Below are 57350 nucleotides of genomic sequence, written 5' to 3' on the forward strand. Positions count from 1 at the left end.
GGCCGCGGGACGGCCCGCCGATGGTGCGGCGGCCTGCGGCCTTGATTCCGCACCTTGGGGCAATACCCAATGACCGCTTCAAGCCACTTTCCCCCTCCAAGCGGCCTCAACATGATCCGGCCACATCCGTCCTTTCCGGACGCGACAGCCTTTGTATAACCGCCTCGAAAATGAAAAACAGCGTCAGACTAAGCCCGGCCAGCACGAACAAGGACGCAAACATCAGGTCAGTCTGCCCGCGCCCGTTTGCCATAAGCATCAGGTAGCCCAAACCGCGCGACGACCCCACCCATTCCCCGATCACGACCGCAAAAGGCGCATAGACCACCGCAAGCCGCAACCCCGACGCCAGTGACGGCAGCGCATGCGGCACCTGCACCCAGATCAGCCGGCGCAAGGGGGTCGCCCGCATAAGCTGCGCCATATCCGCGATTGGCGCAGGCAGGCGCATCAACCCGTCAAAGAATGCCGATGTAACAGGGAAATAGATCACCAGCATAACCATCACGATCTTGGAGGGCGCACCATAGCCCAACCACAACGTGATAACCGGTGCCAAGGCAAAGACCGGAACCGCCTGCGCGAAGATCAGCATGGGACGCAGCAGCATGCGCGCACCGGGCGACAACGCAAGGTTCAGTGCTGTCGCCACCCCAAGCGCCACACCTGCGGCAAGGCCCGTCAGCAAATTCACCGCCGTAAAGCGCGCATTCTGCGCAAGCATGCCCGCATTGTTCCACAGGCTTTCGGCCACGCGCACTGGACCGGGCAATATAAACGCTGGAACCCCGCTGGCCCAGACCACACCTTGCCATAATGCCAGCCCGAAACCCAAGGCCAGCACACCGCGCAGCACGGCGCCCCAAACCCCGCTCATGCAGCGTTCATCCCGTGCAGCCGTGCCAGCAAACGCCCCTGCAGGGCCAGCGTCGCATCATCGTTGTAACTGCGCGGGGGGGGCGTGTCGGGCAGGTCCAGCGCGCAGGCCCCTTCAGGCGACAGAAGCCACGCCCGCTGCGCCAGACGCACGGCTTCCATCGGGTCATGCGTGATCAGGATAACCGTGCGCCCTGCCAGCATCCGCGCGGCCAGATCCTGCATGGCCAGCCGTGTCGCGGCATCCAGCGCGGAAAACGGTTCATCCAGCACCACGACGGGGCAATCCTCGATCAGGGTGCGGGCAAGGGCCACGCGCTGGCGCTGGCCACCTGACAATGTGGCAGGGCGACGATGCACCAGCCTGCCCAGACCCAGTTCTTGCAACAGCGCCAGCGCGCGCGCCGTGTCGGGCACCTGCCCGCGCAGCCGCGCACCGATGGTCACATTGTGCAGCACACTGGCCCATGGCAGAAGCTGCCCGTCCTGCGCCATCATGGCCACGCGCCCGTTCAAGGGGGCCGCATCACTCGCGCGGAACTGTCCGTGCAGCGCAAACGGCCCCGCCAGCCCGGCAACCAGCCGCCCCAATGTGGATTTGCCCACACCAGACGGTCCCAGCAGGCAGGACCAGTGTCCGGCGGGGAAATCCAGGCTCAGGTTGCGGATCAGCGCAAGCCCCCCGTTCCACAGATCGCCACTGATATGCAGGGCGGGGGCGTTCATGGTCCCGCAAGCCCCATATCCCAGAACCCCACTTCCAGCGCCGTCGCAGTCGCGAACCGTTGCGCAAGGCGCGCAGCAGCTGGCAGGCTGTGCCACTGTGCCCCCAGCCGACAGTCCAGCGCATCATCGATCAGCGCACCGACATCGCAGCACAGGCCCTGATAATCCGCCCCGCCATAGGTTTCGATCCAGTCGGCATAAGGCCCCCCACTGCCAGCAAGGCGCGCGCCAATTTCGCCATAGCCCAGCACACAGGGCGCAAGCGCGGCCATCAGGTCCAGAAAACTGCCCGAGTAGCCCGCCTCCAGCACATAGCGGGTATAGGCCAGATTGGCGGGCGCTTCGATTGTCGCCTCCAATGCGGCAGCGTCGATCCCTGCGCGCGCGCAGATGTCCAGATGCAGCGGCATTTCATGATGCACCAGCGCGTGCACAGTGCTTGATGCCGCGCGCATTTCCGACAGGTTGCCCGCCTTGACTGCCGCCAAGGCCCACGCCCGCGAAAAATGGATCAGGAACACATAATCCTGTCGCAGGTAATGCAGGAAATGTTCTTGCGGCAAGGTGCCATGGCGCAGCCCCTTTACAAAGTCATGATGGATGTAGGCCCGCCATTGCGGCGCATGATCACGCCACAAGGCGAAGGCACGGCCATAATCCGGCGCCGCCCTCATTCCCCGCCCCCTGCGGTGACATCAACGGCCAGATCAGCGACCGACAAGCCGCCCGCTGTTGCCCCGCGCTGTGCAAGAAATTCCTCGAACCGGGCATAGCGGCCGGCGTCAAGGGCGGCGGGGCGGGTGGCAAAACGCGGCCATGTGTCCCCCCATGCGCGGGTGTTCAATTCGGTCTGCAATTCAGCAGCGGTGGCGGCGAATATTTCCCATGCCTGATCGGGGTGGTTCAGAATGAACCCTGTCGCGCGTTCGGTGGCGTCCAGAAAACGCGCGATAACCTGCGCATCCATACGGTCGGGATTGGCGACATAGATCAGTTCGTCATAGGCGGGTATGCCTTCGGCTTCGGGGTAGAAACAGCGCCCTTCCGACCCTTCGATCTGAAGCTGGTTCAACTCGAAATTGCGAAACGCGCCGATCACGCCATCCACCTGCCCCGACATCAGCGCGGGCGAAATGGACCAGCCTATGTTGATCTGCTCCACATCATCCGGTTCCATGCCATTATGGGCCAGCATCGCGTCCAGCATCACTTCCTGCACGCCTGCAACGGCAAAGCCCACCTTGCCGCCCTTCAGGTCCGTCATATCCTGCACCGGTCCGTCGGCCAGAACCACAAGGCAGGTCAGCGGCGTGGAAATCAGTGTGCCCACGCGGCGCAGGGGCAAATCGTTGTGACGGCTAAGATGCAGTTGCGGCTGGTAGGACACGGCCAGATCGACACGCCCTGCCGCCACCATGCGCGGCGGGTCGTTCGGGTCGGAGGGCGTGACGGTTTCCACATCCAGCCCCGCATCAGCGAAATAGCCCAGTTCCTGCGCCAGAATGATGGGCGCGTGGTCGGGGTTTACGAACCAGTCCAGCATCACGCTCAGGCGGTCCTGCGCTGCGGCAGGCAGGGCGGTGGTGGCAACAAGGGCCAGCGCGGCCAAGGGGTATTTCATGGAAAATCCTTTCATTCGTCTGTCAGGGCCAGCAGGGCAATCTGCCCCGGCCAGCAGGTTTGCAGCACCTGCCCCGCATTATGCGCGCGCAAGCCCGTGGCACAGGCCAGCACGACGCGGCAGCCCGCAGGCGGGGCAAGGGTGGTGATATTCTGGGGCGGAACATGGCGCGCATCTGCGCTAAAGGGCGCGGCTTCCGTGCGCAGGTCGATCAACAGATCATCCGCACGGGTCTGGCTGCGCGCGATGAAGGGCAGCGGCGCATCGGGTTCGGGCGCACGGTCAAACCGGAAGCCCCCCATGCGCCAGCGCACCGCATCAAGGCTTATAAGCTGGCCCAAGGGGTCGGGTGTCAGGCCCAGCAGCACGGACAGCGCCATTTGCGCCTGCATCGCGCCAATCGCGCCCACAACCGGCCCCATGACCCCCGCGGTGGCGCAGGTTGCCCCACGCTGCGGCAGATCGGGGAAAATGGCGCGCAGGCTGGGTGCGCCACCGCAACACCCCGCCACATAGCCCGACCGCGCCAGCGCGCTTGCCGTGATTAGCGGTTTGCCCGTGTCGCGGCATATGTCCGACAATGTCAGGCTGGCGGCGAATGTGTCGGCGCAATCCAGCACCAGATCAGCGCCTGCCACCCAGTCGGGCGCGCTTGCAGGGTCCAGCCATGCGACATGCGGGGTGATCGCCACATCGGGGTTCAGCGCCGATAGGGTAGCGGCGGCGGCGCGCGCTTTGGGCTGGCCCAACTGGTCCATGCGATACAGCGGCTGGCGGTGCAGGTTCCCGATCTCGACATGGTCGCCATCCACCAGCGTGATGTGCCCCACGCCGCCCCCCGCAAGGTATTGCAGCACCGGCACACCCAGCCCCCCTGCCCCCACGACCAGCACATGCGACCGCGCCAGCCGCGCCTGTCCGTCAGCGCCAATTTCCGGCAGCACCATCTGGCGGGCATAGCGGGTCATGCGCAGACAGCCAGCCAGTCACGCATGCGCGCTTCGGGGTCGCGGTTCAGCGTTATGTCAGTCACGGCAGCAACAATATCGGCCCCCGCCGCGAATGCCCCCGCCGCGCGCTCGACGGACATGCCGCCAATGGCGCAAAGCGGGATATCGCCCACCAGCCGCTTCCATTCGGTGACACGCTCCAACCCTTGCTGGTGCCATTTCATCTGCTTCAGTATGGTCGGATAAACCGGCCCAAGGGCAATATAGTCCGGCGCAAGCGCCAGCGCGCGGTCAAGTTCGGCATGGTCATGGGTGGAAATGCCCACACGCAGCCCCGCGCGCCTGATTGCGGCAATGTCGGCGCTGTCCAGATCCTCCTGCCCCAGATGCAGCCAGTCCGCGCCTTCCTCAATCGCCAGTTGCCAGTAATCATTCACGACCAACGCGGCACCATGCTGGCGCGCAAGCGCCAGCCCTGCGCGAATGTCCAGACGCAGCGCATCGGGGTCGCGGTCCTTGATGCGCAGTTGCACCAGCTTTACGCCCAGCGGCAGGGCGCGGGCCATCCAGTCCACAGTGTCGAACACCGGATAAAAACGCGGTAGGGTCATAGCCATGCCTTTCCAATCAGCGGGGTTGACGGGGCTGCCATGTCGCGCGGCTCCATCGGGTCGGCGGTGCAGGCAAGGGCGCCCGCGCTGGCCGCCATGCCAAACGCACGCGCCATAGCCACCGGATCACCAGCCTGCGCAACAGCAGTGTTCAGCAAAACCGCGTCGAACCCCAACTCCATCGCGGCGGCCGCATGGCTGGGCAGGCCAAGACCCGCGTCAATGACCATGGGAATGTCGGGAAACGCCGCGCGCAGGGTTTTCAGCCCGTAGCGGTTGTTCAATCCCAGACCGGACCCGATGGGCGCGCCCCATGGCATCAGCACCTTGCAGCCCGCATCAACCAGCCGCTGCGCCAGAACCTGATCTTCGGTCATGTAGGGGAACACCTCGAACCCGTCAGCGGCAAGGGTTTCGGCGGCATCCAGCAACCCAAACGGGTCGGGTTGCAAGGTGTCGGCATTGCCGATCACTTCCAGCTTGATCCAGTTGGTTTCAAACACCTCCCGCGCCATGTGCGCTGTGGTGACAGCTTCGCGCGCGCTGTGGCACCCTGCGGTATTGGGCAGCACATGCACGCCAAGCCCGCGAATTATGTCCCAGAATGCCTGCCCCTGCCCGCTTTCGCGGCGCAAGGACACAGTGGCCACTGATGCGCCGGACGCGCGGAACGCCGCTTCCAGAATGGCAGGGGACGGGTATTGCGCCGTGCCCAGCATCAAGGGGCTGTCCAGTGTTACGCCATAGAAATCAAGCATCATCATATACCTTCATGCAGTGCATCTGTGTTCGCGCCATAGGCCTAGCCGCCCTGCATGGGGGCCAGCACTTCCAGCCGGTCCCCGTCACTCAGGGCGGTTCCGGCGCGGGCTGTTTTGGGCAGGAAATCACCGTTCAGCGCCGTCGCCACGCGCGCGTCCCCCCAGCCCAGTTCTGCCAGCGCGTCGGCGACATTCGTGGCCTTGATGTCACGCCTCTCGCCATTCACTTCAATTTTCATGGAACAAATCCCCCTTGATCCCTTTGGTCAGGAAATCCGCCGCCTGCTTCGCTAAGGCGGGCGCCATCAGATAGCCGTGCCGGAACAACCCGTTCAGGTGCAAAACGCGCCCCTGTCGGACCACGCGCGGCACATTGTCGGCAAAGGCAGGGCGCAAATCCACGCCGGTTTCCAGCATCTCGGCCTCGGCAAAGCGCGGGTCCAGCGCATAGGCCGCAGACAGCAATTCCAACGTGGAGCGCGCCGAAATGCCGCGCCGGTCCGCACTTTCGATCTGGGTTGCGCCCAGCATATAGACGCCATTCGCGCGCGGCACGATATATAGCGGATGACGCGGATGCAGCAGGCGCACAGGGCGGGTCAGCGCGATATCGGGCGCGCGCAAAACGATCATTTCGCCGCGCACCCCGCGCAGCCCCCGCACAGGGCTTGCCATGCCGCGCGCATCGATGACAGGGCCGGTTACGTCATCGGGCGTGGCCGCTGCCTGTTGAATATCCACCCCGCGCGCGCGCAACGCAGCCAGCAAATCGGCAAGTGCCGTGCGCGGGTCCAGATGGGCCTCGGCGCTGAAAAACAGCGCCTGCGAAGGGCCGGGCAGGTCCGGCTCCAACTCGGCCAGACCGTCCCTGACCCATTCATGCCCGTTTGTGCGGCGCGCAAAGCGTGCCAACTCGCCCCTGTCGCGGTCCAGCGCGACCACCAGCGACCCGCGATAGGTGACATTTGTCACCTCGGCCCAAGCGGCGGCAGCGTGCTGGCCATGTGCGACAACGGCGGCTTCTGCCACCGCCCCTTCGCAAAACGGGGCCAGCATGCCCCCTGCCCACCACGAACACCCGTGCGGCCCCGGCGCGCCGCTGCGGTCCATCAGGCGCACGCTTGCGCCCGCCTTGCACAGCGCCCATGCGGCCCAAAGCCCTGCGACACCAGCCCCGATGATGGTCACATCAGCCATTGGGCCATATCCCGTGAAAATGATGCACCGGCCCGTGACCGGACCCCACGCCCAGCCCGTCCGCATGCGCGATGGCACCTTGCAGATAGGCATGCGCCCGCGTCACGGCTGCTGCCAGCCCCATGCCCTGCGCCAGCCCTGCCGCAATCGCGGCTGACAATGTGCAGCCGGTGCCATGGGTGTTTTTCGTGGCGCGGCGCGGCGCGGACAGGCGGGTTACACCTTGCGCGTCAATCAACAGGTCCACACAATCCGACCCGTCGCCGTGCCCGTCTTTCATCAGCACGGCCTGCGCGCCCAAGGCGCGCAATGCCTGCCCCTGTTCCAGCATTTCAGCCTCGTTGCGCGCAGGGGCCGTGCCCAGCAGATCCGCAGCTTCCGGCAGGTTCGGCGTCAGCACCGTAGCGCGCGGCAGCACTTCACTGCGCAACGCCGCCAGCGCATCGGCGGGCAGCAGCCTGTCGCCCGATTTTGCAACCATCACCGGGTCCAGAACCACCGGCATTTCCTGCCCGCGCAGCCCTGCCGCCACAGTCGCGATTGCCGCGGCATCGCCCAGCATGCCCAGTTTGACCGCACGAATTGCCAGATCATCAAACACCGCCTGCATTTGCGCGGCGATCATCGCAGGGCTTGCGGGTTCCACCATGTTGACCGCGCGCGTGTTCTGCGCGGTCAGTGCCGTAATGACCGATGCGCCATACACGCCCAGCGCGGAAAATGCCTTCAGATCCGCCTGAATACCGGCACCGCCACCGGAATCCGATCCGGCTATGGTCAAGGCTATGGGGGTCAAGCGCGCCTCCTTTCGTTGTGGGTACCAACGTCAGAGGACGGAATGCGGGCCTGTCATGGCCCTTTTTGCGCACCGTTCCCTACGCCGGTATGATCCGGATCAGGTTCGATGGGTTGGCGTGACGCCTCTCAGCCTTGCAAGCAAGGCACCCCAACGGTTGTTGACAGGGAAGCTAATTCAAAACATCCCCAGCGGCAAGTGCAGATAGATGCGCAATGTCATCCTGCACCGGTCAGGCAACATCGCGCCCCTACGGACAGGCCGGATACGGCGTCACGCGGCGTTACCCGACAACGGCAGCGAGATGACAATCCCGCACCCTTTGGTGCCATGCGCCAGATAGGCAGACCCGCCATGCGCCACAACGATCGAGCGCACGATCGCGAGCCCCAGCCCGCAGCCCGAACGATCCCGTTCATTTCCGCCGTGCTGCGGCAACCTGACGAAGCGCTCGAAAACATGCTCGGACGCGGTCACGGGAATACCCGGCCCGTCATCCTCTATGGTCAGGGTAAGCTGGCGGTCGTCGGGTTCCAGACGCAGCCGGATTTCCTCGCCGTGGCTGGCCCCGTAGCGCAGCGCGTTGTCCAGCAGGTTGTCAATCACCTCGCGCAGAAGGACAGGGTTTCCGGTGACGACCATGGGTTGTGCCGGCGCTTGCAAATGGACCTCGACCCCTTCGGCCAGCGCCACAGGTGCAAATTTGCGTGCCTGCTCGGCCACAAGCTGGCGAAAATCAAGCGGGGTCCGGCCTGTTGCCGCAGTATGTTCTGCAATTTCCAGACTAAGCAACTGCTGGCTCAGGCGCGACAACTCGCTTGCTGCTGCATGCAGATCTGTAACTCGGGCATCACGCTGTTGCGCGTCCTTGCTGGACAGCGCGGCTTCAGCCTGCGCGCGGATGGCGGCAACGGGATTGCGGCGCTGCAATTCCGCCTGAAGCCGCGCGAACAGGGAATTCATTGTCCCTACCAGGGGGCGCACCTCGTTGGGAACAACGCGCCGGATGGGGTTCAACTCCGATGGGCTGCGCAAAGACACCGCTTCGCGCAGGTCGGTCAGCGGGCGCAAACCTTGGGCGATTCCGATCCAGACTGCTGCCGCCGCAGTCACAAGCACCAGCGCCAGAATACCAAGCGCCTGTTGCAAGATAATCAGGCTAAGTGCGCGGCGCTGGGTCGTCGACTGCCAGACCAGAACCGTTGTCCAGCCATCAAAGAACGGGTCGGCGATAAACTCGCGCAGGACCACTGCACGCGCTGGCTGCCCGTTATAGGTGAAATCGAAGAAATGTGGTTCCCCGCCACGCAGTTCAGCAGGGATAATGCCTTCGGGTGTGTCGGTATAGCCTGCAAGAATTCGCCCATCCGCCGCCGAGACATTGTAAAAGATCGGATCGCCCAAGGCCCCAACCAATGAATCCAGCAATGCATCGGACACGACATCACCCTGGGTTATGATGACCTCTCGGGCGACGACATGGGCGACAATCTTCAGCGCGTCGTCATACAGGGCCTGCGACATTGTTTGTGCCTGCCAGTAGCGGATTGTTCCCGCCATGACCGCCACGGCAACAAGCGGCAGTAAAATCAGCACAAACAGGCGCAGCCGCAAGGACCCTGCAAATGGTTTGCGGTTCAGTGAAAGGCCGCGCCTCATGCTTTGTCGACCTGCATCAGGTATCCAAGGCCGCGCAGCGTGCGGATGCCGACCCCGTGCCCGTCCAGCTTGCGCCGCAACCGAGAGACCAGAAGCTCCACGGCGTTGCCCTCTATATCTGCGCCGGTCCCGTAAATCCGTTCACCCAGCTGGTCTTTTGACAGCACCCTGCCGGCATTGTCGGCAAATGCCTCGAATAATGCCAGTTCACGGCGCGACACATGCAGCACACCATGCGATGTAGACAGGCTGCGCGCGGCGCGGTCATAGGTGACCCCCCCGATGATTTCCTGTTCCGTGCGGGCTTCTTGTGGCCGTCGCGACAAGGCGCGAAGGCGGGCGTGCAATTCGGTCATTTCAAATGGTTTGACCAGATAGTCATCGGCACCTGCATCCAGCCCTGCCACGCGGTCGGACACCTGCCCCTGTGCGGTCAGCAGCAGCACCGGAAAGCCCTGACCGCGCGCGCGCAACTGGCGCAGCACATCCAGCCCGCCAAGGCCCGGCAGGTTCACATCCAGAATCGCCAGATCAGCGCCGTTCTGTGCAAGGAAACTGTCCGCCGCCGCGCCGTCATCAAGCCAGTCCACAGCATGACCCGCATCTTGTAACGACTGGATCAGCGCGCGGGCAAGGATGGCATGATCTTCGATTAGCACGATCCGCATCACCGCTCCTTGCAGATTTTTCCACTAGTTCGTGTCCTGACAGCATTCTGACAGGTTTGCCAGCTAAGCGTTCCTTTGCACAGCAGGGCATGGAGGCGCCCCTGTGAATGTGCGCAAAACGACTTGGGAGGTCAACATGACAGTGACAACACAAACCCGGCGCGGGGCGCTGGGTATTTTCGCAGCCGCAACAGCCGCATTTACGTTTGGCGCGCCCGCGCAAGCACAAGTAGATTTTTCCGGCCAGACCATTGAATGGATCATTCCCTTCGGCACCGGGGGCGGGTCAGACACATGGGCGCGATTTAACGCCCCCTTCTTGTCCAAGCACCTGCCCGGCAACCCGACCGTGGTTGTGGTCAATGAACCAGGTGGCGGATCGACCCGCGGGACCAACCTGTTTACGCAGCGCGCCCGCCCTGACGGGTTGACCATTCTGGGAACATCCGGCTCCACGCAATTCCCCTATCTGCTGGGTGATCCGCGGGTGCGTTACGAATATCAGGACTGGTCGGTCGTGATGGTCGGCCCGACAGGCGGCGTGGCCTATGTTTCGCCCTCGACAGGGGTAGAAAGCATCGAGGATGTCGCAAATCTGCAAGGCCAGCGCCTTGTCTATGCCAGTCAGGGCGCAACATCACTTGATCTGGTGCCGATGCTGGCGTTCAAGCTGCTGGGGCTGGATGTAAACTATGTCTTCGGCTTTGGCGGGCGTGGCGATGGGCGTCTGGCCTTCGAGCGCGGCGAGGTTAACATCGACTACCAGACATCCTCGGCGTTCATCAGCAATGTGACACCCCTTGTCGAAGAAGGCAAAGCCGTTCCGCTGATGTCATGGGGCGTGCTTGATGAAGATGGCAACCCGCAGCGTGACCCCACCTTCCCGGACCTGCCGATTCTGGAAGAGGTTTATGAAATGGTCCACGGTGAAGCGCCCTCCGGCCCGATGTATGACGCCTATAAGGCGTTCAACACAGCCGGCTTTGCCGCGCAGAAAATGGTTGTCCTGCCCGAAGGCGCGTCCGATGACCTGATCGAGACGTATCGTGCGGCATGGCGTGATGTCTTTGCCGACCCCGACTATCAGGCCACATTTGAAGATGCGCTTGGCAGCTACGGACAAGTGACCGACCGTGGCGCTGACGCCCTGTTCACCGCAGGCACAAACATCGATCCGGAGGTCCGCTCGATGGTCGTCGACATGCTGGCGGCCGAATACAACGTGCGACTGGGCGACTAAGCCCGCAGCCGCCCCTTCGGCCGCGCAAATGGCCGTGGGGGCCTTTTCATATCCCTGTCCGATAATTCCCAAGCCGCGCATATGCCCGCGGCCTGATGCCGCGCAAGCCGGAGGATCTTATGTTTGATGTCTTTGTCTCTGCCCTGACAAATATTCTGACCTTTCAGCATATCGGCTACATGATGATCGGCGTGCTTGTCGGGCTGATGATCGGCATTTTTCCGGGCTTGGGCGGGATTGCAGGGTTGTCGCTGATGATCCCGTTCCTGTACGGCATGGACACAACGTCAGCGCTGGCCATGTTGATCGGACTGGTGGCCGTGATCCCCACATCGGACACATTTGCCAGCGTCCTGATGGGCATACCCGGATCTTCGGCGTCGCAGGCAACAGTGCTGGACGGGTTTCCAATGGCCAAGAAGGGGCAGGCCGCGCGGGCGCTGTCGGCGGCCTTCTTCGCCTCGTTGGTGGGCGGGCTGGTCGGCGCAGTGGTGCTGACAGGGTTTGTGCTGGTCGCGCGCCCCGTGATTTTGGCGTTTTCATCGGCCGAGTTGTTCATGCTGTCGGTCTTTGGCCTGTCTATGGTGGGCGTTCTGGCGGGCAAGTCGCTGGTCAAAGGCGTGGCGGCCTGCGCGCTGGGGCTGATCATCGGATCGGTCGGCGGTGCGCCTGCCACGGGCGAATTCCGCATGGTCTACGGGGTCGACTATCTTTATGACGGCATCCCGCTGATCGTGATCGGTCTGGGACTGTTTGCGGTGCCTGAAATCGTGGATCTGTTGCGCCGTGATCGTGCAATTTCCGAACGAAATACGCTGGGTGCAGGCTGGTTCACGGGCATCCGCGATGTGGCGCGCAACTGGTGGCTGACGCTGCGCTGTTCAGGCATCGGGGCGCTGATCGGGGCAATCCCCGGTCTTGGGGGCACAGTCGTGGACTGGATCGCCTATGGCCATGCGGTTCAGACCGTGAAGAAAGACCCGAAATTCGGCCAGGGCGATGTGCGCGGTGTGATCGCGCCTGAATCTGCCAATAACGCCAAGGAAGGCGGCGGGCTTCTGCCGACACTTCTGTTCGGCATTCCCGGCGGCGGGGCGATGGCGGTGTTTCTGGGCGGTATGGTGCTGCTGGGCATCCAGCCGGGGCCGTCGATGGTGGGCAGCAATCTGGACCTGACCTATACAATCGTGTGGTCACTGGCGCTGGCCAATGTGCTGGGTGCCGGATTGTGCATCCTGCTGGCGGTGCCGATTTCCAAGCTGACGCTGATTCCGTTCAAACTGCTTGCGCCCTTCATGATCGTGGTGATCTGCTTTGCCGCCTTTCAGGCGACGCGCACGCTTGATGACCTGATCACCTTGCTGGCTGTCGGGGTTCTGGGCGTCTATATGCGTCGCTTCGGCTGGCCACGCCCTGCCCTGCTGATCGGGTTTGTGCTGGCCACACAGGCCGAAACCTATCTCTATCAGGCGGTGCAATTCTATGGCTGGGAATTCCTGACCCGCACCGGCGTCATGATCATCATGGGGATCACGGCAGGGTCGATCTGGCTAGGCCTGCGTGCCCGCATCTCGGAGGCAAGCCCGGCTGAAATTCTGGCCGTTGAGGCCCGCGACACAGCCACTGGCCCGGCCGCTAATATCCGCGCGCGCGCCCCGCAGATCGCCTTCGCCGGTCTGGCGCTGGCCTTCTTCGCGGTCGGCATTCACGACGCCCTGAAGCAAAGTTTTCTGGGGCAGGTATTTCCGCTGATCATGGCAATCGCAGGCGCAGGGTTCACGGCGCTGGTGCTGGCATTTCTGGTGCTTGGCAGGCCCAACCATCCCGTTTCGGCAGATACAGAACATGAAGCGCAATCTGAAGATACGCCGCTACGCCCGACGCTGGGTGCAATCGCATGGGTGGGCGCGCTGGTCGCACTGACGGCCATCGCGGGTTTCGTCATCGCCCTGATCACTTTCTTCATAGCGTTCCTGAAACTCCGCGCGAAGGCAGGCTGGCTGATGACCGTGCTGCTGACAGCTGGCTGCACAGGTTTCGTGCTGACCCTCGCCTCGGCGCTGAACATGCGGTTTCCGGGCGGATTGCTGCAAGACCTTTACCGGCTTCCGTGGCCCTTTAGCTGAGGCATGATATGCAAACCGAAATCCCGTTCCTGTTCATGCGCGGGGGCACATCCCGCGGCGCGTATTTCAATGCCGCCGACCTGCCCGCTGACCGTGACCGGCTGGCCGCCGTGTTGCGCGCGGCGCTTGGCTCCGGCCATATACTCAATATCGACGGAATAGGCGGCGGGGCGACGGTAACGACCAAAGTTGCGATGCTGTCGCGATCCGATGCCGACGGTGTCGATGTCGATTACTTTTTCGCACAGGTTGACCCGATGCGCGAAGCGGTCGATTTCCGGCCAACCTGCGGCAATATCCTGTCGGGCGTTGGGCCAGCGGCGATCGAGATGGGTCTGGTTCCGGTTCAAGGCCCCGAGACGCGACTGCGCATTCGCGCGGTCAATACCGGCGCGCTGGTGGATGCGCTGGTGCAGACGCCCGATGGCTGCGTCACCTATGACGGCAGCTATACGCTTGACGGGTTGCGGGGCGGCGCCGCACCGGTCGCGCTGGGCTTCATGGGGACAGTCGGCACCATGTGCGGTGCGTTGCTGCCCACGGGCCATGCGCGCGATGTGATCGACGGGGTAGAGGTGACGCTGATCGATGTGGCCATGCCCATGATGATCGTCCGCGCCGCGGATCTGGGCCTGCGTGGCGACGAAACGCCCGCTGAAATCGATAAGGACACGGCCCTTCTCGCGCGGATCGAGGCGCTGCGCCGCAAGGCAGGGCCAATGATGGGACTGGGCACGGATGTGTCAGCTTCGGTCACCCCCAAGGTCGGGCTGATTTCGGCGCCATGCGCAGGCGGCAGCCTGCGCGCGCGCTACCTGACACCTTGGGCGTGCCATCCCGCCATGGCGGTCACAGGGGGTCAATGCCTTGCGGCTTGCGCTGTGCTGAAAGGGTCTGTCGCTGACGGGCTGTCACAGGTGCCCGCCACGGGGCCTGCGGCCATGCGCATCGAGCACCCGTCAGGCGCGCTGGAGGTAATGCTGGATTTTGTCGAGACACAAAATGGCGTGGACATCCGTGCCGCCGGCCTGACCCGAACCGCAAGGCTTCTGGCACGCGGAACCGTCATGGTGCCGCGTGGGGTTTGGGACGGCGCGCGATAAGCCGCCGCTTTGCAAGACATTGGAAAACGCCCAAGGGCCGGAGCAAGGGTGCAGCCCGCTGCGCAACAGGTCGGGCCGTCCTGCGGCCTGCCGATTACCCCGATGGCGATTAAACCCTTGGCGGTCGGGAACTTGCCGCCTGCATAAAGTGCATCCCTGTCGCGTTGGGCCCGCAGCCCCCGGCGCACCCGTTATTCAGGCCCGAATAGCCGCAAAGGGCGATTTCCCGTCCTATGCCCCCGCTCTCTGCCTACCGCCGCGCCAGAAGCGCGGCTGTCCGGTAGAAGCCATGCACCATTTTGGTATAGGGCGTGAGCACGAAAAACGCGAACACCGCACCCAGATGTATCGCCAGAAGCGCGGGCACGGCGCTGGTGCCTGTCGCCGCATAAAGTGCAAGGCCCGTTGCCGATACCGTGAACAGCAGCAGCACAAAGGCCATCTCGCCCCCCCAGACCCGCGCGGCCCCCAGTTCCGGATCGGCCCGCAGTTTCAGCCATGCCAGCGCGCCTGTGCCCATACACAGCAAAATGCCGCCGGGAACCCCCAGCAATTTAGGTGGTGACCAGAACGGATAGGGGGCTTCCCAGCCGAAGCCGTAATGCATCAATGTGGCAACAGACGTTGCGGCAAAGCACATCACAAACCCCCAAAGCGTGGCCTGATGGGCGTGGCGGCGGGCATTGGAATAGCGCGCGCCCTGTTCGAAATTGCACCCCTGCCCCGCGCCACCGGACAGGTTTTTCATGCGCGCAACCGACCCGCCCATCTGGCGCAGGCTGGCCCATGTGATCCACCCGCCCCCGATTTCACGCCAGTAGCTGCGCAATGAAACCGCAAGCCCTGCAAGCGGCAAAACAAACGCGGGTGCGAAGATAGCGACCATCGCATTATGAGAAAGGTAGGCGTAGAAGCCCTCGCCGCCCTCTGACCGCAAGCGCGCCATGACGAAGAACAACAACGCAAAGCCCGCAATCAGCATGGCAGCCACAGCGACACCATGGGCATGGAACACCCGCGCAAGCGCCTGCGGGCGCGCGTGGCGTTCCCATGTTTCCTGTCGCAATTCTGCCAGAACGGCGGGCAGGTTCAGATCAAACTCGTGCGGGGGGGCATATTGGCAGGCATAGTAGCAGCCCCGGCAATTATGGCACAGATTGGCCAGATGGGTGGCTGACGCGGCCGTCATTTCAGGCAGGGCGAAAAGCTGCGGGAACACGTCACAATAGCCTTCGCAATAGCGGCAGGAATTGCAGATCTGGAACTGGCGCGCGGCCTCGTCGTGTAGGTTTGGCGTATTATCCAGCATGCGATGCCGCCTCCTGTCCTGCGATGCGTCCGAAAACTGTGCCAATGGTCATGCCAAACCCCGCCAGATAGCCCTGCCCAAGGATTGATCCTGCCATCACCTCGCCCGCGGCCCAGACATTGGGCAAGGCGCCATGCGCGCCTTGCACCTGCGCGCGTTCAGACACTTTCAAACCCAGATAGGTAAAGGTCACACCGGGGCGCAGCATGTAGCCGTAATAGGGCGGGGTATCCAGCGGGCGGGCCCAATTGGTTTTTGGCGGCTTCAGCCCCTTGGTGGCCAGCCCGTCCAGCACACCAGGGGTGAAACTGCCACCCTCGCAGGCAGAATTATAATCCGCCACAGTCTTTTCCAGCGCATCCCCCGATAGCCCCAGCGCCTGTGCCAACCCGCCCAGCGTGTCGGCCTTGACTGGCGAAAATACCGGCGGCATGAACAGGCCCTGCGCCTTCTGGTCGGTAATCGCATAAGCAATCTGGTCGGGCTGCGCGGCGACCAATCTGCCCCAGATGGCGTAGCGCTTGGGCCAGACATCCTCACCCTCGTCATAGAACCGCGCGGCGTCGCGGTTCACGACAAGCGCATAGGGCACGCAGTCCAGCCGTGTGACAATGCCGCCATCGAATTTTGGCGCGCGCCCGTCAATGGCCACGCAATGGCATTGCGTCGGGTCCCCCACCGATTGCGCGCCTTGGTCAAGCACATTGCGCAGCACGGTGCCACGGTTATAGGGCGTGCCGCGGATCAGGAAGTTTTCCGCCCCCGGCCCCCATGCGCGCGCAAGCCAGTCCAGGTCGGCCTGAAACCCGCCAGAGGCCAGCACCACAGCGCGCCCTTCGATCTGTTCGCCGTCAACCAGCGTAACCCCTTGAAAGCGCCCGTCGCCAAGCTCCACATGCGCCACCTCGGCGTTGTAGCGGATTGTCACGCCCAGATCCTCGGCGCAGGCGTAATAGGCATTGACCAGCGCCTTGCCGCCGCCAAGGAAAAACGCATTCGTGCGGTCCAGCGACAAGGTGCCTGACAGCGATCCCTGAAAAATGACGCCATGCCGCTCCATCCAGGGCAGGCAGGCTTCGCTGTTGCGTATTGCAAGACGGGCCAGTGTCGGGTCGGTTTGCCCCTTGGTAACACGCAGCAGGTCGTCATAATATTCATCTTCGCCATATGTGTCGGTCAGAACCGACAGCGGGCCGTGATGCATACAGCGAAAATTGCGCGTATGTCGTGAATTGCCGCCGCGCATATGTTCGGGCGCGGATTCCAGAATGATGACGCGCGCGCCAGCCTCTGCGGCCTCGATCGCGGCACAAAGCGCGGCATTCCCGCCGCCGACCACCACCACGTCATATTGCAACATCATTGCCCCCGCTTGGTTCGATTCCATCCATCAAACCTGCCTCGCGCAGCTGGCGCAGACGGATGCGATGCGCGGCCTCGATATGGGCGCGCATCACTTCTTCGGCCTTATGGCCGTCGCGTGCATGCAAGGCGCGCAGCAAGGTGTCGTGTTCCTGTGCTGCGCTTTTGCTGCGGGCAGGGTCGAATAATGTGGACTGGCCAAGGATCAGCAATGTGCGTGCCATTGCCCCGATTGCCCCTTGAAGATAGCGGTTCTTGGCTGCGTTTATCAGGGATGTGTGAAATTGCCGGTTCAGGCGCGCAACCTCGGCAGGTAAATCGCTTGCAGTCATCGCTGTGTTGATTTCCGACAGCTCCAACAACTCAAGATCGGAAGCGGCGCGGGCCGCAAGCCGCGCTGCGGTCCCTTCCAGAACCGCGCGCATCTCATAAAGCTCCATAACCTCGGCATACCCAAGCCGCCGCAAACTCGCGCCCTGCCTTGGCAGATGCTCTACCAGACCATCCGCCTCCAGTCGCCTTAGGGCTTCGCGCACGGGTGTGCGCGAAATCCCAAGGCGCGCGGCCAACTCGACCTCGCGCAGGCGGGCACCGGGCAGCAGCACCCCAAGGCGGATATCTTCCAGAAGCCGGTCATAGGCGCCCTGCCCCTGCGGCAGATCAACATTGGGCTGGGATTGTTTGCGCATGTCGTCCTCGGGGTTGCGGGTGGCTGTTTCACCTTGCATACACTTGGATACAATAGTATGCAAGATGTCTATTCCATGAGAGCAAGCATGTTTACAAGCAACCGCCTTCTGACATTTGCCATCGCCCTTGCCGGTGTCGGGGTGTTCCGGTTTCTTGCGCTTCCGCTGCCGTTTCTGTTCGGGCCCATGTTCGCCTGTCTGTTCGCGGCCCTGCTGGGGGTGCGGCTGCAAGGGGCAGGGCAATTATCTGTTGCGGCGCGCACAATTCTGGGTGTGGCCGTGGGCGCATCAATCACGCCAGCGATTCTGGGCCAGATTCCATTGATGGCCATAACGCTTGCAATGATACCTGCCTATGTCGTGCTGATTGGTCTGGTGGGGGTGCCTTTCTTCCAGCGCATCTGCGGCTTTGACCGCGTGACAAGCTATTATGCCGCAATGCCCGGCGGGTTTCAGGACATGGTGCTTTTCGGTCAGGAGGCGGGCGCAAACCCCCGCGCATTGTCCCTGATCCACGCCACACGGGTTCTGGTCATTGTTACGCTGGTGCCGATTCTGCTGACCGGCCCCTTCGGTGTAGGGCTTGACCAGCCGATTGGCGCGCCCGCGCGCGACGTGCCGCTGCATGAAATGGCACTGATGGCGGTTATCGCCCTGATCGGCTGGAAAGGGGGCGTGCGTATCGGGCTGTTTGGCGCGGCGATCCTTGGCCCGATGATTCTGGCCACCGCCCTGTCACTGGGCGATATTCTGCATCACCGCCCCCCTGCCGAGGCGATCATGCTGGCGCAATTCTTCATCGGCATGGGAATCGGGATGCAGTTCAGGGGTGTCACTTTCGCCGAACTGCGTCATGACGTGGCCGCAGGCGCCGCTTTCGCGGTCATACTGGCTGCCCTTGCGGGGGTATTCACGCTTCTGGCGTATAAATTGGGTGGCGCCCCCATGCTGGAAGCCTTCTTGTCTTTCGCACCGGGGGGACAGGCCGAAATGACGGTGCTGGCCATTGTCGCGGGGGCAGATCTGGGATTCATCGTTATACACCACCTGATGCGCCTGATTGTGGTCATTACGGGCGCGCCCGTCATGGCGCGGCTGATCTGGGGGAAAACAAGATGAAAATTGCGATACTGGATGATTACGCAGGCGTTGCACTGGCGTATGGCAACTGGGGCGGCCTTGGTGACATAACTGTATTTCGCGACACGTTGCCGATGGGCGCGTCACTGGTTGCGCGGCTGAAACCCTTTGATGTGGTTTGCGTCATGCGCGAGCGCACGCCCTTACCCGCCGCCCTGATTGAGGCGCTGCCCAAACTGCGGCTGGTCGTCACCTCTGGCCCGCGCAATGGCAGTATCGATCTGGCCGCAGCGCGGGCAGCAGGTGTGACGGTATGCGCGACACAATCGCGCAAAACCACAACTGCCGAATTGACGCTTTTGCTGATGCTGGCGCTGAACCGGCAATTTCTGCCCAATGTGCAAAGCCTGCGGTCCGGCGGTTGGCAGGGCGCGTTGGGCCGCGATCTGGCGGGGTTGCGGCTGGGTCTGGTGGGTCTTGGCACCATCGGCGCACAGGTTGCGACACTTGCCCAAGCGCTGGGCATGACTGTCTGCGCGTGGTCCCAAAACCTGAGTGCGGAACGCGCGGCAGAATGCGGCGCGGAACAGATGCCCTCGCTTCCCGCGCTGATGGCGGCAAGCGACGTTGTTTCAGTGCATCTGGTTCTCGCGGACCGGACACGCGGCCTGATCGGGCCAGCAGCGTTTTCTGCCATGCGTGATGGTGCGGTGTTCATAAACACATCCCGTGCAGGACTGGTGGACAACACAGCCCTGCTTGCAGGTCTGCGTCAGGGGCGTCCGGCCGCAGCGGGTCTGGATGTGTTTGACACCGAACCCCTGCCCGCGTCACATCCGATGATGGACGCTGATCTGATCGCCGAAGGCAAGCTGCTGCTGACCCCCCATCTGGGCTACACGACCGAGGCAACATTGCGCCTGTTCTACAGCCAGATGGCAGACGCCGTGCGCGCTTGGACCGAAGGCGCGCCAATCCGGCAGCTATAGCCATATGCGCCGATTTGCGCGCGCGCGGCGAAACGGTTTGCCACGCATGCAGGGAAAAGCCGCGCGAAAAAAAGGCGCTGGCCGGAATTTCGCTTATTTTGTGACCACCAGCCCTGCACAAGGCCGAAATCTGGCCGCGCTGGCCTTGTCCCAAGCGGGGGTTCATGGGTTGCAGGGGGCAAGTCAACCAGTGCCGGACATGAAACTTCATATCGTTATTGTAGAACCCGATCAAACCCGCGCGCGGCTGGTCATCGACAGCCTGCAACCGCTGGGCCATCACGTCACCGTCATCAGCGAGGCCGCAGGGCTGGCGCGGCGCGTGTGCGACATTGCGCCTGATATTGTGTTGATCGACATGTCAAACCCGTCCCGCGACACGCTGGAGGAAATGGCCCTGGCGTCCGGCCCGATGGAACGGCCTGTTGCATTTTTTGTTGACCGCACGGACCGCGACCTGACGCAGCAGGCAATCGAGGCCGGTGTGTCTGCCTATGTGGTGGACGGCCTGCAACCGGACCGCGTGGCATCCGTGATGGATGCGGCGATTGCCCGCTTTCAGATGTTTCGTCGCATGCGCATGGAACTGGAAACAACCCGCCGCGCACTGGAAGAACGCAAGCTGATTGACCGCGCCAAGGGCATCTTGATGAAAGCGCGCGGCCTGACCGAAGAAGAAGCCTACGCATTGTTGCGCAAAACCGCCATGGATCAGGGCCGCAAACTGGCCGAGGTTGCAAGCGCCCTTGTCACCGCAGCGGGGCTTTTGTCATGAACCTGACATCCGTGCGCGTGGGCTTTGTTCCGCTGCTGGATCTGGCACCGATTGTCATTGCCCATGAGATGGGCTTTGCAGCGGCCGAGGGGTTGGCGCTGGATTTGCAGCGCGCGCCGTCATGGTCCAGCCTGCGCGACATGCTGCTTTGGGGCCAGGTGAATGTCGCGCAGATGCTGGCGCCTGTTCCCGTTGCCATGGCATTGGGCCTTGGTGGTGCAGTGGCGCGGCTGGATGTGTTGCAGGTGCTGTCCATCAATGGTGACGTGGTCGGGGTGTCGCAGGGGCTGGCCGACAGGCTGCGCGCCATCGGGCATGACTTCGCCTTCACGCATGCAGGTAGCGCGAAAGCGGCCCTTGTCGCAGCGTCCCGTGGCCGGTTGCGTATTGGCGTGCCGTTCCCGTTTTCAACGCATGTGGAGTTGGTGAATTACTGGCTGCGGGATGCGGGGCTGGACTATGAACTTTGCACCATCCCGCCGCCGCGTATGGCAGATGCGCTGGCCGCAGGCGAAGTGGATGCGTTTTGCGTGGGCGAACCGTGGGGATCGGTCGCGGTGGAACTGGGCGCGGGCACATTGTTGTTGCCCAGCCGTGCAATATGGGCCGTAGCCCCCGAAAAGGTTCTGGCCGCGCGCCATGACTGGGTGTACGCAAATCCCGCCCTGACAGGATGCCTGATGCGCGCCATATGGCGCGCGGCACGGTGGCTAAGCGTGCCGGAAAACCGGTTGATTGCATCTGAAATTCTGGCGCGTCCGGAATATGTCAACACGCCGGTCGATGTGCTGGACAGGGCCTTGCGCGGGGAAATGGTGATTTCCCCACAAGGTGAAATCCGGCAGGTGCCCGACATGATCCGTTTCTTTGACGGGGCGGCAAGTTTCCCGTGGCGGTCACAGGCCGCATGGTTTGCAGCCCGACTGGCCGCGCGTCACGGGCTGGACCCCGCGACCAGCCTTGCCGCCGCAAAAGCGATATGCCGGACGGATCTGTATCGCCAGAACCTGCGCACAGCGGGGGCCGACCTGCCCGGCGCATCCGAGAAGCTGGAGGGCAGCCTGCACCACCCCACCGCCGTCGCATCCGAGCGCGGACAGATGATCCTTGCGCCGGATGCTTTCTTTGATGGTCAGATTTTCGACTCCAGCCGGTATTGACGCTGAAATTTTCAGCATGGGGTTGCTGCACCTGCATAATGATCCGGTTCTGGCGCGTTTTCCGGTGATTTTGCGCCCGACACCTGCAATCAAGGGCTAACCGAAGCGACAAGGATGTCGATTCGTAACATCAGGGTTCAATGATGAACCCCCATGGGCACAGCCGCCTGACCAGATTGCGCTTCACCTGCGCAGCTCCGGTCGGCGGCTTTTTTCGTTTCGGCCCGACGCATTCGGGCCACAGCCAGAGGATATCATCATGATCCGCAAGCTTCTTGTTTCCACCAGCGTCATCGCCGCACTTGGCGGCACCATCGTGCATGCTGACAGTTTCCCCGAAATCGAGGATCTGACACTCGGTTTCATCAAACTGACCGATATGGCCCCCTTGGCCATCGCATATGAGCGCGGCTATTTCGAGGATGAGGGCCTGTTTGTCACATTGGAAGCGCAGGCCAACTGGAAGGTGCTGCTGGACGGTGTGATCGACGGCAACCTGCACGGCGCGCATATGCTGGCAGGCCAGCCGCTGGCCGCGACCATCGGTTTCGGGACATCGGCACATATTGTCACGCCGTTTGTCATGGACCTGAACGGCAATGCCACAACCGTCTCGAACGAGGTGTGGGAGTTGATGCGCCCTGCCATCCCGTCGGATGCGGATGGCAAACCCGTCCACCCCATTTCCGCCGAAGCCCTGCGCCCCGCGCTGGAAGCGTTTGCCGATCAGGGCCGCCCGTTCAATATGGGCATGGTCTTTCCCGTCTCGACGCATAATTTCGAACTGCGCTACTGGCTGGCAGCAGGCGGCATTCACCCCGGTTTCTACAGTGCGGACAACATTACCGGCCAGATCGGCGCAGAAGCACTGCTGTCGGTGACCCCGCCCCCACAAATGCCCGCCACACTGGAGGCCGGCACGATTTCGGGCTATACCGTGGGCGAGCCATGGAACCAGCAAGCTGTCGCCATGGGCATCGGTGTGCCAGTGGCGACCGATCTGGACATCTTTCCCATGCGCGCCGAAAAAGTCCTTGGACTGCGCGCCGATTTTGTCCGTGACAACCCCAACACCGTGCATGCGCTGACGCGCGCCCTGATCCGCGCGGCCATGTGGCTTGATGCGGATGACAACGCCAACCGCGACGAAGCCGTGCAGATCATCAGCCGCCCGAATTACGTCGGCGCAGATCCGCAGGTGCTGGCGAATTCCATGACCGGCACATTTGAATTCGAACGCGGCGACGTGCGCCCTGTGCCCGATTTCAACGTGTTTTTCCGCGATTACGCCAACTTCCCCTTCGCGTCTGATGCAGTCTGGTATCTGACCCAGATGCGCCGCTGGGGGCAGATTACCGAAGCCCAAAGCGACGATTGGTATATCGAAACCGCGCGCAGCGTCTTTTTGTCCGACCTGTTTGAACAGGCGGCACAATCGCTGGTGGATGACGGGCTTGTTCCGGCAGATGCGTTTCCTTTTGGCAGTGACGGGTTCCGTGATGTGGTCGATCACGCGATCGATGGGGTGCCCTTCGATGGGCGCAGGCCCAATGCGTATATCGACAGCCTGCCGATTGGGCTGAAGGGCGAACAGACTGTCATAGGCACACAGGTGCAGGGCTAGGCCCCGGCATGAAAGGAGTTTCTGACATGACTGCAATTGACCCGACCCAAATTCAGGCACAGCGCCGCGCGCGTCTGTTCACCCGCATCAACAAACTGGACGGCTGGTTCAAGGTTCTGGGCCTGTCCTTCATGACACCCCTGCTGCGCGCACTGGCAGGCGACAACCCCAAGGCACAGGGAAAACAGTTATGGCAGTTGCTGGGGGTTCCGCTGCTGGCGATCCTTGGCTTCCTGCTGCTGTGGGGCAATCTGGCGCCACGGGTTGAAACATCGCTTGGGGCAATTCCCGGCCCTGTGCAGGTTTGGGAACAGGTGGGCGTTCTGCATGCCGACCATGTGGCGGAACGCGAACGCGAACGCGCCTTCATGGAACGTCAGGCCGCACGCAATGCCGAATTTATTGCCGCCGGTCAGGACGACCGTGTGCGCGAACGCCCCTATACCGGATCGCCGACATATTACGACCAGATCTGGACATCAGTGAAAACCGTCTTCTTCGGGTTCATGATTGCCACGGTTGTCGCCGTGCCGCTGGGCATTGCGGCGGGTCTGTCACCCACCACCAACGCAGCGCTGAACCCGTTGATTCAGGTGTTCAAGCCGGTCAGCCCGCTGGCATGGCTGCCGATTGTAACCATGGTCGTCTCGGCGGTGTATGTCACGCAGGACGGCATGTTCTCGCGTGCGTTCCTGACCTCGGCCATCACGGTGACGCTGTGTTCGCTATGGCCTACACTGATCAACACTGCCCTTGGCGTGGCCAGCATAGACCGCGACCTGATTTCGGTCAGCCGTGTGTTGAAGCTGAACACATGGACCAAAATCACCCGTCTGGTGCTGCCGTCGGCGCTGCCACTGATTTTCACCGGCTTGCGCCTGTCGCTGGGTGTAGGCTGGATGGTGCTGATTGCAGCGGAAATGCTGGCGCAGAACCCCGGCCTTGGCAAATTCGTCTGGGACCAGTTCCAGAACGGTTCATCCACCAGTCTGGCGCAAATCATGGTGGCGGTGTTCACCATCGGGATCATCGGCTTCCTGCTGGACCGGCTGATGTATGCGCTGCAATCGCTTTTCACCTTCTCGAACAACCGGTGAGCATCATGGCAATTCTGGAATTCAAGAACGTATGCAAGGGGTTCGGCACCGGACTGAACCGCGAGGAAGTCCTGAAAGACATCTCTCTTTCCGTAAACGAGGGCGAATTTCTGGCGATCCTGGGCTTTTCAGGCACAGGCAAGACAACGCTGATCAACCAGATCGCGGGCCTTGCCCAACCCGATAGCGGGCAGGTTCTGTTCAGGGGCAAGCCCATCACCGGGCCGGGGCCGGAACGGGGGCTGGTGTTCCAGTCCTATTCGTTAATGCCGTGGCTGACAGTGGCGGGCAATGTGGCGCTGGCGGTGGATGCGGTGCATAAATCCGCCAGCCGCGCGGAACGTGCTGCAATGGTGGACAAGTTCATCGCCATGGTGGGCCTTGGCCACGCCAGAGGGCGGCGGCCCGCGGAATTGTCGGGGGGAATGCGCCAGCGGGTTTCAGTGGCCCGCGCATTGGCCATGAACCCCGAAGTTCTGCTGCTGGATGAACCGCTGTCGGCACTGGACGCGCTGACGCGCGCGAACCTGCAGGACGAGATCACCCAAATCTGGCAGGCGGATCAGAAAACCGTGGTGCTGATTACCAATGATGTGGATGAAGCACTGCTGCTGGCAGACCGGATTATTCCGCTGAACCCTGACGGAACGCTGGGCACGGCATTCAAGGTGTCGATCCCGCGGCCACGCGCCCGCACCGCCATGAACAATGATCCCGCTTTCAAGAAACTGCGCGCGGATGTGACGAAATACCTGATGGATGTGGGCATCGCGGCCAAGGTTGCCGAAACCCGCACCCTGCCACAGGTCACACCAATACACGGCGCACCGAAAGCCTATGCCGACGCTGCAAAAAGCCCTGTGAGCGACAAATACCTTGAATTCTCGCAGCTTTCCAAGGTCTACCCTACGCCAGAGGGGCCGCTGACAGTTGTGGACCGGTTCGACCTGAAAATGAAGAAAGGCGAATTCATCAGCCTGATCGGGCATTCGGGCTGCGGCAAATCCACAGTGCTGACCATGGCGGCGGGGCTGAACGACATTTCCGGCGGGGCGATCAAGCTGGACGGGATGGAAGTGCGCGGCGCGGACCCCGAACGCGCCGTGGTGTTTCAGGCGCCCAGCCTGTTCCCGTGGCTGACCGCCAAGGAAAACGTGGCCATGGGGGTGGACCGCGTCTATCCGCGCGCCTCGCGCACTGAACGTCAGGACGTGGTCGAATACTACCTTGAACGCGTGGGCTTGGGCGATGCGATGGACCGGCAGGCGGCCGACATGTCAAACGGCATGAAGCAACGCGTGGGCATAGCGCGGGCCTTTGCCCTTAGCCCCAAACTGCTGTTGCTGGATGAACCTTTTGGCATGCTGGACAGCCTGACGCGTTGGGAATTGCAAGAAGTGCTGATGGAAGTGTGGTCGCGCACCAAGGTGACCGCGATCTGCGTGACCCATGACGTGGATGAAGCCATCCTTCTGGCAGACCGCGTGGTGATGATGACCAACGGCCCGCGCGCGCGCATCGGCAAGGTTGTTGATGTAAACCTGCCCCGCCCGCGCACCCGCAAGGCGCTTCTGGAACACCCCGACTACTACACCTATCGCGCCGAGGTTCTGCAATTCCTGGAGGATTATGAACACGGCGCGCACAAGAAGAAGGAGGCGGCGTGATGAAAAAGAAACTCGTCATCATCGGCGCGGGCATGGCTTCGGGCCGCGTGCTGGAGCATCTTCTGGCCGCCGAACCGGAAGGCTGGGACATAACCCTGTTCAACGCGGAACCGCGCGGGAACTATAACCGCATCATGCTGTCGCCCGTCCTGTCGGGGGAAAAGACATATCAGGACATCGTCACCCATGACGATGATTTCTATGCGCAGCATAAGATCACCTGCCGCTTTGGCGAGTCGGTGGTGCGCATCGACCGCGCGAACAAGGTCGTATATTCCAATGCGGGCGGCGCACCCTATGACAAGCTGCTGATCGCCACAGGATCGGCGCCTTTCATCATTCCCGTACCCGGCCACGACCTGCCCGGTGTGATCACTTACCGCGATATGGACGACACGCAGGCCATGATCGACGCCAGCGCCCGCCCCGACGCGAAGGCGGTGGTCATCGGGGGCGGTCTGCTGGGGCTGGAAGCGGCGGCGGGGCTTAAAGCGCGCGGCATGGAGGTGACGGTCATTCACCTGATGGGCCACCTGATGGAGCGCCAGCTGGACCCCGCCGCAGGCTACCTGCTGCAAAAGGATCTGGAGGCGCGCGGGATCACGGTTCATTGCAAGGGGGCCACCAAGGCCATCCTTGGCAAGGATCGCGTTGAGGCGGTTTTGTTGGAGGATGGCACGATCCATGAGGCGCAACAGGTCTGTATGGCCGTTGGCATCCGGCCCGAAACCCGCATCGCCACCGATGCCGCGCTGGAGGTCGCACGCGGGATTGTCGTCAATGACCAGATGGTCACATCGGACCCCGATATTCTGGCGGTCGGCGAATGCGTGGAACATAACGAGCAACTGTTCGGGCTGGTAGCCCCCCTTTATGATCAGGCCAAGGTCGTTGCCGCAACCCTGCTGGAGAAGGACGCCGCGTTTCAGCCCGTCCAGACGGCCACCAAGCTGAAGGTCACAGGCGTGGAGCTGTTCAGCGCCGGTGATTTCGCCGATGCCGACGGGCGCGAGGATATCGTGTTCCGTGACCCTGCGCGCGGGGTCTACAAGCGGCTGGTGATCGAGGATAACCGCCTGATCGGCGCGGTCATGTATGGCGACACCGCTGATGGGTCATGGTTCTTTGGGCTGATCAAGGATGGCACGGACATTTCCGACATGCGCGACACCCTGATTTTCGGACCTGCCTATCAGGGGGGTGCCCAAACGGACCCTTTGGCAGCCGTTGCAGCCTTGCCGCCTGAGGCGGAGATTTGTGGCTGCAACGGCATATGCAAAGGCACCATCGTTTCGGCGATCGAAGGCGGCGCCAGCACCCTTGCCGATATCAAGGCACAAACCAAGGCCAGCGCGTCCTGCGGCACCTGCACAGGGCTGGTCGAGCAGGTTCTGGCCAGCACGCTGGGCGATGCATTCAAGATGCCCGCCGCGCAACCCATCTGCGGCTGCACCGACTTGACGCATGAAGACGTGCGCCGCCTGATCAAGGCACAGGGCCTGAAATCCATGCCTGCGGTCATGCAGGAACTGGGGTGGAAGACATCTTGCGGCTGTCATGTCTGCCGCCCTGCGCTGAATTTCTATCTGCTGGCCGACTGGCCGGAAGATTACACCGACGATGCGCAAAGCCGTTTCGTGAATGAACGCAACCACGCCAATATCCAGAAGGACGGCACCTATTCTGTGGTCCCGCGCATGTGGGGCGGCATGACCAACCCGCGCGAATTGCGCGCCATTGCGGACGCTGCCGACAAATACGACATTCCGGCGGTCAAGGTCACAGGCGGGCAGCGCATTGACCTGTTGGGCGTGCAGAAGGAACACCTGCCCCATATCTGGGCCGACCTGAATGCCGCTGGTCTGGTCAGTGGCCATGCCTATTCCAAGGGGTTGCGCACGGTCAAAACCTGCGTCGGCACGGATTTCTGCCGCTTTGGCACGCAGGATTCCACTGGGCTGGGCATCAAGCTGGAACAACGCCTGTGGGGGTCGTGGACACCGCATAAGGTCAAGCTGGCGGTATCAGGCTGTCCGCGCAATTGTGCGGAAGCGACCTGCAAGGATGTGGGTATCGTCTGTGTCGATTCAGGCTACGAGATTGGCGTGGGCGGGGCGGCAGGCATGGACCTGAAAGAGGTCGAGCGTCTGGCCAAGGTTTCAACCGAGGCAGAGGCCATCGACCTGACCGTGGCCTTTGTCCAGCTATACCGCGAACATGCGAAATATCTGGACCGTCCCTATAAATGGCTGGCCAAGGTGGGGCTGGACTGGGTGCAGGCGCAGATCGTTGATGATCCGGACAATCGCGCGGCCCTGATTGCGCGGTTCGATCTGTCGCAGACCATTTATCAACGCGACCCTTGGGCAGACCGTGCAACCCCGCAATCCCAAGCGGAATTTGCCCCTTTGGCCGATCTGACACAGGAGGCAGCGCAATGAGCTGGCTGGATATTGGCGCCCTTGGTGACATCCCGCAACGCGGCGCGCGCGTGGTGAAAACCGTGCATGGCTGTGTTGCGGTGTTTCGCACGGGCGATGACCGCGTTTTTGCCATGGATGACCGCTGCCCGCATAAGGGCGGGCCATTGTCCGAAGGCATCGTGCATGGCCATGCGGTCACCTGCCCCTTGCATAACTGGGTGTTCTCACTGGAAACAGGCATCGCGCAGGGTGCAGATAGCGGAACCGTTGCAACCTATCCCGCCCGTGTTGACGCAGGACGCGTCCTGATCGACGCCGCGCGTCTGCGGGCGGGGCGTGCAGCATGAAGCCCGTCCGCACCACCTGCCCCTATTGCGGTGTTGGCTGCGGCGTTCTGGTCACACCGGACGGCGCAGGCGGCGCAAGCGTCAAGGGCGATCCGGACCATCCGGCGAATTTCGGGCGGCTGTGTTCCAAGGGCACGGCCTTGGGCGAAACACTGGGGTTGGACGGGCGTATCCTGACGCCACGGGTCGGCAACAAGCCCGCAACATGGGATGCGGCGCTTGATCTGGTGGCAGACAGGTTTCAGACAGCAATCCGCGATTTCGGCCCCGACAGCGTGGCGTTTTACCTGTCCGGCCAGATGCTGACCGAGGATTACTACGCCGCCAACAAACTGATAAAGGGCTATATCGGCACGGCCAATGTCGACACCAATTCGCGGCTGTGCATGGCGTCATCGGTCGCAGGACATAAACGCGCCTTTGGCAGCGACACAGTGCCGGGTACTTATGAAGATCTGGATCAGGCCGATCTGGTGGTGCTGGTGGGTAGCAATCTGGCATGGTGCCATCCGGTCCTGTACCAGCGGCTTGTCGCGGCGAAAAAGGCGCGCGGTACAAAGATAGTGGTGGTGGACCCGCGCCGCACAGCAACCTGCGACAGTGCCGACCTGCATCTGGCGCTGGCACCGGGCAGTGATGCGGCACTGTTCAACGCGGTGCTTGTGGCGCTGGCGGATCGTGGTGCTGTGGACCGCGCCTATGTCGCGCGCCATGTCGCCGGATTTGACGCGGCACTTGCCACCGCGCGCGCCACGGACCCCGCAATGACCGGACTGGCGGCAGATGATCTGGCGACCTTCCTTGACTGGTTCACCACGACCGAACGCGTCGTGACGGTGTATTCCCAAGGGATCAACCAATCGACAAGCGGCACCGACAAGGTCAATGCAATCCTGAACTGCCATCTGGCCAGCGGGCGTATTGGCCGGACAGGCTGCGGGCCGTTTTCGGTCACCGGCCAGCCCAACGCCATGGGCGGGCGCGAGGTTGGGGGGCTGGCCAATATGCTGGCCTGTCATCTGGACATTGAAAACCCCGCCCACCGTACCGCCGTGCAGGGTTTCTGGCAAAGCCCCGTCATGCCCGACCGCCCCGGCCTGAAAGCGGTCGAGATGTTTGACGCCGTGGCACGCGGGCAGATCAAGGCATTGTGGATCATCCACACCAATCCCGCTATCTCGATGCCCGATGCGGATGCGGTGGCGCGCGCGATCAAGGGTTGTGACTTCGTGGTGGTCAGCGATGTGACCCAGACCGACACCACACGGCTGGCCGATGTCATCCTGCCCGCAACGGCTTGGGGCGAAAAATCGGGCACTGTCACCAATTCCGACCGCACCATCAGCCGCCAGCGCGCATATCTGCCCGCACCGGCGCAAGCGCGCGACGATTGGCGCATGATCGCGGATGTGGCGGCGCGCATGGGCTGGGGCGATGCGTTTGGCTGGACAACTGCGGGCGAGGTGTTTGCCGAATACGCAGCACTGTCCGGCGTTGCGGGCGCTCTGGGGCGCGATTTCGACATATCGGGGCTGGCGCAGGCCGATTATGACGCCCTGCCCCCAACCCGCTGGCCCGTTACAGCACGCCAACAGGGCGGGCGGTTCTTCGCGCAAGGCGGGTTCTTCACGCCCGACCAGCGCGCGCGCATGTTGCCCGTCACCCCGCGCCTGCCCATGGCCAAGACCGCGCCGCAATACCCGTTCCGCCTGAACACGGGCCGTGTACGCGATCAATGGCACACAATGACGCGCACTGCCCTTTCGCCGCGCCTGAACCAGCATATCGCCGAGCCGTTTGTCGAAATCCACCCCGATGATGCGCGCAATCTGGGGCTGGCCCCCGCAACACTGGCGCGCGTCACCAGCCCGCAAGGCGCGGCAATCCTGCGCGTGTCGATCACCGCGCGTGTGCAGCGCGGGCAGGTTTTCGCGCCGATGCACTGGACCGGCGACACAGCCCCTACTGGCCGCATCGATGCGCTGGTAGCGGCACTGACCGACCCGATCTCTGGCCAGCCAGAAAGCAAGGCCGCAGTTGTGGCGGTCGATGCCTTGACCCCTGCCTGGTATGGCTTTGCCGTTTCTGTCGGGCCACAGACGCCAGATGCAACCTATTGGGCGCGCGCGCGTCATGCGGGCGGCTGGCGGTGCGAACTGGCAGGGATGGAAGTCCCCGACGACTGGGAAACCTATGCCCGCGCCCTGTTCAACCTGCCCGATGCCACCTGCCTGAGTGTCGAGGACCGCATTCGCGGCACGCATCGCATCGCCCTGATGCAGGGCGGGCGCACGCTGGCGGCCCTGTTCGCGGCACCCGAACCCGTGCATCTGGCACGCGGCCATCTGGCAGCACAGGTCGGACAGACGGGCGCGGCGCTGCTGGCCGGTCGCCCCGGCGCAGGTGTGGCCGATCCCGGCCCGACCGTGTGCGCGTGCCTGAATGTGGGCCTTAACACGATCACGGCGGCGATTGCCGCACGAAACCTGACCACAGTTGAACAGATTGGCGCGGCCTTGCACGCTGGCACAAGCTGCGGGTCCTGCCGCCCCGAACTGGCCGCCCTTCTGGCCGGACGGCTGGAGGCCGCGGAATGACCCTTGCGCCCTATATCCACGCGATGGGGCGCGGGCCGGGGCGCGCGCGCAATCTGGACATGCCCGAGGCCCGCGACGCCATGCGCCTGATCCTGTCGGGCAAGGCCGACCCGCATGCGATTGGCGCGCTGTTGATGCTGATGCGGTATCGCGGCGAAACACCCGATGAAATCGCGGGTTTCGTTCGAGCCGTGCGCGCTACAATCCCAGCCCTGCCACAGGTCGATCTGGACTGGCCAAGCTATGCAGCCGGTCGCACGCGCGGCCTGCCATGGTTTTTGCTGGCGGCAAGGCTGGTTGCACAAAGCGGCGCGCGGGTTTTGCTGCATGGCTGGAATTCACACCAGTCCGACAGGGCCGATGTGCGATCAAGCCTGTCATATGCAGGGATCGAACAAGCGCACAGTCCCGATGACGCCGCGCGCCTGCTGGACCGCCATGGCATTGCCTATCTGCCGTTGGAGCATTTTGCCCCGCGTGCACTGGACCTGCTGCGCCTGCGAGAGGTTCTGGGGCTGCGGTCTTGTGTGAACACAGTCTGCCGCGTGCTTAATCCGGCGCGCGCGCGCGCTGCCGTGCAGGGCGTGTTCCACCCCCCCTATCGCGAGTTGCAACAAGCGGCAGGCGCTGCGCTGGGCCAGCCCGACCTGTGCATCCTGAAAGGCGGCGGGGGCGAATTCGAACGCAACCCGACCAAGGATGTCGCGTTATTTCGCCTGCAAGGGGGCGTGCCCGTGCAAACCATGCTGCCGCCGCTGCTGGATCAGGCGCGCAAACTGGCCGATGGGACAATCGCGCCCGACGCCCTGCAGGACTTGTGGCAAGGCGGGCTTCAGGATGCGTTCGCGGAATCCATTGTCACCGGCACGGCGGCGGCGGCGCTGATTGCCCTTGGCCACCCGCCTGATACGGCACAGGCGCAGGCACAAACCCTGTGGGATGGCCGCCGCCCCCGCACCCGAACAGCCCGATTGCACCAAGGAGCGATTGCCCCATGAAAACCTTTCCGATGTTTCTGCAAATGGCAGGCCGCAATGTTGTTATCGTCGGCGGTGGCGAACAGGCCGCGCAAAAGGCACGGCTTATCCTGAAAACCGAAGCGGGCCTTGTTCTGGTCGCGCAGGCATTGGACCCCGAACTGGCAGCGCTGGTCCGTGACGGGCGCGCCGCGCAAGTCACAACCCTGTCGGTCGATGTGTTTCGCGGCGCGGCGCTGGTTTTCGTGGCGACAGGCTGCGTGGGTCTGGATTACGCCGCCCATGCACTGGCCAAGGACGCGGGTGCGGTGGTCAATGTCGTGGACCGGCCTGCGTTATGTGACGCGATCACCCCGTCGATCGTCGACCGTGATCCGGTTGTGGTGGCCATATCGACGGAAGGGACCGCCCCGGTTCTGGCCCGCCAGATCCGGTCCCGACTGGAAACGCTTCTGGAACCGGGTCTGGGCGGGCTTGCGGCGCTGGCAGGACGCCTACGGCCCGAAGTCTCCCGCCGGATACCACAGCGAGAGCGGCGCTTTTTCTGGGATTGGGTGTTTAACGGACCACCGCGTCAGGCCATGGCGCGCGGGGCCGCACGCGAAGCGGCCGCTTTGGTCAAGGACACGCTGGCCGCAGGTGGCACGGGCACGGAGCAAGGGTCCATTGCATTGGTCGGCGCAGGTCCGGGGGCTGCGGATTTGCTGACGCTGCGCGCCCTGCGCCTGCTGCAAGACGCAGATGTGATCTATTATGACCGGCTGGTTGACCCTGCGGTGTTGGAGCTTGCCCGCCGCGACGCCCAGCGTGTGTTTGTCGGCAAAGAAGTGGGTGCCAGTTCATGGCCACAAGACCGGATAAATGCGGTCATCATTGCCGCCGCAAAACAGGGGCGCAAGGTGGTGCGCCTGAAATCCGGTGATCCGGGCGTTTTCGGCCGCCTGAGCGAAGAACTGGACGCGGCACGCAGCGCGGGCATAGCTGTCGAAATCGTGCCCGGTGTGACTGCCGCAAGCGCCGCCGCCGCAACCCTTGGTCGCGGGTTGACGGAACGCGGGCAAACCGACCGGCTGATGCTGGCAACGGCTGCATGCAAGCCCGGCGATCCGGACCCTGACTGGGCTGGTATGCTGCAACCGGGGACGACGCTTGCGGTATATATGGGTATCGGCAAGGCCCCCGCGATCGTAACGGATATGAAAAATGCGGGCGTTCCCATGTCCCTGCAAGCTGAAATCGTAAGCCATGCGTCAACACCGCGCGAAAGGTCGATATCATGCCCGCTGGGCCAGCTGCCCGCCGCCCTTGCGCAAGGCGGCATCGAAAACCCCGCAATCATCTTTATCCGCTGGCCAAAATCCGCACGCGCGACCGCGCAGTCGGGCTGCGCCGCATAGGGACTTTGCGGCGGTGCAAACAGGCTGATCCGGCGCGTGGTTATCTGCCTCGCGCATCATCTGGTCATAATCAGTTTCAGACACTTCCGCAGAAACAGGACCGTCAACCAATGCCGCGATCTCTTTAATAACAGCAAGAAACGGGTGGCCACTTCGCGCGATCAGCGTGGGATTTGTTGTCACGCCATCAATCAAACCAGACTGCGCGAGGCGTTCTATTGCGGCAATATCAGCTGTATCGGCAAAGATCTTCATAATGTCTCCGTTACATGGCAAGTGCCAGTTCAGACAGGTTGGCGGTGAACAGGTGTCAAAGTCAGGTCCGCAGGCATGCTGTTCTCAAGCACGTGCCGCGCATTCCTGAGGTCGTTCCCATGGGCCTTTTGAAACGCCTCCTCGGCCGAGAGGCCGTGAGAGACCCAGCGATCAATCAAACGCTCTTCGAGGATTTCGAAGGATGGCTTCAACAAAACGGTCGCATCCAGGAGATTGCGTAGTTCCGCCCAGGGAGGCTGCTGAAGTAAAAGATAGTTTCCCTCGACAACGATGATGGTTGCTTCAGAGCCCACAGTCCCGGCGTCTCGCAATGTGCGGTCGGCATTTCGGTCAAAAAGGGGGAAATTTTTTGTGATCCCGCGAGCTCGAAGCTCGGCCACTTTCGCAACAAAACCGTGCGCATCAAATGTTTGAGGCGCGCCTTTGATCGGGCGCAACCCAGCGCGGTCCAATGCCTCATTGTCGAGATGAAAGCCATCCATCGGCACCAGTGCTGCCTGCCCGGGCTTTCGCGCATTCAGCCGTGCAACAATCTGTTCCGCAAGCGTCGACTTGCCTGAACCTGGTGGTCCTGCAATTCCGATCATCTTGCGCTGATCCTTGCGGGAGTCTGTGCGCTCCACAAGCTCCAGCACCGCAGCAATATCTGAATCAATTTCACACATCGTTAAGCCGAGTGCCCTATCTCGTCAGCGCTCATGGCTCCGGTCATCAAGGCAACTGCATCAGACATCTTGCAATCGCCCGGTTTCACAACACATAGCCGTCGACCCAGCCGATGAATGTGAATGCGATCAGCGACTTCAAAGACATGGGGCATGTTGTGGCTGATCAGGATAATCGGCATCCCCTGCGCCTTCACGGTCAGGATCAGGTCCAGCACCTTTCGGCTTTCCTTGACGCCCAGGGCTGCTGTTGGTTCATCCATGATGATGACGCGCGACCCGAAGGCGGCAGCCCGTGCCACTGCGATACCTTGACGCTGCCCACCTGATAGTGTCTCGACTGATTGATCGATGCTCTGGATGGTCATCAGACCTAGCTCTGAAAGCTTTTCCCGCGAAAGCTGACGCATCCTTGCCTTGTCGAGCTGCTTGAACACACGACCCATCACGCCGGATTTCCGGATTTCGCGTCCCATGAACATATTATCCGCGATGGAAAGTGCCGGAGACAGAGCAAGTGTCTGGTAGACCGTTTCGATCCCGTATTCCCGTGCGGCAATAGGCGAAGGAAACCGGACCGGTTTTCCTTCTACAAGGATCTCGCCCTCATCTGGCTGAATGGCCCCGGAAAGCGCCTTGATCATTGAGGACTTGCCTGCGCCGTTGTCGCCGATAACCGCCAGGACCTCGCCCGGATAGAGGTCAAAATCGCATCGATCCAGGGCCGTGACACGGCCATAGCGTTTAACCAGACCGCGCGCCGACAGAATTGTTTGTTGTGTCATAGGCTTGCCTTTCTGATGCGTTGATCAACACCGACCGCAAGAATGATCAGCAACCCAATGAGCAGATAGGTCCATTGCACATCCAGACCCAGAAGGCGGAGCCCCAGTGTGAACACACCCACAATCAGAGCCCCGAACAAGGTGCCTGCAACTGATCCCCGCCCACCAAAAAGCGAGATACCGCCAATTACCACCGCTGTAATGGATTCGATATTCGCAAACTGGCCCGACTGCGGAGACACGGACCCAATCCGACCGATCAACACCCAGCCGGCAAAGGCGCAGATCAGCCCGGCAAGCGCATAAACGGAAATCAAGGTCTTGCGCACATTGACACCTGCCAGCTCTGCGGCCGCAGGGTCATCACCGACGGCATAAACGTGCCGGCCCCAGGCTGTCTGGCCAAGCGCATAGGTCAGTCCCGCAACCAGCAGAAGCAGGAAAATCACGCCATACGTAAAATTGGCACCCGCAACTGAGACGGTCTTGCCGAAAAACTGTAGCAGCGGAGCCTCTGCCGCAATGGTCTGGCTGCGGATCACTTCGCTTCCAGAATACAGAAACACTGTTGCCAGCACGATTTGCCACATACCCAATGTCACGATGAACGGGGGCAGTTTAACGACGGCCACAAGGAATCCGCTGATCAATCCGCAGATCAGACCACAAAGCAAGCCGCAGATGATTGCTATTTCCTGCGGCAACCCAAGATCGACGCTGAACTTGCCCATCACCACGGATGACAAGATCATTACAGCGCCTACAGACAGATCAATCCCGGCGGTCAAGATGACAAGCGATTGCGCCATGGCGACAATGCCGATGATTGCCACCTGTTGCAGGATCAGGGTCAAGGCGAAAGGCGAAAGAAACCGGTCCCCCAGCAGGATCCCGAAGATGGCGACCGCAAGTGTGAGCACGAATAGCGGCACAACTGCTGGCATCCCGTAGATCAGGTTCGTGACCTTCGCCATCAACCCGCTTCGCCCACCGGCAAAAGACGCTACTGCCTCTGGTGCAGAAGGCGCTGCCTCGTGTTTGTCTGATTTACCCTGCATCTAGGACATCCTCGGATCAGCTTTCATGCGGTTATTAAAGAAATGGGGCGCGGTTACGTTGCAAAAAACAAAGCGCAACGCGGCACTGCGCCCCAATATCTCGATCTCAGCTCGGGATCAGCCCCAGCAAAGTGCCAGACCTTCCTCTACTGAAAGCTGCTCCATCCCCTCGACTGGTGCATCGGTGACGAGGCCGACGCCCGTGTCAAAGAAATCCTTGCCCTCGGTGGGCTCAGGGAGTTCACCCGTTGCGGCATAGTTTGCGACAGCCTCAACTCCGAGTGCGGCCATTTGCATCGGATATTGCTGTGCCGTCGCACCAATCACGCCTGCCGCCACGTCCTCAACCCCGGGGCAGCCTCCGTCAACCGAGACGATCATCACATCATCTTGGCGCCCGAATGAACGAAGCGCCTCATAGGCGCCGGCCGCGGCGGGTTCGTTAATCGTGTAAACAAGGTTGATGGTCGGATCGATCGCCAGAAGGTTCTCCATTCCCTGACGTCCACCTTCGGCATTGCCGTTTGACACCTCGTGCCCGACAATGCGGGGATCATCCTCGTCACCCCAACGGTTGGGGTCACCAATATCAATCCCGAATCCGGTCAGGAAACCCTGATTGCGCAACACGCCGACAGTGGGCTGGCTGACATTGATATTGAGCAAGCCAATGCGGGCACCCGAAGTGTCGCCCATGGTGCGCGCGGCCCATTCACCGATAAGCACGCCTGCCTGAAAGTTGTCCGTGGCAAAGGTCATGTCCGCCGCGTCAATCGGGTCCAGCGGGGTATCAAGTGCAATCACAAGCAGCCCCGCATCGCGCGCGCTCTGAACTGAGCTGGTGATAGCACCGGTGTCTGAAGCAACCAGAAGAATTCCGTCCACACCAGAAGCGACGCATGTCTCGATAGCGGCAACCTGTGTTTCATGATCGCCATCGAAACGCCCTGCAAACGAGCGAAGCTCGACCCCCAGTTCTGCCGCTTTCGCAAAGGCCCCTTCGGCCATTTTTACAAAGAACGGATTTGTGGCGTCCTTCGTGATAAGACACACGCTTCCAGCCGCAGCTGCCGACCCAGCCGCAGCCGCCGATATAGCGAGCCCTGCGAGCCCTACTGTCATGATTTTCATTGTCTACTCCCTTTAGTTCCAAGCGAACTCGAAAGCGGTAACTTCATTCAAAAGTAAAAAGAGACCGATCAAGAAGGGTCCTTCTTCTCCGTAGTTACGGCCAGCACCGCTTTCCTCCCCCGCTGACCTCGTGTCTTGTAGAATTATCGAGATATCACTGTCAATAATTACTTTGCGATGAATTTATTATCATCACCTTCCCTCTCTTGCTTAAAACCCCAGACACTCGTATCCTAACCCGAAGTAGGTCAGTGGAGCGAAGCATGTCTGCACAGGATAAGGCATTGGATGACAAGGAAGAAAGGCTTCGCCTGACACCTGTGAAAGGGTCCAATCAGGTGCATGTCCGTGGGTTCAACGAACGGTTAATCCTGAACCTAATCCGTCAATATGATCAGTTGACGAAGGCAGAGGCAACACGGGCAACTGGGCTGTCACCGAACGCTGTCTCGATGATTTTTCGTGCGCTTGAAGATGAGAACCTTTTGCTCCGTGAAGAGCCGATTCGGGGCAAGATCGGCCAACCATCAACTCCGCTAAGGCTAAATCCCTCCGCAAGGCACTATGTCGGCTTTAAGATCGGGCGGCGCAGTTTCGATTTGGTTGTGATTGATTTCACCGGTAAGATATTGGCGCGCAGGACCAGCCAGCACAGTCATCCGACTCCAGTTGCAATGTGCGCGTTCTTTAAGCATGAAATTCGTTCGCTTCTGCGCAGTGCGCATCTCCGGCGCGATGATATCGACGCGCTTGGAGTGGCGATGCCGTCCGAGCTTTGGCACTGGACAGATGACTTCGATGCGCCCAAGACAGAGATGGAGGCTTGGCGCGACTTTGATGTCGCCTCAGCTTTACACAAGATACTGCCCGTACCGATCTCGATCGAAAATGACGGCACTGCGGCCTGCCGCGCCGAACGGGTCTTTGGGCCACATACACTTAAGCAGGATGTCATTTACTTCTTTATTGGTACCCTGATCGGGGGAGGAATTGTCCTGAATGGCAGCGTCTACGTCGGACGACGGGGAAACTCCGGTGGTTTTGGGCCGTTGCGCGTCCCAGATGAACCAGGCGGGCATAGGCTTATTGATCACGCTTCACTTGTGGTGCTTGAGAAGCTCGTAGCTGGCGAAGGGAAGGACCCTTTTTCAATCTACGATCAAGACCTCGACTGGCAAACCCTGGAACCTGCGCTGTCGCAGTGGATTTTACGCGCAGCACGGGGTCTTGCCCATGCAATCGTGTCAACTCTCTCTGTTATTGATTTTGAAGCTGTCGTCATAGACGGTGCATTCCCAGCGTCACTTTGCAGACGACTACTGGGCGAAATCAACAATGAACTGTCAAGGCTTGACCTACAGGGCGTTATGCATCCAGAATTAAGTGCAGGCCATTTTGGAACAGTCGCACGCGCCTTGGGTGCGGCATCCTATAGGATCACGACAGATTTCATGATTGACCAAAACGCCCTTCACCTTGGTGCCACCAAATAGCGATAGATTCGGTAAAGTCTTTGTCTGAACTTGTTCAAAGCTCAGAGAATTGCACGGCTATCTTGTAAAGGTTGTTTTGCTGACTGCCGGGGGTCCAGAAACAGCCATCAATTTGCACACCAACCCTTCAGCTGCACATTGGGCCCAGTACACCCATGAGACAACATAAGAAGTGCGCGCGACTCATGTCTGCGCCCTCAAAGGCCACTGAGGGGATCGCTTAGCTGCGCAAATCTTCCATCTAGCGTGTATTCGATCAAACGCCGGTATAGGCATGCAATGCGGCGGCACTGCCTTGTGACCAAATCAACCCCAACCACGCGGCGAAGCTGTCGCGAAACGCGGGCTGAGTGCCCAGATCCCCATAAATTTGTCGCTGTTCGAGCCATGCCACAGGGTGGTTGCGCGCCTGCTGCGAGATGCGCGTCAAGTCAGACCAATGTGGATCATTCGGCGCAATGATGCTGCCATCTTCACGCGTGCCCGCGCACATGCGCGCCCAACCCCGCGTACACGCCGCAGCCGCAAAGCCGCAACTATGGCCCCGAAGGCTGTGCGACAGCTTGATATGCGCCACCTGCAGCTTGATGCGCTCGCCGCCGACATAGGCCCAGTCCTCACTCCAGTCGAACTGGAACGCCTCGCCCGGCGCAAACACCAGCGGCACGAAAGTGCCCCGATCGGTCGTATTTTGCGCACGCTGTCGTTCGCCCTTCCATCGGCGCACAAAGGCCGCGACGCGCTCGTAGGAGCCGTCATATCCAGCCTTAACAAGCTCTTCAAACATGTCCTTCGCAGTGCGGCGGTCCTTACGCGCCTTGCGCTGGTTGGCCACCAGCCAGTCTGTCAGCAGCGCCGCGTATGGATCGATCTTGCTTGGTCGATCAGGTGTCTGAAACTTGGGCTCGACGATCCCCTCCCGCAGATACCTCTTGATCGTGTTCCGCGATACGCCCGTCCGCCGTGCAATCTCGCGAATGGGCATCTCGTCCCGCAACGCCCATTTCCGAATAATCCTCAAAAATCCCATGTCTATCACTCCAAAAGCCCCCGACTGCCTCGTGCAGGGGCAAGGTTGCACATGGGTCAATTCTCAATGACAATTTCTGCTGTTGCCGGGTCAGTTCTCAGTGACAATCAACATTGATGTCTTCTATGCAAGCATTTGGAAATCGCATTTTGGCGTTTCTCAGCCTGTTGGCAAACCGCTTGTCGGCGCGATGTGCGGCCTCGCGATCGAGCATCATGCCCAACCATTCATTACGATCCAGCGCCTCGCCGGTATCCTGTTCGGCGAGGGTGTGCCAGGCGGCCGCCATGCCATGCAGGCCAAGGCTGGCGTCCATGCGAGATCCCGGGTGTCCCAGCATCGTAGAAGGCGAATTTCATGAAATTTGCATAGCCGGCAAAACACAAAACTCCGAGGCAAAGTTGTTCACTCCAGCACAATCTCGGGCAGAACCACTTCCCAAGCCTCGCGGGTCAGTTTTTGCCGGTGTTCCTCACCACTCTCATGGGCATGGCGCGTCACGATTGCTCCGACCTGAGCGGAAACAATCCGTCGCCCCGGCGGCACAGCCCAGTTGGTGCGCATCGCCGTCAATCGCCGCCCCTGACTGTCGGTCACAAACCAGCGCTTGTGGATTTGCGCGAGGGTCACAGGAGCACCGACCTGCGCTTGCGTGATGGCCTTGAGACTGCGGTCGTGGGCGGGCAAGCGTCCAGCCCAGTCAATGAAGACCTGCCCCAGCTCGGGCTGGATATAGTACCGCTCTGGTGGCAGCTCGTGCAGTTCCGGCAAGGCAGCTTCGCGCCGCAGAACGCTGTCACCCTCGGCCGGCACAAAGGCATGATGCGCGCTTTGCGTCATCACTGCAAGGCTACGGCGGGCGCGGGTCATCGCAACATAAAACAACCGCCGGGGTGCGTCGGCATCCTCGTTATCTGACGGGGTGTCCCATCCGCCATTCAGGATCACGACATCATCAAATTCCAGACCCTTGGCGCGGTGGGCCGTCATCAGAAGCATCCCGCGTTGCTCGCCACGCGCATCCCGCGCCCATTCGCCGAACCACTCAACCAGATCGGGGACCGATACGCCACTTGCGCCCACCTCCTGTGCCAAAGCGGCAATGCCCTCGGCAACAAGATCGGACCAGCGGTTGCGCGGCAATGTGTTTGCGATCCTGAGCAGTTCGGGCACAGTCAGCAAACGGGTGCGGTCACGCGAAATCGCCTCGATAAAGCACCGCATCTCGCGCATACGCCACAGGCTTGGCGGGGTTTCATTGGCCATCTCGACCGGAATGCCCTGCGCCTCGGCATAGGCTCGCGCCGGGGCGAGTTGCCGCCAGTTGCGCGCGATGATCGCGGTACGCGACCAGTTCCAACCTTCTTCAAGCGCGGCCAGACGCTGCAACTCGCCGATTGCGGCCACAGCCTGCGCCCGATCGCCCGGCGGGCAATGCAGCAGCTGCACACGCCCCTGTCCTACGGGGTCGTGTTTTGCCATGACCCCGCCTGCCGGCTCATTGCGCCTTTTGCGGTCGATGGTGATATCGTGGCCCCGTTTCATCCGGTCACGCGCACCGGAAACGACTGTGTTCGACGCCTCGATGATGGACTTGGTGGAGCGGTAATTTTCGACCAGATATTCGGGCCTTGCCTTGTAGTCCTGCTCGAACTGACGGATGTAGCGGATCGACGCCCCGGAAAACGCATAGATGTTCTGATCGTCATCGCCGACGGCAAAAAGGCTCAGGCGCAGGTCTTCATCCTCTAGCGTCCGGCCTGCCACTGCCGCGATCAGCGCGTATTCCTGCGCGCCCACATCCTGATACTCATCGACCAGAATCCACCGATAGCCCTGGATCAGCGTCTCGCGCTGGGCTTCGGCCTCGGTCTTGCTCAGGCCCTCGCCGTTCAGCTGGCGCACCGCTTCCATGACAACATTGTCGAAATCCCGGCTTTCGGCCCGCGCGCCTGCAAAGCTCGCGCCCACAAGCCGCATGGCCAGCGCATGGCATGTGGAGACTGTCACGCCGTAAGCCTCGTCCCCGACAAGATGCCGAAGCCGTCCCCGGATTTCGACGGCGGCGTGACGGTTGTAGCTGAGCACCAGAATGCTGCGCGGATCCTCGCGGCGGACCCGGATCAGATAGGCTATGCGATGCACCAGCACCCGCGTCTTGCCCGACCCCGGCCCTGCCAGAACAAGCACATTGGTCGCATCTCGGTCATCCGCGACGATCTTTTGCTGAACCGGATTGCCAAGCGCCTCGACCACGGCGGCCCAGGATTTACCAGTGGTCTGACGTCTGACCTCGGTGGTTTTGCCCTTCATCCAGCGGCCCATGAAGGCGTCTTGATCCAGCGCAAAATAATCCTCTGAAAGACGCATCGCGTCACGCATCGACGCAAGCCCTGTCTCGGCATAGGTGGCCATGACATGGGTCTGCACGGTCTGTTCGTCATAATGATCCTGCAAAGGCGCGAAGTCCTTGACCAGAAACTGCCCCTTTCCGGGGGCAAGCTGCACGGTCATCGCAGGCCGGAACACAGTCAGCCCCTTGCCCAGCGTGACGACATCCTGCTCGTGCAGCCACATCAGGGCGCGATCCATCAGCCGCGTCATTTCCTTGACCTGCGCGCGCAGGAATGCATCGCCTGACAGGCTGGCGAGCAGGTCGCCCAGTGTGGTCTCGACCTGCAAATCCTTGCCGCGCTGACCTTTGTTCAGCCGCCCGAGAAGATGCGAGAGCAACGCTTCGCCCGCTTGCTGGCGCAGGGTGGCGGATTGCTCGACCACCCGCCATGACCGTTGCAGCGCCACCGAGAGTGTATGTCGCGAGAGTTTGCGCAGGCGCAGATTGCCCCTTCCACCATCCAGATCGCGGCCATCGCGCGCCATGCCGCGCAAAAGCTTCTCGACCAGATCAGGGCGCACATGGCTGTGCCCGCCGTCGCGCAGCTTCTGGCTGGCCAGTTGCAGATTCAACGGGGTGCTTGCGTGATCGTCGGCATTGGGCGCGTCTTCGCGCATCAGCGCGATCAGGTCGGTCTCCAGCCGCGTGGCCTGACCCAACCGATTGACCGAACTGTCCTGCACTGAGGTATGCACAAACACAGTGACCGCAGTGTCATTTCGCGCAATTCCCAAAGCCTCAAGATCCGCCAATGCCTTGGTCAATTGCCCTCCGGTCAGTCCGCTGATCCCGGTCAACTCATCCGTGGAGATGCCCTCATCCGGCGGCGCATTGATCAGATGGCGGACGATATCCATCAGTTGGACGCGCCGCGTACCCGTGATCTGCGCCTTGTCCAGCAAGGCTTTCGCATCCTCAATGCTGCGCACGCGCAGCGAGGATGGAAAAACCTGCACGCGGTTTTCTTCCCGGGTCAGCAGCTTCGCCTCTTCCAACCAGGACAGCGCCGTCTTGACCCGCGTATCATCCGTGGCGCTTTCACGCTGGAATTCGCGGTCCTGCTCATTGCGCACGATTTCACCTGCGGTCGCAACCACAGTGCCTGTGCTGCGCGACCTCACATCCATGCGCCGCACGGCCTTCAGGATGGCACCGATCTCGTGCCGGGCAAGGCGCGAGCGCGCCGAAAGCTGGAACTGGCGCTCAACATCATCAGCCGCAAACAGAAGCACGCAATTCGCATGGTCCCGGTCGCGACCGGCGCGGCCTGCCTCTTGCAGATAGTTTTCAAGCGAGCCGGGAATATCGCCATGCACCACAAGCCGGATATCCGGCTTGTCGATCCCCATGCCAAAGGCGTTGGTCGCCGCGATCACCCGCAACGCGCCGACGCGAAACTGTTCCTGAATGGTCTTCTTCTCATCCGGCGTCAGCCCCGCATGATAGCGTTCCGCCGACAGGCCCTGCTGTTGCAGAAATTGCGCCACATCCTCAGTCGCCTTGCGTGTCGCGCAATAAACGACGGCACCGGACACACCATCTGGCGGCAGGCGCTGCTCGATGACATCGAGGATATCGGCCAGTTTGGTGCGTTTCCCGGTTGCGCGCACCTCAAAGCTCAGATTTGTCCGCGACGCGCCCCCATCAAGCAGCAAAAGGTTCATTCCCAACCGGCTCTGGAAATGGTCGCGAATGTCGCGCACAACCTCGGGCTTTGCGGTTGCGGTCAGACAGATCACCGGGGCGGGATCGCCTTCGCCTGCGGTTTCGCGGATGAAGCGCGCGATATAGCGATAATCGGGCCTGAAATCATGTCCCCATTTCGAGACGCAATGCGCCTCGTCCAGCACCCAAAGGCCAATCTCGCGCTGCGCCAGAACGGACCGAACACCGACGCTGCGCAACTGCTCGGGCGAGATCAGCAGCATTGCCGCCTCCCCCATACGTACCTTGTCCAGCGCATCCTGCCGCTCGGGCAGCGAGAGCATCCCGTTGACTGTGACAGCCGACGAAATGCCAGAGCGTTCCATCCCCGCCACCTGATCGGCCATCAGAGCCACCAGCGGCGAGATGACAACGCTCAGCGCGCCGGTCCGGTCGAATTTGGCCAGCGCCGGGATTTGGTAGCAGACGGATTTCCCCGTGCCCGTGGGCAAGATGCCGAGAAGGCTGTTCCCGCGCATCCCTTCATCGACGATGCGTTCCTGCAAGGGGCGGCCGTCCACATCTGTGGGAACGGGGCGATAGGCGTCAAAGCCAAACCACCGTGATAACGCCTTGATCGGGTCGCCTTTCTCCCGGCACCATGCACATGCAGGATCGTCGCAGGACGTGTCGCGCAGACGCTTCACCATGCGCCCCGCATCCGGAAACTGCCTGCGCACCCAAGGCGGCATGACGGAGTCGCCACCCGCAACCGATATCCATGACAGCGCATAGGCGAGAGGCCAGCCCAGCTGCGGCGACGCGATTTCGTCAAGAACGCTTCCCAGCGCAGGCGTGCAAGCCTGCCCGTCGAGCAATCGTGCGACGGCCTGCCGCGCCTGATCGGGGGGTGGCACATCAGCGCGGCGTATGTATTGAAACAAAGCAGCGAAGCCGAGATCGTACTCTCCACGCGATGTCAGATAGTGATAGGCAGCAAGCGCATCGGGGGACCGCCCCTGCAGCGCACGAAAGGCTGCAATCTGATTACCCAGCACATCAAAGACAAGCCGCGCATCCGCTTCCGGGTCATTGACATGGCCCGACAGCAACCGCCCATCATGGTAGTGCTTGACCAGATGGTGATAGGGGTTGCGCGGAAACGCCAATGGATTGAGCCAGAGCGTGTCGATAGGCGCCTGCGCGAGCTGCACCAGCCGGGGCCGAAGCGCCGCCAGATGCGGCAGGTCATGGCGCAGAATATTGTGACCGATCAAATGCCGCGCATCCCCCAGCACCGACTCCAGCTGATCAAGTGCCGCCGCGACACCGGCGCCCTTGCCGCGAATAACATCAGCCTGTCCGCAATGAACCGCAGCCAAATCGAACACGCGCGCAGCTTTTGGGTCAACCTCAAGGTCAACAGACACACAGGTTTTCAGGAATGGATCGTGTGGTTCGACAATCTCAGACAGGATGACACCGGAGATGTTATTCAAATTATTGGTCTATTTGATGCCCCAAAGTACCAATGGTCAAGCCTTCAAGAATTTCGCGCTGACTGGGAGATCATTGAATGATGAAGCGCTTGCCAACAGGAACGGCGAGACCCGGCATTCTGATTTTGACCAAGGTTTATTTGAGTGCCGCGACAATGTCCATGGAGGGCAGAACTGGTACCTCGTTCAGCACCGACTCAAAAACGGCAACTTCCTTTCACGCGTACAAATGGGCGCCCATTTTGCCGTGGCGGTTCATACTTCCAAAATCGAAACCCTCCGTCACGCGCATGCGCACAGAATGGCTGGATCAAGGCAGAAATGGCAGGAGGGAATTGGCATATGTTAATTTCAACGCGGCCATGCCATCGCGTAGCCTTGGCCTGTCAGTCTGCCTTCAAGACTGTCCCAGAAAAATCGTCCTGATGGCGCTGTCGCACGTCAAACCTGAGGCTACCTCGCAGGCCTATCTATAGCCCCGCGACGTCGTGGAATTGTGCGCGCCGCGTTGAGGCATATAGCGCCAATGGTCGCTCAAGGCTGATCTGACGAGTCAGGTGGGCGGCATAGCTGCCACTGCTTGATAGCTCAGAGCAGGAAGATTACGCCCAAACCCGCAGGCAGCGCAGGCAAACGCATCCATTCCAGAAGCGGCTGGCGCGCGGCCCCGATCACAGCGAAACTGATCAGCCACAATCCCAGCGCGATCTGCGCCATCACGACAAGCGCGGCCGCGGGGGCCGTTGCAAGATCGAGTATGGCAGGATTGGCCACGAAACCCAGCGGGATAATGAACAGCCCGACCCCAAGACGCATCGCATTCCCTGCCACTGGCAACCACGGCGTTTTCGCGATCGCGGCGGCGATGTAGACATTGCCGCAGACTGGCGGTGTGATCGTGCAAAGCAGCGCATACCAGAAGACGAAAAGATGCGCCTGCAACTCTGGTAACCCCATCCCGACCAAGGCAGGTGCCGCCACTGCCGCGCAGATGACATAGGCGGCGGTCGTCGGCAGTTCCATACCCAGGATCAGCGCGGCCAGCGCCGTCAGCAGAAGCGCGATCCATAGCCGACCATCCGACGCTGACAGGATCACCGAAGTCAGCTTGACGCCCAGCCCGGTCATGTTGAAGACGCCCACCACGATCCCGGCGCAAACGATGACGGCGGCAATGACCGCCACCTGCTGCGCAGCCGTGACCAGAGCGACCAGCGTGCGGCGATACCAGCCTTGCAGCGACAGACTGCCATCGGGCTCAAACACCAGCGTCAACCAGGTCACGATGGTTGCGAAAACAGCCGCATAGGCAAGTGTGAAACTGGTGAACACCAGCGTGCCGACGAGGATGGAAAAGGGCAACATGAAAAACGGCACCGACCGCGCCACCGCGGCCCAGCCGGGCAACAGCTCTTTCGGCAGGGCGGCGAGATTGCTGCGCAGGGCGTAGACATGCACGCCGAACCAGGCCGCGAGAAAGAACAGGATCGCAGGCAGAAGGGCCGCGACCATGATTTCGGTATAGGGCACGCGCACCAGCTCGGCCATCACGAAGATACCAGCGCCCATCACCGGCGGCAGGATCTGCCCGCCAGTCGATGCAACGGCCTCGGTCGCGGCAGCGAGTTGTGGCGGATAGCCCAGACGTTTCATGGTCGGGATCGTGATCATCCCGGTGGATGCCGTATTCGCTGCGGCCACCCCGGAAATTGAACCATAGAAAGCCGAGGACAGGATCGCCACCTTGGCCGCTCCGGCTCGTGCGCGGCCTGCGATCTGGGTGGCGAAGGCCATGAACCCGGTCCCGGCCTGCCCCGCCGATATGAAGCCCCCGAGGATCACGAACATCGCGATTGTATCGACCGACGTGCCGGTCAATGTGCCCCACAGCCCGCCCTCGGTTATGGTGAGCGTGCCAAGCAGGTAATCGACCGGCATACCTGCGTGCCCAAACCTGCCGGGGATGAGCGGGCCAAGAAACGCATAGGCCAGCACAATCGCGGCGACAGCGGGCAACACGATCTTGATCGCGCGACGTGCCATTTCCAGCACCACAAGGATCAGCGCACAGGCAAGGGCGATCTGCAACGGCCCGTCAAGCGCGCCGAATTGCTGGATCAGATCGCGCCGGTTGAGCATGATCAACCCGCAGATCGCCAACCCGACAGCAAGGAATGCCCATCCTGCCCAATAGGACACGCGCCCGCCCTGGGCTGCCGCGCCAATGACGAATATCCACGGCAGCGCCAGTGCCAAATGCGCGGGGCGGGTGATCAGATTGGGGATCAGGCCCGCAAAAGCGTTCCACATATGGAAACTGACCAACGCAATCGCCAGCGCAATCGCGACTGCGCCGAAACGCTTGCCGTCGACCTCGACGGACAGCCATGTTTCGAGAAATTCGGGACGGGTCATCGGGGCCTCGGTTTCAGGGGTCTGTGTGGCAAGGCGCAGGGCGGATCAGGTCGGCCAACACGCGCGCGCAGCATCGGCATTGCGCGCGCGTCCATCTTGCGAACCCGCCCTGTCGTAACCCTGTCAGGGCATTTCAACGCCTTGGGACTCATAAAAGGCGACAACGCCCTCATGCAGCGGCGCGCCAAGCTGTGGCACCAGATCAGGTGTCACGCCTGCCCACCATGGGTTGGTATCTGCCATATCGGCGCGCTGCTCCCAGAAGGCGGACACGATAGCCAACGCCGTGTCGTCATCCATGTTCGTCGCATAGGCGCCCACCGGCACGGCCATGGTCGCGATTTCCTGGTCGATGCCTGCGTAAGTATTGGCTGCAACTGTGACAGCCCCCGCGCCGGGGTTGGCCTCGATAATCGCTGCACGCTCGTCCTCGGTAAAGGACAGGATACGCACCGGCAGCGTGGCTGCCAGTTCCTGCACTTGCGGTGTCGGATGGGCTGAACAGGTCGCGTAGCCATCGACCTGATTGTTGCGCAACGCCCCCGGCGCGCCCGACAGCTCCATGTCTGGCGCGTTCACGCTGTCGGCAATCCCCAGCGTTTCAAAAATGGAAGCCACCTGACGCTGGCAGAATGTCCCGGTCCCGCCGGAAATGAAGCTGCGCCCCGCCAGATCCGCGACAGTGTGGATATCACTATCTGCGCGCACCACCAGATGGATCGTAATGAAGGGCATGGGGAACAGTGTGCGGATACTCTCATAATTCCCGCGCTCGAACGGGGCTTCACCTGCTATCGCATCTTCAATCAGGTTCGGAGGCGTCGTAAACAGAAAGGCACCCGGCCGCCGACCTGCTTCCGCCACGTTCTGAACCGAGCCTTGGCTTTCCTCTACAGTGGGTTGGATGGCGCCGCCAGATTGCGCTTGCAGCATTTCCCCGAGCTGCACCATCATCACGTAGTACGAACTGGTCGATGACGCCGACTTCAGTGTGACCCGTGTTTCGGCGGATGCCATTGACGCCAACGCCAAACCCGCCCCCAGCGCAAGAGCACTTGCGCCCATGGTTTTTGCAACTCTAGTGACAAACATTTTTCTCCCCCTCTTTGGATTGTTGCGGCTGTTCCGCTTTGACTGGATGTTCAGACAATCAGCTTGTCGAGCCATTGACAAGCAAAAGGGACGGTGATGCGCCAAGAAGGAAGCCCGCCCAACTTAGCGCTTCTCCGATTCTGTTGCGTCGCTTCGGGGTAAGGTGAAAATTCCCATCTCGGGCCGCGCGACCTTCAAGTTCAGAATGTCTGGTTTTCTGAAACGACGACGCGGGGACGCACAGGCTTTGCGCAAGCGGCACGAAACCAAGTGCGCCGTAACCTTTATCGCGCCCGCAGAACTCACTCGCCATCGCCGGGGTCCGGTTTTTCCGATGAGCAAAAAGGGGCTGAGCCGCGCGGGAACAGGATAGCCCCGCCACCGACGGGCCACGTTACCCGACCACGCGCAAGGTCTGGATAGCCAATGAGCAACGGAGAGAATAGTAGCCCGGAGAACAGGGCTACTTTCTGAGCCTATACAGGACCATTTCTTGGACTGTATTGCCTAGCGCGACGGCAAAGCGATCCAATCGGCAAGCGCAACATCAGCGTGAAGGAAGGCGGGGATTTGCTCGCCCAGCTCTTCCATATTTGTGATGTTGCCGTCGTTGAGCATATCGCGCGTGATCAGCGTGGGCGGCACGACCACCTGTTCACCTGGGTCTTCTCCGGCAAGCAAAAGCGCCAAGGCGCGCACCGAAACCTCGCCCACCACGGCAGGGTTTGTCGCGGCAGTCGCAGCCCAAGGCGAATTTGGCTCACGCATCATCGCAATGTCGGCCGTCGAGATATCGGCCGAATAGATATTGATGTTATCCGCGACCCCCGCTTCCTGCGCGGCGATCATCACACCCTTGGCAAATTCGTTATAGGGGGCAAAGACAACTTCGATACCGGGATTGGCAGAAAAGACGGCACGCGCCTGATTGGCGACCGAGTTGGTGATGGGATTGTCCAGCGTCCCGAATTGCGCGACTTCGTTGATGCCCTCATAGCGCGCCTTGAACTCACGCCACGTCTCGTCACGGCGATCCAGCGGCGCAATGCCAGGCACATAGACATATGTTGCCATGAAGGCTTCGCCATTGTCGATGATGGCTTGTTCCAGTGCCAGGCGCGCAAGATCACGGTCGGATTGTTCGATCTGAGGAACGGCCGGGTTTTCGACATTCACATCAAAAGCCACGACCTTGATCCCGGCGTCCACAGCGCGCTGTGCTGCATCCTGCATGGATTCAGTCAGGCCATGCTGGATGATGATCCCGTCTACGCCAAGTGCAATGGCCTGATCGACCATATCCGCCTGAAGCGCGGCATCCTGACGGCTGTCAAAAATCCGAAGGTTGACCCCAAGGGCGGCTGCTTGCCCCTCAACCCCGGAAAGATAGGACTGGAAGAAATCACCCGTCGACAGATAGCGAACAAGCGCAATCGTCACGTCACCGGGTGTGTCGAAGGGCGCAGGCGCGTCTTGCGCAAGCGCCAGCGAAGGCGCGAAAGCAAAAGCACTGGCCGTCATCATCAGTATACGTCTGGAGATCATGGTTTCCTCCCTTTCTTCAGACTTGGTTGAACTCAGTTTCAGGCCCCACGGCTCCCTCGCGCCGTGAAGGCAAAAGTGAACACCAAGGCAACGACAAGAACCGCGCCCTTGATGAAATCCTGCGTGTAATAGGGCGCGTTCATCATGGTCATGCCTTGCAACAGCACCCCGACGAACAGTGCGCCAATGGCCGTTCCGAACGCATTGGGCTTGCCAGCGCCCAGTACCGCGAAACCGATCAGAGCCGCCGCCACGGCATCGAGCAGCAGATTAGTCCCCGATGCCACATCCCCGCGCCCCAGGCGGGCGGCCAGAAGGACGCCGCCGAAGGAGGCCAGCGTGCCAGAGATCATATAGGCCATGATCTTGTAGCGCTCGACCTTGACCCCGGCGAGCTGGGCCGCCTGCGCATTCGAGCCAATGGCATACATCAGCCGCCCGTGACGGGTGAATTCCAGAAACACCCAGACCAGCAGCGCTACAACCAGCAGAAAGATCACCGAAAGCGGAATCAGCCGCTCGATGAAGAAATCAATCCGGTGGCGGCCCAGCATCAGGAAGAATTCGGAAAATGTGCCGCGCGCGACAGTGCCATCGGGCAGGGTCATGCCAGTCGAGATCGAGCGCCCTTCGGTCGGGATGCGCTGCAGGCCGATCAGCAGGAACATCATCCCCAGAGTGGCCAGCAGATCCGGCACCCGCGCCTTGACGATCAGCAGGCCATTCACCAGCCCCACGCCCGCGCCCATCAGCAAACACAACGCAATCGCCACGCCCGCGCTCAATTCCCAGACCACCATCACATAGGCCGAGAGCATAAGCGCCGATGTGGCCACGGCCCCGATGGACAGATCAAACCCTCCCACGACTAGCGTGGCAGTGACACCCAGCGCAAGGATGCCGGTGATCGCGACGGACTGAAACACGAAGACAGCGCTATGTGGTGACAGAAAACCGGGCGCGGAGAAGGAGAAAAACACCAAAAGCCCCGCCATCAGCAGGAGGAAGCCAAATTTTACCGCCAGGTCGATCAATCTTGTCTGCACGCTCATGAACCTTGCCTTTCTGTCACAGCCTCTGTCGGACTGTCTGCAACCTCAGCCATGATCGAGGCCACGTCGATTCCTTTGTTGGGGCGGTCACTTTTCAGGCTGCCTTCGCAAATCACCACGATGCGATCCGCAACTTCAAGCGCCTCGTCCAGCTCTGTCACCAGCACCAATGTTGCTCGCCCCGCCGATTGCGCACGGATGCCGGCCCCGATGTCACGCCGCGCCTGAATGTCCACGCCCTGAAACGGCTCGTCGAGGATAAGAAGGCGGGCTTCTTCAGCCATCCAACGCCCGACCATCACCTTCTGCTGGTTGCCGCCAGAAAGGCTGAGAATCGGATCGGTAGGGGATTGGCATTTCACCCCCATCTCCGAGATCATTCGCGCCGCGAGTGTTTTCTCGCTCTTGCGGCTGATCAGATCGGCAAATCCGCTATGGCGACGGGTGAAAGGCAGGGTGAAATTGCGCCCGATATCGAAATCGGGGATCACGGCATTGCTTCGCCGGTCGCGCGCCGCCATAAACACCTTGCGCGCGATGGCCTGTGCCGGTGATTTCGGCGCGTAACTCTGCCCATCCAGCCGCATTGTGCCCGAAACAGGGCGCGCTACCCCGTAAAGTGTATTTGCCAGCTGCGCCTTGCCACTGCCGACCAATCCAACCACGGCCACCACTTCATTGGCATACAGCGTCAGATCAAAGGGCCGTGACTGGGCGCGCAGGCGCAGATCAGAAAGCTCCAGCACCGGCGCACCACGCGCGGGGATCGTGATATCCACCTCGGTCATCTCATGGCCCAGCATAGCACGCACGGCACCAGAGTAGTCCAGAGGGGTCTTGGTGAAGCTGCCGGAGATCACCCCGTCGCGCATGCACAGAATACTGTCGGCCAATCGGCGGATATCGGACATGCGATGCGAAATATAGAGAATCGCCACGCCCTTGGCCCTGAGGCCTTCGAGCAGCGTGAACAATCTCTGAGCTTCCGCATCTGACAGCGAGGATGTCGGCTCGTCAAGAATGAGGATTTTCGGATTATGTGACAAAGCCCGTGCGATTGCCACAAGCTGGCGATCAGCCAACGACAGCAGAGCAACGGGCTGTGTCATTGGTGCCACCAGCCCCACAGCTTTGGCAATCTCGCGCGCCTCGGCGCGCAGCTTTGCGCCGCGCAGGAACAGACCGGACCCGGCGGCGATACGGTCCAGCATCAGGTTTGACGCGACATCAAGATCCGTCACAACCCCGTCATTGATGGATTGATGAACAGTCACGATCCCCGCGCGCAGCGCCGAATGCGGAGTGTCCGGGGCATAGTCCTGTCCATCCAGCAACATCGTGCCACGATCCGCCGCCTGTACGCCGCACATGATCTTGACGAGGGTCGATTTACCCGCCCCATTCGCCCCCATCAGCACCGTGATTTGCCCGGCAGGCAGATCCAGATCAATGCCGCGCAGAACGCTGTTGGCCCCAAAGGCCTTGTTCATATTGCGGATTTCCAGCGCGTTTTGCGTCATCTCGACCTTCTCCCTGCCCCTGATAATTGATGGAAATCTGCAAATGTCAATAGTATTTGACATTTGCACAAAAAACGGAAAACTGACAGGATGACGGCGGCACCCAAACGCGCCGCGCTGTGAGAGGAGGTCACGATGAGCGCAACCCCTTATGAAGCCCTGACACCGGAAACGGTCGCCGCACGACTTGGCGATATCGTGGCTGTCAGCGCGCATGCCGGCCCTCCGGAGACATGGCAGGTGTCAGAAGTGGGAGATGGAAATCTGAATCTGGTCTTCATCGTGACAGGCTCGGCCGGTCAGGTGATCGTCAAGCAGGCTTTGCCCTATGTGCGACTGGTGGGCGAAAGCTGGCCCTTGCCGCTGAAGCGTGCCTTCTTCGAATATAACGCCCTGATCCGGCAGGCCGCGCGCGCGCCGGGCATGGTGCCCGAGGTTTATCACTACGACGATGCGCAGGCGCTGGTTGTGATGGAATTTCTCACGGATCATGTGATCCTGCGCCAAAGCCTGATGCAAGGCATCCGCCACGAGGGGCTTGGCGCGTTCCTTGGGTTGTTTTGCGCGCGGACACTGTTTCACGGCTCGGATCTCAGTATGAACACGGCCGAGCGCAAACGCGATCTTGCCTGTTTTGCAGAGAATATCGAGCTGTGTGACATCACCGAAAACCTGGTCTTTTCCGATCCGTATTTCACAGCCCCGATGAACCGGCATACGCCCGCACTTGATCCCATCGTGGACATACTGCGCGGGGATCGCGATCTGAAAGTCGCCGCACAGCACCTGAAAGCCGCATTCGCCAATAATGCGGAAACATTGCTGCATGGGGATTTGCATACTGGCTCTGTCATGGTCTGCGGCGACAAGGCGCGCGTGATCGACCCTGAATTTGCGACTTACGGTCCGATTGGCTTTGATGTCGGGATGCTAATCGCGAATTTTCTGATGGCCGCCTGTGCCGTGCCCGGCCATCTGGCCGATGCTGCGGAACAGGCCAGCTATCAGGACTGGATTCTCGCCACCGCAACCGAGGTCTGGGACAGTTTCGCGCAGGAATTCACGCATCTGTGGCGCAGCGAGCGCAAGGGCATTCTTTATCAGGCAACGCTTTTCGAGGACCAGAACGACGCGCTGGGTGCAGAGCAGGCGAGGCTTGACAGACTCGCCGCCATCTGGCGCGATGCGCTTGGATTTTGCGGCGTCGAGATGCATCGCCGCATTCTGGGCCTCGCGCATATTGCCGAATATGACCAGATCGCAGGCGAGACCCTGCGCGCCCGATGCGAGGCGCGCGGGCTGATGCTGGGACGCGCGCTTGTTATCGGGCGCGACACCATCCGAACCATGACAGACGTAACAGATCTGGCCCACAGCATTCTGGGGAAGGACTATCTATGAAAATCAACGGAACCCCCTATCGTTCAATCTGGCGCGATGCTGCCTCTGATGCGGTGCAGATCATTGACCAGCGCTGGCTGCCGCATGAATTGCGCATCGTGCCGCTGCGCAATCTGAATGATTTTGCCACAGCCATCCGCGACATGTGGGTGCGTGGCGCGCCGCTGATCGGCGCCACTGCAGCATGGGGCATGGCCGAGGAAATGGCGCGCGATCCGTCCGATAGCAACCTAAACGCGGCATGGGATGTGTTGCATGACACTCGGCCCACGGCAATCAACTTGCGTTGGGCGCTGGATGCAATGCGCGCGACGCTCGCCCCCTTGCCCGCTGAAAAGCGCGCAGATGCCGCCCGCGCCAAGGCCGAAGCGATTTGCGACGAGGATGTGGAAATCAATCGCCGGATCGGGGAAAACGGCCTTGCACTGCTGCGCGACATTGCGGCGCGCAAGGGCGGCGGGCGGGTCAATGTGCTGACCCATTGCAACGCGGGTTGGCTTGCGACGGTCGATTGGGGCACTGCCACCTCGCCCATCTACCACGCGGTCGAGGCCGGGATCGATGTGCATGTGTTTGTCGATGAAACCCGCCCGCGCAATCAGGGCGCGCTGCTGACAGCCTGGGAAATGAACAGCCACCGCGTCAGCCATGATCTGATCGTCGACAATGCGGGCGGGCATCTGATGCAGCATGGCGAGGTCGATATCGTCATCGTCGGCACCGACCGCACCACGGCGCGGGGTGATGTGTGCAACAAGATCGGCACCTACCTCAAGGCGCTCGCGGCAAAGGCGAATGACGTGCCCTTCTATGTCGCGCTGCCCTCGCCCACGATCGACTGGACTGTGCGCGACGGGCTGCGTGAAATCCCCATCGAGGAACGATCCGGCCGCGAAGTGACCCATGTGCAGGGCCGCGACCCTGACGGACGCGTGGTCGATGTGCAAATCTCGCCGGACGGGACAGGCGCGCGCAACCCGGCCTTTGATGTGACACCGGCAGAGCTGGTCACGGGGCTGATCACCGAGCGCGGCATCTGCGCGGCCACGCCCGAAGGGATGGCGGCACTCTTTCCCGAATACGCGACCGCGGCGCAATAGGTCAGGCCAGAAGCGCCTGCGCCACACTGAGGCTGGTGACAAGATGGGTCGCATAGCCCCCCGCGATACAGGCGCGGGTGGCAGTGACCTTGTCATGGCCGGGCGTGATGAGGATGCCGGCCTGCAAACCGATCAGATCGCGCAATTCGACCCCGATCATGCGCTCGTCCAGCGGGCCGGGGATGGCCTGACCCTGTGCATTTATGAAGCGCCCTGACACCACACCGACAGCGCCCTGGGCCACGTACCAGTCCAACTCGTCCCGCGTGGCCACCCCGGACCCGACCACATGACTGTCCGGCTGACAGGTGCCAACGGAGAACAGGCTTTTCGTGATATGGCCGAACTGGTCAAGCTGCGCTTTCAGGATCGGTTCGGCACGAAGTTCGCGGGCAAGATCTGCGCGGCTGAGGATTGCGGGCGCATGCAGGTTGTGACAGCGGGCACCAAGCTTCTGGGCAAGTCGCGTTGAACAGGCCTCGGCTGTGAAACCATATGGGGTGGACATTGAGCCGACGAGTTGAATCACCGCCAGATCAGGCAGGTTCTGCTGTTCCAGCACAGTGGCCAGATCATAGACTGTACGGCCCCAGGCCACGCCCAGCCGGTCATCAGGGGCCAGCAGATCCGGTAGCCATTCCGCCGCGCCCCGGACAACCCGGTAAAACCTGTCCTCGTCGTTGCTAGCGGCTTCATCTGGCACGACATAGGCAGCTTGCAGGCCGAAACGGGCGCATAACTCCAGTGCCAATCGGTGCGTCGTGAAGCTCTCGGCAGCCATCGAGATTCGAATCAACCCACTTTCGCGTGCGTCGGCAAGGTAATTGACGACTGACGCACGTGATATGCCAAGCCGGTCTGCAATTTCCTTCTGGTTGAGCCCTTCCTGATAATACATCCAGGCTACTTCGATGATGACATTCTCGCCTGTTATCTGGCCAGCGGTCCTGCGTCGTGTGATCCCCATTCTCACCCCAATTCAACTAATGCCAAGATGGTTTGACATTTGTGCAAGCCTATCCCATTGTCAATCACACACAGGGCGAAGACGGATAGATACAGCATGATCGCAAATCTCTGGCAGGACAAGCAGGCAAAACAATTTCAGGATGCAGCAGGCACAGACTCGATGGCGCGTGAACTTGCCTTGCGGGTCTACACATCGCGGCTGATCGGGCAAGACCCTGATCTGGTCATGCATGGGGGGGGCAATACTTCTGTCAAGCTGCGCGGGCGCGATGTGATGGGGCGCGAGATCGACGTGCTGCATGTTAAGGGTTCGGGCTGGGATCTGGAAACCATCGAGGCGGCCGGCTTGCCTGCGGTACGGCTGGACCCGCTGATGGAGTTACGCGCGCTTGATGCGCTCTCGGACGAGGCGATGGTGAATGTACAGCGTGCAAACCTGCTTGACAGCACTGC

General features: G+C 61.4%; 48 protein-coding genes, 2 pseudogenes and 1 riboswitch (1 of these 51 running past the window's edge). Of the genes and pseudogenes, 21 read left to right on the forward strand and 29 right to left on the reverse strand.

Going from position 1 to position 57350, the window contains the following annotated elements:
• Positions 1-106: 106 nt before the first annotated feature.
• From ACTIE1_RS11630 to ACTIE1_RS11685, 12 genes are all read right to left on the reverse strand, one after another.
• Positions 107-877 carry an ABC transporter permease gene (locus ACTIE1_RS11630; RefSeq protein ID WP_439562424.1) on the reverse strand — a complete coding sequence of 257 codons (771 nt, stop codon included), beginning with the start codon at positions 875-877 and terminating at the stop codon, positions 107-109.
• A complete protein-coding gene (locus tag ACTIE1_RS11635; protein ID WP_439563388.1) occupies positions 874-1602 on the reverse strand; it encodes an ABC transporter ATP-binding protein in 729 nt (242 codons plus the stop codon). Before ACTIE1_RS11635 ends, ACTIE1_RS11630 begins: the two co-directional genes overlap by 4 nt.
• The gene (gene tenA / locus ACTIE1_RS11640; RefSeq protein WP_439563389.1) at positions 1599-2276 is read right to left on the reverse strand and encodes a thiaminase II; all 678 of its coding nucleotides are present in this window, start codon (positions 2274-2276) and stop codon (positions 1599-1601) included. Before tenA ends, ACTIE1_RS11635 begins: the two co-directional genes overlap by 4 nt.
• Positions 2273-3223 carry an ABC transporter substrate-binding protein gene (locus ACTIE1_RS11645; RefSeq protein ID WP_439562427.1) on the reverse strand — a complete coding sequence of 317 codons (951 nt, stop codon included), beginning with the start codon at positions 3221-3223 and terminating at the stop codon, positions 2273-2275. The genes tenA and ACTIE1_RS11645 overlap by 4 nt, the downstream gene beginning before the upstream one ends.
• A gap of 11 nt (positions 3224-3234) precedes the next feature.
• Positions 3235-4191 (reverse strand): ThiF family adenylyltransferase, encoded by a 957-nt coding sequence (locus ACTIE1_RS11650; RefSeq protein ID WP_439562428.1) that lies wholly within the window; start codon positions 4189-4191, stop codon positions 3235-3237.
• The gene (locus ACTIE1_RS11655; RefSeq protein WP_439563390.1) at positions 4188-4784 is read right to left on the reverse strand and encodes a thiamine phosphate synthase; all 597 of its coding nucleotides are present in this window, start codon (positions 4782-4784) and stop codon (positions 4188-4190) included. The genes ACTIE1_RS11650 and ACTIE1_RS11655 overlap by 4 nt, the downstream gene beginning before the upstream one ends.
• Positions 4781-5542, reverse strand: a complete 762-nt coding sequence (locus tag ACTIE1_RS11660; RefSeq protein ID WP_439562430.1) for a thiazole synthase — start codon at positions 5540-5542, stop codon at positions 4781-4783. Before ACTIE1_RS11660 ends, ACTIE1_RS11655 begins: the two co-directional genes overlap by 4 nt.
• 44 nt (positions 5543-5586) lie before the next feature.
• Positions 5587-5784 carry a sulfur carrier protein ThiS gene (thiS, locus tag ACTIE1_RS11665; RefSeq protein ID WP_439562431.1) on the reverse strand — a complete coding sequence of 66 codons (198 nt, stop codon included), beginning with the start codon at positions 5782-5784 and terminating at the stop codon, positions 5587-5589.
• Positions 5774-6742: an FAD-dependent oxidoreductase gene (locus ACTIE1_RS11670; RefSeq protein WP_439562432.1), complete on the reverse strand. Its 969-nt coding sequence runs from the start codon at positions 6740-6742 to the stop codon at positions 5774-5776. Before ACTIE1_RS11670 ends, thiS begins: the two co-directional genes overlap by 11 nt.
• Positions 6735-7538, reverse strand: a complete 804-nt coding sequence (gene thiD, locus ACTIE1_RS11675) for a bifunctional hydroxymethylpyrimidine kinase/phosphomethylpyrimidine kinase (RefSeq protein ID WP_439562433.1) — start codon at positions 7536-7538, stop codon at positions 6735-6737. Before thiD ends, ACTIE1_RS11670 begins: the two co-directional genes overlap by 8 nt.
• A 59-nt stretch (positions 7539-7597) precedes the next feature.
• Positions 7598-7701, reverse strand: a riboswitch (TPP riboswitch).
• Between the two features lie 110 nt (positions 7702-7811).
• The gene (locus ACTIE1_RS11680; RefSeq protein WP_439563391.1) at positions 7812-9197 is read right to left on the reverse strand and encodes an ATP-binding protein; all 1386 of its coding nucleotides are present in this window, start codon (positions 9195-9197) and stop codon (positions 7812-7814) included.
• Positions 9194-9865 (reverse strand): response regulator transcription factor, encoded by a 672-nt coding sequence (locus ACTIE1_RS11685; protein WP_439562435.1) that lies wholly within the window; start codon positions 9863-9865, stop codon positions 9194-9196. Before ACTIE1_RS11685 ends, ACTIE1_RS11680 begins: the two co-directional genes overlap by 4 nt.
• A gap of 136 nt (positions 9866-10001) precedes the next feature.
• Between ACTIE1_RS11685 and ACTIE1_RS11690 the strand changes: the two genes are divergently transcribed.
• The 3 genes from ACTIE1_RS11690 to ACTIE1_RS11700 all read left to right on the forward strand — a co-directional run bounded on the left by ACTIE1_RS11690 (position 10002) and on the right by ACTIE1_RS11700 (position 14334).
• Complete coding sequence (locus ACTIE1_RS11690) at positions 10002-11105, forward strand: Bug family tripartite tricarboxylate transporter substrate binding protein (RefSeq protein ID WP_439562436.1); 1104 nt, start codon at positions 10002-10004, stop codon at positions 11103-11105.
• Between the two features lie 119 nt (positions 11106-11224).
• A complete protein-coding gene (locus tag ACTIE1_RS11695) occupies positions 11225-13231 on the forward strand; it encodes a tripartite tricarboxylate transporter permease (RefSeq protein ID WP_439562437.1) in 2007 nt (668 codons plus the stop codon).
• Positions 13232-13239: 8 nt separating this feature from the next.
• Positions 13240-14334 carry a PrpF domain-containing protein gene (locus tag ACTIE1_RS11700; protein ID WP_439562438.1) on the forward strand — a complete coding sequence of 365 codons (1095 nt, stop codon included), beginning with the start codon at positions 13240-13242 and terminating at the stop codon, positions 14332-14334.
• A 250-nt stretch (positions 14335-14584) separates the two neighbouring features.
• Here ACTIE1_RS11700 and tcuB read toward each other — a convergent pair whose 3' ends face one another.
• Genes tcuB through ACTIE1_RS11715 form a run of 3 tightly spaced genes read right to left on the reverse strand, consistent with a single transcriptional unit; the run spans position 14585 to position 17694 of the window.
• The gene (gene tcuB, locus ACTIE1_RS11705; protein ID WP_439563392.1) at positions 14585-15643 is read right to left on the reverse strand and encodes a tricarballylate utilization 4Fe-4S protein TcuB; all 1059 of its coding nucleotides are present in this window, start codon (positions 15641-15643) and stop codon (positions 14585-14587) included.
• On the reverse strand, positions 15633-17006 hold the full coding sequence (gene tcuA, locus ACTIE1_RS11710; protein WP_439562529.1) for an FAD-dependent tricarballylate dehydrogenase TcuA: 1374 nt from the start codon (positions 17004-17006) through the stop codon (positions 15633-15635). Before tcuA ends, tcuB begins: the two co-directional genes overlap by 11 nt.
• A complete protein-coding gene (locus ACTIE1_RS11715) occupies positions 16990-17694 on the reverse strand; it encodes a GntR family transcriptional regulator (protein ID WP_439563393.1) in 705 nt (234 codons plus the stop codon). The genes tcuA and ACTIE1_RS11715 overlap by 17 nt, the downstream gene beginning before the upstream one ends.
• An 87-nt stretch (positions 17695-17781) precedes the next feature.
• On the opposite strand from ACTIE1_RS11715, the gene ACTIE1_RS11720 reads away from it, so the two are divergent.
• The 13 genes from ACTIE1_RS11720 (at position 17782) to cysG (ending at position 33827) form a co-directional block, all read left to right on the forward strand.
• On the forward strand, positions 17782-18813 hold the full coding sequence (locus tag ACTIE1_RS11720) for an AbrB family transcriptional regulator (protein ID WP_439562441.1): 1032 nt from the start codon (positions 17782-17784) through the stop codon (positions 18811-18813).
• Entirely contained in the window at positions 18810-19763 is a 954-nt protein-coding gene (locus tag ACTIE1_RS11725; protein ID WP_439562442.1) for a D-2-hydroxyacid dehydrogenase family protein, read from the forward strand. The genes ACTIE1_RS11720 and ACTIE1_RS11725 overlap by 4 nt, the downstream gene beginning before the upstream one ends.
• A gap of 199 nt (positions 19764-19962) precedes the next feature.
• Entirely contained in the window at positions 19963-20538 is a 576-nt protein-coding gene (locus ACTIE1_RS11730) for an ANTAR domain-containing response regulator (RefSeq protein ID WP_439562443.1), read from the forward strand.
• Complete coding sequence (locus ACTIE1_RS11735; RefSeq protein ID WP_439562444.1) at positions 20535-21698, forward strand: CmpA/NrtA family ABC transporter substrate-binding protein; 1164 nt, start codon at positions 20535-20537, stop codon at positions 21696-21698. Before ACTIE1_RS11730 ends, ACTIE1_RS11735 begins: the two co-directional genes overlap by 4 nt.
• On the forward strand, positions 21667-21798 hold the full coding sequence (locus ACTIE1_RS11740) for a hypothetical protein (protein WP_439562445.1): 132 nt from the start codon (positions 21667-21669) through the stop codon (positions 21796-21798). The genes ACTIE1_RS11735 and ACTIE1_RS11740 overlap by 32 nt, the downstream gene beginning before the upstream one ends.
• Before the next feature lie 162 nt (positions 21799-21960).
• Positions 21961-23322, forward strand: a complete 1362-nt coding sequence (locus ACTIE1_RS11745; protein WP_439562530.1) for a CmpA/NrtA family ABC transporter substrate-binding protein — start codon at positions 21961-21963, stop codon at positions 23320-23322.
• A 26-nt stretch (positions 23323-23348) separates the two neighbouring features.
• Positions 23349-24419, forward strand: a complete 1071-nt coding sequence (locus ACTIE1_RS11750; protein ID WP_439562446.1) for an ABC transporter permease — start codon at positions 23349-23351, stop codon at positions 24417-24419.
• Positions 24420-24424: 5 nt separating this feature from the next.
• Positions 24425-26086, forward strand: a complete 1662-nt coding sequence (locus ACTIE1_RS11755; RefSeq protein ID WP_439562447.1) for an ABC transporter ATP-binding protein — start codon at positions 24425-24427, stop codon at positions 26084-26086.
• Entirely contained in the window at positions 26086-28527 is a 2442-nt protein-coding gene (nirB, locus tag ACTIE1_RS11760) for a nitrite reductase large subunit NirB (RefSeq protein ID WP_439562448.1), read from the forward strand. Before ACTIE1_RS11755 ends, nirB begins: the two co-directional genes overlap by 1 nt.
• Entirely contained in the window at positions 28524-28856 is a 333-nt protein-coding gene (gene nirD / locus ACTIE1_RS11765; protein WP_439562449.1) for a nitrite reductase small subunit NirD, read from the forward strand. Before nirB ends, nirD begins: the two co-directional genes overlap by 4 nt.
• Positions 28853-31453, forward strand: a complete 2601-nt coding sequence (locus ACTIE1_RS11770) for a molybdopterin-dependent oxidoreductase (RefSeq protein WP_439562450.1) — start codon at positions 28853-28855, stop codon at positions 31451-31453. Before nirD ends, ACTIE1_RS11770 begins: the two co-directional genes overlap by 4 nt.
• Positions 31450-32451 (forward strand): glycosyl transferase family protein, encoded by a 1002-nt coding sequence (locus ACTIE1_RS11775; RefSeq protein ID WP_439562451.1) that lies wholly within the window; start codon positions 31450-31452, stop codon positions 32449-32451. The genes ACTIE1_RS11770 and ACTIE1_RS11775 overlap by 4 nt, the downstream gene beginning before the upstream one ends.
• Complete coding sequence (gene cysG / locus ACTIE1_RS11780; protein ID WP_439562452.1) at positions 32448-33827, forward strand: siroheme synthase CysG; 1380 nt, start codon at positions 32448-32450, stop codon at positions 33825-33827. Before ACTIE1_RS11775 ends, cysG begins: the two co-directional genes overlap by 4 nt.
• A 54-nt stretch (positions 33828-33881) precedes the next feature.
• On the opposite strand, the pseudogene ACTIE1_RS11785 reads toward cysG, so the two are convergent.
• The 5 genes and pseudogenes from ACTIE1_RS11785 to ACTIE1_RS11805 form a co-directional block, all read right to left on the reverse strand.
• Positions 33882-34082 (reverse strand): annotated as a pseudogene (locus ACTIE1_RS11785) (transaldolase family protein); the annotation flags it as partial.
• A 29-nt stretch (positions 34083-34111) separates the two neighbouring features.
• Positions 34112-34768, reverse strand: a complete 657-nt coding sequence (locus ACTIE1_RS11790; RefSeq protein WP_439563394.1) for a uridine kinase — start codon at positions 34766-34768, stop codon at positions 34112-34114.
• Positions 34769-34770: 2 nt separating this feature from the next.
• Entirely contained in the window at positions 34771-35553 is a 783-nt protein-coding gene (locus ACTIE1_RS11795) for an ATP-binding cassette domain-containing protein (protein ID WP_439562454.1), read from the reverse strand.
• Positions 35550-36611 (reverse strand): ABC transporter permease, encoded by a 1062-nt coding sequence (locus tag ACTIE1_RS11800; RefSeq protein WP_439563395.1) that lies wholly within the window; start codon positions 36609-36611, stop codon positions 35550-35552. Before ACTIE1_RS11800 ends, ACTIE1_RS11795 begins: the two co-directional genes overlap by 4 nt.
• Before the next feature lie 117 nt (positions 36612-36728).
• Complete coding sequence (locus tag ACTIE1_RS11805) at positions 36729-37742, reverse strand: sugar ABC transporter substrate-binding protein (RefSeq protein ID WP_439562456.1); 1014 nt, start codon at positions 37740-37742, stop codon at positions 36729-36731.
• Positions 37743-38005: 263 nt separating this feature from the next.
• Here ACTIE1_RS11805 and ACTIE1_RS11810 point away from each other — a divergent pair, with 263 nt between their 5' ends.
• The gene (locus ACTIE1_RS11810) at positions 38006-39235 is read left to right on the forward strand and encodes an ROK family protein (RefSeq protein WP_439563396.1); all 1230 of its coding nucleotides are present in this window, start codon (positions 38006-38008) and stop codon (positions 39233-39235) included.
• Between the two features lie 550 nt (positions 39236-39785).
• Here the strand turns inward: ACTIE1_RS11810 and ACTIE1_RS11815 are convergent.
• The 3 genes and pseudogenes from ACTIE1_RS11815 to ACTIE1_RS11825 all read right to left on the reverse strand — a co-directional run.
• A pseudogene (locus ACTIE1_RS11815) lies at positions 39786-40265 on the reverse strand (helix-turn-helix domain-containing protein); the annotation flags it as partial.
• A gap of 97 nt (positions 40266-40362) precedes the next feature.
• Positions 40363-40581, reverse strand: coding sequence for an ATP-binding protein (locus tag ACTIE1_RS11820; RefSeq protein ID WP_439563397.1), 219 nt, complete (start codon positions 40579-40581; stop codon positions 40363-40365).
• Positions 40582-40670: 89 nt separating this feature from the next.
• On the reverse strand, positions 40671-45473 hold the full coding sequence (locus ACTIE1_RS11825) for a RecQ family ATP-dependent DNA helicase (protein WP_439563398.1): 4803 nt from the start codon (positions 45471-45473) through the stop codon (positions 40671-40673).
• Here ACTIE1_RS11825 and ACTIE1_RS11830 point away from each other — a divergent pair.
• Entirely contained in the window at positions 45426-45884 is a 459-nt protein-coding gene (locus tag ACTIE1_RS11830) for a hypothetical protein (protein WP_439563399.1), read from the forward strand. The two genes, ACTIE1_RS11825 and ACTIE1_RS11830, sit on opposite strands and share 48 nt — an antisense overlap.
• Positions 45885-46391: 507 nt before the next feature.
• On the opposite strand, the gene ACTIE1_RS11835 is transcribed toward ACTIE1_RS11830, so the two are convergent.
• From ACTIE1_RS11835 to ACTIE1_RS11855, 5 genes are all read right to left on the reverse strand, one after another.
• Positions 46392-48218 (reverse strand): TRAP transporter permease, encoded by a 1827-nt coding sequence (locus ACTIE1_RS11835; protein ID WP_439563400.1) that lies wholly within the window; start codon positions 48216-48218, stop codon positions 46392-46394.
• Between the two features lie 123 nt (positions 48219-48341).
• A complete protein-coding gene (locus ACTIE1_RS11840; protein ID WP_439563401.1) occupies positions 48342-49310 on the reverse strand; it encodes a TAXI family TRAP transporter solute-binding subunit in 969 nt (322 codons plus the stop codon).
• A gap of 507 nt (positions 49311-49817) precedes the next feature.
• Positions 49818-50855, reverse strand: coding sequence for a substrate-binding domain-containing protein (locus ACTIE1_RS11845; RefSeq protein ID WP_439563402.1), 1038 nt, complete (start codon positions 50853-50855; stop codon positions 49818-49820).
• A gap of 38 nt (positions 50856-50893) precedes the next feature.
• Complete coding sequence (locus ACTIE1_RS11850) at positions 50894-51907, reverse strand: ABC transporter permease (protein ID WP_439563403.1); 1014 nt, start codon at positions 51905-51907, stop codon at positions 50894-50896.
• On the reverse strand, positions 51904-53643 hold the full coding sequence (locus ACTIE1_RS11855; RefSeq protein ID WP_439563404.1) for a sugar ABC transporter ATP-binding protein: 1740 nt from the start codon (positions 53641-53643) through the stop codon (positions 51904-51906). The genes ACTIE1_RS11850 and ACTIE1_RS11855 overlap by 4 nt, the downstream gene beginning before the upstream one ends.
• Here ACTIE1_RS11855 and mtnK point away from each other — a divergent pair.
• A complete protein-coding gene (mtnK, locus tag ACTIE1_RS11860; protein ID WP_439563405.1) occupies positions 53563-54828 on the forward strand; it encodes an S-methyl-5-thioribose kinase in 1266 nt (421 codons plus the stop codon). The genes ACTIE1_RS11855 and mtnK overlap by 81 nt on opposite strands.
• Positions 54825-55928 carry an S-methyl-5-thioribose-1-phosphate isomerase gene (gene mtnA, locus ACTIE1_RS11865; protein ID WP_439563406.1) on the forward strand — a complete coding sequence of 368 codons (1104 nt, stop codon included), beginning with the start codon at positions 54825-54827 and terminating at the stop codon, positions 55926-55928. Before mtnK ends, mtnA begins: the two co-directional genes overlap by 4 nt.
• 1 nt (position 55929) lies before the next feature.
• Here the strand turns inward: mtnA and ACTIE1_RS11870 are convergent, their stop codons facing one another.
• Complete coding sequence (locus ACTIE1_RS11870; protein ID WP_439563407.1) at positions 55930-56895, reverse strand: sugar-binding transcriptional regulator; 966 nt, start codon at positions 56893-56895, stop codon at positions 55930-55932.
• 96 nt (positions 56896-56991) lie between these two features.
• Between ACTIE1_RS11870 and ACTIE1_RS11875 the strand changes: the two genes are divergently transcribed.
• Positions 56992-57350, forward strand: partial view of a bifunctional aldolase/short-chain dehydrogenase gene (locus tag ACTIE1_RS11875; RefSeq protein ID WP_439563408.1) — the beginning only. Its footprint extends 1678 nt past the window's final position; only the first 359 of its 2037 coding nucleotides appear in the window; its start codon is at positions 56992-56994; its stop codon lies off the right edge, out of view.

The organism is Roseinatronobacter sp. (assembly GCF_051859525.1).
GTDB lineage: Bacteria > Pseudomonadota > Alphaproteobacteria > Rhodobacterales > Rhodobacteraceae > Roseinatronobacter.

Excerpts from the sequence above, each read along its gene's own strand:
- ACTIE1_RS11630 (WP_439562424.1), bottom strand. The coding sequence starts at position 877 with ATGAGCGGGGTTTGGGGCGCCGTGCTGCGCGGTGTGCTGGCCTTGGGT.
- ACTIE1_RS11635 (WP_439563388.1), bottom strand. The coding sequence starts at position 1,602 with ATGAACGCCCCCGCCCTGCATATCAGTGGCGATCTGTGGAACGGGGGG.
- tenA (WP_439563389.1), bottom strand. The coding sequence starts at position 2,276 with ATGAGGGCGGCGCCGGATTATGGCCGTGCCTTCGCCTTGTGGCGTGAT.
- ACTIE1_RS11645 (WP_439562427.1), bottom strand. The coding sequence starts at position 3,223 with ATGAAATACCCCTTGGCCGCGCTGGCCCTTGTTGCCACCACCGCCCTG.
- ACTIE1_RS11650 (WP_439562428.1), bottom strand. The coding sequence starts at position 4,191 with ATGACCCGCTATGCCCGCCAGATGGTGCTGCCGGAAATTGGCGCTGAC.
- ACTIE1_RS11655 (WP_439563390.1), bottom strand. The coding sequence starts at position 4,784 with ATGACCCTACCGCGTTTTTATCCGGTGTTCGACACTGTGGACTGGATG.
- ACTIE1_RS11660 (WP_439562430.1), bottom strand. The coding sequence starts at position 5,542 with ATGCTTGATTTCTATGGCGTAACACTGGACAGCCCCTTGATGCTGGGC.
- thiS (WP_439562431.1), bottom strand. The coding sequence starts at position 5,784 with ATGAAAATTGAAGTGAATGGCGAGAGGCGTGACATCAAGGCCACGAAT.
- ACTIE1_RS11670 (WP_439562432.1), bottom strand. The coding sequence starts at position 6,742 with ATGGCTGATGTGACCATCATCGGGGCTGGTGTCGCAGGGCTTTGGGCC.
- ACTIE1_RS11680 (WP_439563391.1), bottom strand. The coding sequence starts at position 9,197 with ATGAGGCGCGGCCTTTCACTGAACCGCAAACCATTTGCAGGGTCCTTG.
- ACTIE1_RS11685 (WP_439562435.1), bottom strand. The coding sequence starts at position 9,865 with ATGCGGATCGTGCTAATCGAAGATCATGCCATCCTTGCCCGCGCGCTG.
- ACTIE1_RS11690 (WP_439562436.1), top strand. The coding sequence starts at position 10,002 with ATGACAGTGACAACACAAACCCGGCGCGGGGCGCTGGGTATTTTCGCA.
- ACTIE1_RS11695 (WP_439562437.1), top strand. The coding sequence starts at position 11,225 with ATGTTTGATGTCTTTGTCTCTGCCCTGACAAATATTCTGACCTTTCAG.
- ACTIE1_RS11700 (WP_439562438.1), top strand. The coding sequence starts at position 13,240 with ATGCAAACCGAAATCCCGTTCCTGTTCATGCGCGGGGGCACATCCCGC.
- tcuB (WP_439563392.1), bottom strand. The coding sequence starts at position 15,643 with ATGCTGGATAATACGCCAAACCTACACGACGAGGCCGCGCGCCAGTTC.
- tcuA (WP_439562529.1), bottom strand. The coding sequence starts at position 17,006 with ATGATGTTGCAATATGACGTGGTGGTGGTCGGCGGCGGGAATGCCGCG.
- ACTIE1_RS11715 (WP_439563393.1), bottom strand. The coding sequence starts at position 17,694 with ATGCGCAAACAATCCCAGCCCAATGTTGATCTGCCGCAGGGGCAGGGC.
- ACTIE1_RS11720 (WP_439562441.1), top strand. The coding sequence starts at position 17,782 with ATGTTTACAAGCAACCGCCTTCTGACATTTGCCATCGCCCTTGCCGGT.
- ACTIE1_RS11725 (WP_439562442.1), top strand. The coding sequence starts at position 18,810 with ATGAAAATTGCGATACTGGATGATTACGCAGGCGTTGCACTGGCGTAT.
- ACTIE1_RS11730 (WP_439562443.1), top strand. The coding sequence starts at position 19,963 with ATGAAACTTCATATCGTTATTGTAGAACCCGATCAAACCCGCGCGCGG.
- ACTIE1_RS11735 (WP_439562444.1), top strand. The coding sequence starts at position 20,535 with ATGAACCTGACATCCGTGCGCGTGGGCTTTGTTCCGCTGCTGGATCTG.
- ACTIE1_RS11740 (WP_439562445.1), top strand. The coding sequence starts at position 21,667 with ATGGTCAGATTTTCGACTCCAGCCGGTATTGACGCTGAAATTTTCAGC.
- ACTIE1_RS11750 (WP_439562446.1), top strand. The coding sequence starts at position 23,349 with ATGACTGCAATTGACCCGACCCAAATTCAGGCACAGCGCCGCGCGCGT.
- ACTIE1_RS11755 (WP_439562447.1), top strand. The coding sequence starts at position 24,425 with ATGGCAATTCTGGAATTCAAGAACGTATGCAAGGGGTTCGGCACCGGA.
- nirB (WP_439562448.1), top strand. The coding sequence starts at position 26,086 with ATGAAAAAGAAACTCGTCATCATCGGCGCGGGCATGGCTTCGGGCCGC.
- nirD (WP_439562449.1), top strand. The coding sequence starts at position 28,524 with ATGAGCTGGCTGGATATTGGCGCCCTTGGTGACATCCCGCAACGCGGC.
- ACTIE1_RS11770 (WP_439562450.1), top strand. The coding sequence starts at position 28,853 with ATGAAGCCCGTCCGCACCACCTGCCCCTATTGCGGTGTTGGCTGCGGC.
- ACTIE1_RS11775 (WP_439562451.1), top strand. The coding sequence starts at position 31,450 with ATGACCCTTGCGCCCTATATCCACGCGATGGGGCGCGGGCCGGGGCGC.
- cysG (WP_439562452.1), top strand. The coding sequence starts at position 32,448 with ATGAAAACCTTTCCGATGTTTCTGCAAATGGCAGGCCGCAATGTTGTT.
- ACTIE1_RS11790 (WP_439563394.1), bottom strand. The coding sequence starts at position 34,768 with ATGTGTGAAATTGATTCAGATATTGCTGCGGTGCTGGAGCTTGTGGAG.
- ACTIE1_RS11795 (WP_439562454.1), bottom strand. The coding sequence starts at position 35,553 with ATGACACAACAAACAATTCTGTCGGCGCGCGGTCTGGTTAAACGCTAT.
- ACTIE1_RS11800 (WP_439563395.1), bottom strand. The coding sequence starts at position 36,611 with ATGCAGGGTAAATCAGACAAACACGAGGCAGCGCCTTCTGCACCAGAG.
- ACTIE1_RS11805 (WP_439562456.1), bottom strand. The coding sequence starts at position 37,742 with ATGAAAATCATGACAGTAGGGCTCGCAGGGCTCGCTATATCGGCGGCT.
- ACTIE1_RS11810 (WP_439563396.1), top strand. The coding sequence starts at position 38,006 with ATGTCTGCACAGGATAAGGCATTGGATGACAAGGAAGAAAGGCTTCGC.
- ACTIE1_RS11820 (WP_439563397.1), bottom strand. The coding sequence starts at position 40,581 with ATGGACGCCAGCCTTGGCCTGCATGGCATGGCGGCCGCCTGGCACACC.
- ACTIE1_RS11830 (WP_439563399.1), top strand. The coding sequence starts at position 45,426 with ATGGTAGTGCTTGACCAGATGGTGATAGGGGTTGCGCGGAAACGCCAA.
- ACTIE1_RS11835 (WP_439563400.1), bottom strand. The coding sequence starts at position 48,218 with ATGACCCGTCCCGAATTTCTCGAAACATGGCTGTCCGTCGAGGTCGAC.
- ACTIE1_RS11840 (WP_439563401.1), bottom strand. The coding sequence starts at position 49,310 with ATGTTTGTCACTAGAGTTGCAAAAACCATGGGCGCAAGTGCTCTTGCG.
- ACTIE1_RS11845 (WP_439563402.1), bottom strand. The coding sequence starts at position 50,855 with ATGATCTCCAGACGTATACTGATGATGACGGCCAGTGCTTTTGCTTTC.
- ACTIE1_RS11850 (WP_439563403.1), bottom strand. The coding sequence starts at position 51,907 with ATGAGCGTGCAGACAAGATTGATCGACCTGGCGGTAAAATTTGGCTTC.
- mtnK (WP_439563405.1), top strand. The coding sequence starts at position 53,563 with ATGAGCGCAACCCCTTATGAAGCCCTGACACCGGAAACGGTCGCCGCA.
- ACTIE1_RS11855 (WP_439563404.1), bottom strand. The coding sequence starts at position 53,643 with ATGCGCGCTGACAGCCACGATATCGCCAAGTCGTGCGGCGACCGTTTC.
- mtnA (WP_439563406.1), top strand. The coding sequence starts at position 54,825 with ATGAAAATCAACGGAACCCCCTATCGTTCAATCTGGCGCGATGCTGCC.
- ACTIE1_RS11870 (WP_439563407.1), bottom strand. The coding sequence starts at position 56,895 with ATGGGGATCACACGACGCAGGACCGCTGGCCAGATAACAGGCGAGAAT.